The organism is Pseudomonas fluorescens (assembly GCF_902497995.1).
In the GTDB taxonomy this organism is placed as follows: domain Bacteria; phylum Pseudomonadota; class Gammaproteobacteria; order Pseudomonadales; family Pseudomonadaceae; genus Aquipseudomonas; species Aquipseudomonas fluorescens_BK.
In genome coordinates, this window is the sequence record NZ_CABVII010000002.1 from 344356 (window position 1) to 400110 (window position 55755).

Sequence of the window (55755 nt, forward strand, 5' to 3'; positions counted from 1 at the left end):
GTTGTCGAACAGGTCGACGAACAGGAAAGCGAAAATCACGCTGACCAGACCGATGTCCAGTGCGCCTTTGATGTCCAGTTGCAGGAAGGTCGGCGCCAGCGACGGTGGCATCGACATCACGCCGCCGAACGGGGTGAAACCCATTGCGATGGAGGCGATGGTCACCGCCAGAATACCGATCAGCACGGCGCCGCGAACCTTCAGGGCTTCGAGGGCGACGATCAGGGCAAAGCCCAGGGTGGCGAGGATCGGTGCCGGTTGCTTGAGGTCGCCGAGGCCGACCATGGTCGCCGGGTTTTTGACCACGATGCCGGCGTTGTGCAGGGCGATCAGCGCCAGAAACAGGCCGATACCGGCGGCAATGGCCGAACGCAGGGGCAACGGGATACTGTTGATGATCCATTCACGGATACGGAAGATCGACAGCAGGAAGAACATCACCGCCGAGATGAACACCGCTCCCAGCGCCACTTGCCAGGTGTGGCCCATGTTCAGGACGACGGTATAGGTGAAGAAGGCGTTCAAGCCCATGCCCGGGGCGAGGGCGATCGGGTAGTTGGCGATCAGGCCCATCACGGTGGAGCCGATGGCGGCTGCCAGGCAAGTCGCGACAAACACCGCACCCTTGTCCATGCCGGTCTCGCCAAGGATGCTCGGGTTGACGAACAGAATGTAGGCCATGGCCAAAAAGGTCGTGACGCCCGCCAGAATCTCGGTTCGCACGTTGGTGTTGTGTGCCTTGAGTTGAAACAGCCTTTCCAGCATGTCTGCTCCCCGTGGCGCGCCAGGCGCCGTGAATGTATCGACCTCAATAGCAAAGCACAGACCATTGCAGGCGCCCGGTAATTTGCTGTAGGTCGGAAAAAGCCGCGCATCATACCAGCAGTGTGGGGTTATGACTGCTAATGGCTGCGATCGTCGTCGATGTTTTGCGCTAAAGCCAAGTGAGCCATACTGCGCGCCGGTTTTGGGGGACTTATGCATTGCATGAGAAAAGAGTTGGTAATCGGGTTCGGACTATTGATGGCAGTGTTTTCGGGCGCGCAGATCGCTTCGGCTGCCTCGGCGCCGCCGTTGAGTCAGGTAAAGCTGCTCAAGGTCGAGTCGCCGGGCTGTGGTTTTGAAAGCATTGCACCGGGACAGGAGCAGACACGCTGCAATCACAGTGGAGCGAACATCAGGGTCTACGTGCTGGAAGTCGGCTACGGTCGTGGGGCGCAGGTAGGGCTGGACGGGTTTGAAGTGAACGGCACCCGGACCCCGATCTGTGCCTTTGATAATGGCAACCTGACCGAATGCACCGTAGGGAAAAAAACCGTCGGTTATTTGTATGTCTTCGATCTGGCAGGTAAACAGGAGGGAACGTTCACCTTCAGCAATACCTCGATCAATGCCCCGGGCAACACCCTGTCGACGCAGCTTTACATCAAGTAACGGCAGGCTCGAACGAGAGCCAGGAAAGCTGACTACGCTTCAAGGATCACTCAGCGGACTGCGGCCATGACCTTTAGAGCTCTGATTACCCTCGCCGAGGGCATCGATGACCTGCAAGCAGTGACTCTGATCGATGTGCTGCGTCGTGCCAAAGTTGAAGTGGTGGTGGCCAGCATCGAGGGGCGGCGCATGCTCACCTGTGCCCGTGGCACCCGAGTGACGTCCGATGCGATGCTGGTGGACTTGCTGGCCCAGCCGTTCGATCTGATCGTGCTCCCCGGTGGCGCCGTGGGTGCGCAACATCTGGCGGCCCATCAACCCTTGCAACAATTGGTCAAGGATCAGGCGGCGGCCGGGCGTCTGTTCGCCGGCATCGCCGAGGCCCCGGCACTCGCGCTGCAAGCCTTTGGTGTACTGCGCCAACGACGCATGACCTGCCTGCCATCGGCCAGCCATCAACTGGCGGGTTGCAACTTCATCGACCAGCCGGTGGTCGTCGACGGCAACTGCATCACCGCCCAGGGCTCGGGCGCCGCACTGGCGTTTGCCCTGACGCTGGTGGAACAACTCTGCGGCAAAGCCACGCGGACTACGGTGGCGGGGGAGTTGGTGGTCTAGCGGTTGTCAGGCGTGGACGGCAATGGGTTGGATCACTGGTTGCTCACGATGCTCGGCTTGCCAGAGATCGTAGTCGGTTTGAACCCCTAGCCACATGCGTGCCTTGCCAATTCCGGCCCGCTCCAGACGTACTGCCAGATCCGGACTGATCGGTGCGTGGCCATGCAGTACCCGTGATAGATGCGGACGCGCAAACCCCAGGTGCCGGGCCAGCTCTGTGACGCTGATGCCCAGCTCGGGCAATATATCCGTCAATAGTGTTTCGCCAGGGTGTGGCGGGTTGTGCATGGGCATGTCCTGCCTCCTGTCAGTGGTAGTCCAGGTAGTCGACCAGCTCGATATCCGAACCTGAAAAACGAAAAATAACGCGCCAGTTTCCTGAAACGCTCAAAGACCAGTACTCAGCCAGCTCTCCCCGCAGTGGATGTAGCCGCCATCCTGGAAGATCGAGGTCACCGGGTATTTCTGCGCGATCCATAAACTGCAACATGCGAGCCAGACGCTTCGCATGATCTGCTCGAATCCCACGAGTCGAACCGGTTTCAAAGAAGCCGCGAAGGCCTTTGTGCTGAAAGGATTTGATCATGGGTGGAGTGTAAGGCGATACATTACACCTGATGCACTATCCATGTATTGCCAAATTTGTGTTTGGCAACTGCCTCAGGCTTTGGCTTCTTCCACCGGCACATGCATGCGGTCGCGGTGGGCCAGGGTCGGGAACAGTTTGATCCAGACCCCGGTCACCACCAGCGTGCCGATGCCGCCCATGACCACCGCCGGCACAGTGCCGAACCAATGGGCGGTCAGGCCGGATTCAAACTCGCCCAACTGGTTCGAGGCACCGATGAACAGACCGTTCACGGCGCTGACCCGGCCGCGCATCTCGTCCGGGGTTTCCAATTGCACGAACGAGGCGCGAATCACCATGCTGATCATGTCCGCTGCGCCCAACACCACCAGTACCGCGAGGGAAAACCAGAAGGAGGTCGACAGGCCGAACGCAATAGTCGCCACGCCAAAGACGCCCACCGCGGTGAACATCACTCGCCCGACCTTGCGATCCACGGAAAACCGCGCCAACCAAAGCGACATCAGCAGCGCCCCCACCGCCGGGGCCGAACGCAACAGGCCCAGGCCCCACGGGCCCGTCAACAGAATGTCCTTGGCGAACACGGGCAGCAACGCCGTCGCGCCACCGAGCAGGACCGCAAACAGATCCAGGGAAATGGCCCCGAGGATATCCGGACGGCTACGAATGAAGCGAATGCCTGCCAGCAACGAATCCAGGGTGGCCTTGCCCTTGTTCAGCGGTGTTTGCCGGCCGGGCAGGTTGAGCATCAGCGCACAGGCGATGACGTAGATGATCACGGTCGGTCCATACACCCAGACACTGCCGAAGGCGTAGAGCAAACCGCCGAGGGCCGGGGCGACGATGGTCGCCGATTGTTGGGCTGACTGAGCGGCGGCGACGGCGCGGGGGAACAGCGCGCTGGGCACGATGCTCGGCAGCAGGGCCTGGGTGGTCGGCATCTCGAAGGAGCGTGCGGCACCCAGCAGGAACGCGAGGACGAAGATCATTTCCCGGGTGACATGGTCGGTCGCACTGCCGATGGCCAGTGACAGGGCGATCAGGGCTTGCAGGGATTGGCAGATTGCCGCGACCTTGCGCCGGTCATAACGGTCCGCGACATGCCCGGTGTGCAGCATGAACAGCACCCTGGGGGCAAATTCCACCAGACCGACCAGGCCCAGGTCGAGCACGTTGCCGGTCAGCTGATACAGGTTCCAGCCAATGGCCACGGTGAGCATCTGAAAGCCGCTGGCGGTAAATACCCGAGCCAGCCAGAACGCGATGAAAGGGCGGTGATGGCGTAACAGCAAGGGGGCTTGGCTGGGCATCTGAAGGCAAATCTGAGCGGGGGAGGGGCGAGATTATCACCAACCTGTAACCAAAAGTTGCAGAGTTGGAAGTTTTAGTTAGCTAGACACCGATTCCGAATTTATCGCTGGTCCGGAATGTTCAGTGAGGCAACCTGTCACGCGGCAAAAGACCACAGCGTCCATCGTCAAAAAGCGGACTACTCTTTCCACGTTGCTTGATCCAGATCAAGACCCTTGGTGGAAATGATCCGGCGGCCAAATGGCCAGACTCCCTACGTTGTGATGTTTGCAAAAAAAGAACGAATTCAAATTCGCCACACTCCATATCCGTGGGGGCAGTGGGTGCAGGCCGAAGGCCTTCAGCCGGTATCACCTGACAGAGGAAGACTTATGTTCGGTTTGGAGGCACTTGATCTCGCCCGAATTCAATTCGCGTTCACCATCTCGTTCCACATTCTGTTCCCGGCCATCACCATCGGCCTGGCGAGTTACCTGGCGGTGCTCGAAGGGCTGTGGCTGAAAACCAACAACAACACTTATCGCGATCTGTACCACTTCTGGTCGAAGATCTTTGCCGTCAACTTCGGCATGGGCGTGGTCTCCGGGCTGGTCATGGCCTACCAGTTCGGCACCAACTGGAGCCGCTTCTCCGACTTCGCCGGTGCCGTGACCGGGCCGTTGCTGACGTACGAGGTGTTGACGGCGTTCTTCCTCGAAGCCGGTTTCCTGGGGGTCATGCTGTTCGGCTGGAACAAGGTCGGGCGCAACCTGCACTTCTTCTCCACGGTCATGGTCGCCATTGGCACCTTGATCTCGACCTTCTGGATTCTTGCCTCCAATAGCTGGATGCAGACGCCGCAGGGTTACGAAATCGTCAATGGCCAGGTGATTCCGGTGGACTGGCTCGCGGTGATCTTCAACCCGTCGTTCCCCTACCGCCTGATGCACATGGCGACGGCAGCATTCGTTGCGACCGCATTCTTCGTCGGCTCCTCGGCGGCCTGGCACCTGCTGCGCGGCAAGGACAATCCGGCGATCCGCACCATGCTCTCGATGGCCATGTGGATGGCCCTGATCGTGGCACCCATCCAGGCAGTCATCGGTGACTTCCACGGCCTCAACACGCTCAAGCATCAGCCGGCGAAAATTGCCGCGATCGAAGGTCACTGGGAAAACCATGGCGATGAGCCGACCCCGCTGATCCTGTTCGGCTGGCCGGACATGAAGGAAGAGCGGACCAAATTCGCCGTCGAAATTCCGTACCTGGGCAGCCTGATCCTGACTCACTCACTGGATAAGCAAGTGCCGGCGCTCAAGGAATTCCCGCCTGAGGATCGGCCGAATTCGACCATCGTGTTCTGGTCGTTCCGGATCATGGTAGGTCTGGGCATGCTGATGATTTTCACCGGACTGTGGAGCCTGTGGCTGCGCAAAAGCGACAAGCTGTATACCTCGCGGGCGTTCCTGTACCTGGCGTTGTGGATGGGGCCGTCCGGCCTGATCGCGATCCTCGCCGGTTGGTTCACCACTGAAATCGGCCGTCAGCCGTGGGTGGTCTACGGCCTGATGCGCACGGCCGATGCCTCCTCCAACCACAGCTTCATGCAGATGAGCATCACCTTGGTCCTGTTCGTCGTGGTGTATTTCGCGCTGTTCGGTGCCGGTCTGGGCTACATGATGCGCCTGGTGCGCAAAGGGCCGAAGATCGACGAAGGCAAGGAAACCAATGAAGGTGGTCCAGGCCAGAAACGCACGCCGGCTCGTCCGCTTTCCGCTGCCGACGATGACGCCGATAGCAGCTCCAGCCTGACCAAGGAGATTTGAGTCATGGGTATTGATCTTCCGCTGATCTGGGCCGTGATCATCATCTTCGGCATCATGATGTACGTGGTCATGGACGGTTTCGATCTGGGCATCGGGATTCTCTTCCCGTTCATCAAGGGCAAGACCGACCGTGACGTCATGATGAACACCGTCGCGCCGGTCTGGGACGGCAACGAAACCTGGCTGGTACTCGGTGGCGCGGCGTTGTTTGGCGCGTTCCCGCTGGCCTATTCGGTGGTGCTCTCGGCGTTGTACCTGCCGCTGATTTTCATGCTGATCGGGCTGATATTCCGCGGCGTGGCCTTCGAGTTCCGGTTCAAGGCCAAGGACGACAAGCGCCACCTCTGGGACAAGGCGTTCATTGGCGGCTCGATTGCCGCCACGTTCTTCCAGGGGGTGGCCCTGGGTGCGTTCATCGATGGGTTCCCGGTAGTGAACCGCCAGTTCGCCGGCGGCTCGCTGGACTGGCTGACGCCGTTCACCCTGTTCTGTGGCGCGGCGCTGGTGGTGGCTTACGCGCTGCTCGGGTGCACCTGGCTGATCATGAAAACCGAAGGCAAGTTGCAAGAACAGATGCATGACCTGGCGCGGCCATTGGCGTTTGTAGTGCTGGCAGTGATCGGTATCGTCAGCATCTGGACACCTTTGGCTCACGCCGATATCGCCGCTCGGTGGTTTACCCTGCCAAACCTGTTCTGGTTCCTGCCGGTGCCGATCCTGGTGCTGGTGACCATGTACGGGCTGATTCGCGCCGTGGCCCGCAATGCGAACTACACGCCGTTCCTGCTGACACTGGTGCTGATTTTCCTCGGCTACAGCGGTCTGGGTATCAGCTTGTGGCCGAACATCGTGCCGCCGTCCATCTCGATCTGGGATGCCGCCGCGCCGCCGCAGAGCCAGGGTTTCATGCTGGTGGGGACGTTGTTCATCATCCCGTTCATCCTGGGTTACACCTTCTGGAGCTACTACGTATTCCGCGGCAAGGTCACCCACGAAGATGGCTACCACTAGAGAACACGATAATGGCGCAGACCTGATACCTGCGCCGTTTCAGAGGAGATCGCGTTGATGGCTGGCAAACATTCCTTGCAGGAAATCGAAGCAGCAGAGAAAAAGCCACTGTGGCAACGGCTGGGCTGGCTGGCAATGATCTGGACCGGCAGCGTGGTGGCGCTGTTCATCGTCGCAAGCCTGATGCGCCTGTTCATGAACGCCGCGGGCTTGTCGACTCACTGATTTCGCAACATCCCATCCCGTTGCCTTGCGGCACGGATTTACAACCCTCCTCTTAGCGGAGGGTTTTTTTTGAGATTACTTTCGGGCTTTGAGGATCACGAACTTGGGCGTGGCTGCTACTTGTTCGACGCCGCGAAACAGGCGCGCGAGCTTGCTGTGATAACCCAGGTGACGGTTGCCGACGATGTACAACGCACCGCCCACCACCAAGGCTTCACGTGCCTGCTGGAACATCCGCCAGGCCAGGAAGTCGCCGACCACTTGTTGCTGATGAAACGGTGGGTTGCACAGCACCACGTCCAGAGACTGGGGTTCCTGCCCGGCCAAACCATCGCCGGCACGCACAATGACGTGCCGATCACCCAGCGCCTTGTGCCAGTTTTCGGCCGCCGATTGCACCGCCATGAACGACTCGTCCACCAGCGTATAAAGGGCTTCAGGGTTTTGCAGAGCGCTGGCGATGGCCAGAACACCATTACCGCAACCGAGGTCGGCAACACGCGCCGCACCGAGGTTCCCGGGCAAGTGCGGCAGAAATGCCCGGGTGCCGATATCCAACCCTTCGCGGCAGAATACGTTGGCATGGTTGAGCAGTTCGATCGCAGGCTCCTCGAGTCGATAGCGAGTCGGGTAGGGAGAGATAGCGGGAGCTTTGGCTTCAGCGCCAGCGATCAACAGCCGGGCTTTCTTCACCGCCAGCGAGGCGTGCACCGGCCCGATGTAACGCTCCAGCAGATCGCCCGCAGCGCGGGGCAGATGCTTGATCATGGCGCCGGCAATCACTTGGGCGCCCGGTGCCAACTGACCTTGCAGACGAATCAGTTGCTCCTCCAGCAAGGCCAGGGTTTTCGGCACCCGGACCAATACCCGGTCAAACGGACCCGTGAGCGCTTCGCTGGCAGGTACGCTCGGCACCGCATCAAATGCCTGGCCGTTACGGATCAGGTTCTTTTCCAGTCCTTGAAAGGCCAGGAACGAATCGCCGCTGCTGATCACCCGGACCTTGCCCAGCAGGCTGGCGGCCAATGCGCCGAAGCTGTCGTTCAACACCAGCACTCGAGAGTCCGCGCTCGGTTGCTGTTCGGCCAGATAATTGAGCAGGTATTCATCCGCGGCATCAAACGCCTGCAGCGGTTCGTTCTGCTGTTCGGGCTGGCGGATCAGGTCAAGTCGGGCGAAAGATGTTTCGAGCAAGGGCATGGCGCGGGGACTCTGGGAAATCAACAGGGGCAATCTACAGGTCTCCCGCGACCCGGGGGCTTTTGTAGCGCGCGAGACCATCCGAGCGTACTGCGTCGTGGACGCTTCACACGTCATCACTCAGGAAGGACCGCAAATGGTACGTTTTTTTCTTTTGGATTACTCGCAGGTTTTATCGATCAACGTAACGCATTGCTGCTGAGATAGCCTTCCTTGGCTGCGGTGATGACTGCCGCAATCTTGTTGTTGACGCCGAGTTTCACAATCGCGCTCTGCACATGAAAATTGATGGTGCGGGGGCTGAGGTTGAGAATTCTGGCGCTCTCATACGCAGTCTTTCCATCGGCTGCCAGTTTCAATACGTCGATTTCCCTGGCGGATAAATGTGAAGCGGGCGGTGTCTCGGCTTTTTTGGGCAAGGTCTGCACGATCAAGGCATGCAGATGGCGGCCCATGAAGACTGAAAAGCCAAGGTTTTCATACAGCTCGAACGCAGTGATAGGACAGTGGCTTCTAGCCAGACTCAGAATGCTGCAAAACCCGCTGTCTTCGTCATGAATGGCTTGTGACCATCCGTGCTGCAGGCCTTGGGTTTCTAACGCTTCCCACAGGGTTGGAACTTGAGCGAAGAGCTCTTCAGTCCAAAGAATAGGCAACATGGAATGATTGCAATGAGCTACTACTGGATCTTTCACGTTCATTTCTTTTTGTTCATATTCCTTGTTCCAGGCAGCCGGGTAGTTGTTGAGCTTGATCGTGCTACATTCGTCGACTTTCGTCTGATAAGTTGTTGAAAATGCGAAAAATTTGAATCCTATATTTTTCGCGAAGCCAAGTGCGATGCGGTAAGCGGTATCAATTTCCGTTGTGCAAGACAGTTGGTTCAACTGTGACTCCATCCACCGTTCCATCCTGTTTCTCCATTGCTCTTCTTGTTTGGCGCCAAATTGGATCCGAGATCCGACACGACCCGAGTGTAGGACGAATCCTACTTTTGGGTGAGAATTTTTTGCTTGGTCGGCGAATTAAAAACTAAATATTCAGTTCTAATCAAAACGGGAGTTTGAATGTCGGGTTTAATATGAATTGCCTGTTATTGCGTCAATGCAGGTAGTTGAGAAAAAAATGTGAAATTATGTAATCGGTTATCCTTGATAAAGGCACTACAAATCGTCGGTGTTTAATTCCCTTGCTTTGCGGGACACTGGACGCTATCAGTTGTATGGAGCGACCCATGACCGCCAGTGTAGAAAAATTCACGCGCCAGACCTTGCTCGACGTTCAGCCATTGACCCCGAACCTGTTTACCCTGCGCACCACCAGGGACCCGGGGTTTCGCTTTCGAGCAGGGCAATTCGCCCGGTTAGGCGTGACCAAGGCTGACGGCAGCACGGTATGGCGCGCTTACTCCATGGTGTCGTCACCCTATGACGAATTCCTCGAGTTCTTCTCAATCGTGGTACCGGGGGGTGAATTCACCAGTGAGCTGAGCCGGCTGGAAGTCGGCGATACGCTGCTGGTCGACCGTCAGGCCTTTGGCTACCTGACACTGGATCGTTTCATCGACGGGCGAGACCTCTGGTTGTTGTCCACAGGCACCGGCCTGGCCCCCTTCCTGTCCATTCTGCAGGACTTCGAGGTCTGGGAAAAATTCGAGCGGATCATCCTGGTCTACAGCGTGCGCGAAGCCCGGGAACTGGCTTATCAGGCGCTGATTGCGGGTCTGGCGCAGCGTGACTATTTAGCGGAGCACGCACACAAGTTGCAGTTCATCACCACTGTCACTCGTGAACGGCAGCCTGGCGCCTTGAGTGGCCGGATCACCACGCTGATTGAAAAAGGTGAGCTGGAGCAAGCGGCCGGCGTGGCACTGACGGCCGAGCATTCGCGGGTCATGCTCTGCGGCAACCCGCAGATGATCGATGACACGCGAAAATTGCTCAAGCATCGTCACATGCACTTGAGTCTCAGCCGGCGGCCCGGACACGTTGCGGTGGAAAACTACTGGTAAGAAAGCGGCGCCCGAAGGCGCCATTTTTGCACGCACGCATTATGAAGGCCGATTGTTCTGCGCCTTCAGCAGGTCGCGGATCTCGCCCAGCAGCTCTTCTTCCTTGGTGGGAACCGGCGGCAGGGTTGGCGCAACGGCTTCTTCGCGCTTCATGCGGTTGATGGCTTTGACGGCCATGAAGATCGCGAAGGCGACGATGATGAAGTCGATCATGCTCTGGATGAATTTACCATACGCCAGCACCACCGCCGGGATGTCCCCGTTGGCGGCCTTGAGCGTGATGGCCAGGTCACTGAAGTCCACCCCACCGATCAACAGGCCGATGGGCGGCATGATCACATCGCCGACGAACGATGAAACGATCTTGCCGAAGGCGGCACCGATGATGATGCCGACAGCCATGTCGACCACGTTGCCTTTGACCGCGAAGGCCTTGAACTCACTGATCATGCCCATGGGTTATTTCCTTGTTGCAGATGAGGTTGGTGCAAAGCAGTGTAGTCAGCAAAACACCTATTGCTCGAAATACCTGCTTACAGTGCTCGCTTGCCATCGGCCGGAATATCGGTAAATAGTTTACAAAGTGCCATCATCTCAAGCGAGCAGAGTGCGCTGGCGGGTGATTGAGATGGTTTTCGCTCCCCTTCGGTCATTTTCCGTCGCTCAATGGCTTCTACTGATCGTAGTGGAGCGATTGATATAACCCGATAAGCCGGCGGCACCTGATTACGTCAGGGTAAGTGCAATTGATGTTTCACTGAATAGTTTGCAGGGTCTGGATAAGGGCTCTCTCGAAATGTTCAGGGGTCGAGGTCAAGGTTGTTGTCATTTGCAGAGTAACGTTTTTGAATTCGACTTGTAGTGGCGAGGTTGTACGTTCAGAAATCAAGGTGTAAGGGTTTGTATAAGTTTGATTGATGTTTTATGGCCTGTTGTTTGTATAAGCGTAAGCGCACGCTGTATAAGTTTTGCTGAGTAGTATTAAGGTGCCTGTATCCTGGATGCCTGCAACTTGCTGTAGCCGATCCGTTGGGCAACTGCGTCGCGCTGATCCAGTCCAGCTGAGCTATCATCGCGGTTTTTGCCGGGAGTTCAGATGGCCAAGGCCAAGCGCATGTACGGCTGCACCGAGTGTGGCTCAACCTTTCCCAAATGGGCCGGCCAGTGCGGTGAGTGCGGTGCCTGGAACACCCTGACGGAAACCATGGTCGAGAGCGGCGGCGCCGCGGCTCCCAGCGGTCGCACCGGCTGGACGGGACAGCAGGCGCAGATCAGGACCCTGGCCGAAGTCAGCGTCGAAGAAATTCCACGCTTTTCCACCGCGTCCGGCGAACTTGATCGGGTCCTGGGCGGGGGGCTGGTGGACGGTTCGGTGGTGTTGATCGGCGGCGACCCCGGCATCGGCAAATCGACCATTCTGCTGCAGACCTTGTGCAATCTCGCCAAGAGCATGCCCGCCCTGTACGTCACAGGCGAAGAATCCCAGCAACAAGTGGCCATGCGTGCCCGGCGTCTGGGCTTGCCTCAGGATCAATTGCGGGTCATGACCGAAACCTGCATCGAAACCATTATCGCCACGGCCCGGCAGGAAAAACCCAAGGTCATGGTGATCGATTCGATCCAGACGATTTTCACTGAACAACTGCAATCGGCGCCGGGGGGTGTTTCCCAGGTTCGCGAAAGCGCCGCGTTGCTGGTGCGCTATGCCAAGCAGAGCGGCACGGCGATTTTCCTGGTCGGCCACGTGACCAAGGAAGGCGCATTGGCCGGGCCGCGCGTGCTGGAGCATATGGTCGACACTGTGTTGTATTTCGAAGGCGAATCCGACGGGCGCTTGCGTCTGCTGCGGGCGGTGAAAAACCGGTTCGGCGCGGTCAACGAGCTCGGGGTGTTCGGCATGACTGACAAGGGCTTGAAGGAAGTCTCCAACCCGTCGGCGATTTTCCTGACCCGTGCCCAGGAAGAAGTGCCTGGCAGTGTGGTCATGGCGACCTGGGAAGGGACCCGGCCGATGCTGGTGGAAGTCCAGGCCCTGGTGGATGACAGCCACCTGGCTAACCCGCGTCGGGTGACGCTGGGGCTGGATCAGAATCGCCTGGCGATGTTGCTGGCGGTGCTGCACCGTCACGGCGGCATTCCGACCCACGATCAGGACGTGTTCCTCAATGTGGTCGGTGGGGTGAAGGTGCTGGAAACCGCCTCCGACCTGGCGCTGATGGCGGCGGTCATGTCCAGTTTGCGCAATCGGCCACTGCCGCATGATTTGCTGGTGTTCGGCGAGGTGGGTTTATCGGGCGAAGTGCGTCCGGTGCCGAGCGGCCAGGAACGCTTGAAAGAAGCAGCCAAGCACGGCTTCAAGCGTGCCATCGTGCCCAAGGGCAATGCGCCAAAGGAGGCACCGCCAGGGTTGCAGATAATTGCGGTGACCCGTCTGGAACAAGCCCTCGACGCGTTGTTCGAATAGCCGCAAGCAATACACAATCCTGTGGCAGCCGGGCTTGCCCGCGATAGCGGTCTATCAGTCGACATTTGTGCTGGAGCTAAAATCGTCATCGCGGGCAAGCCCGGCTCCCACAGGGTATTGCGTCGTGTCTTCAGATTTCGATCAATGCCCCCAGCCCCTGCGGATCCCCCAGATTGAACTCGATCAACCGCCGCAGACGTTCGATGGATTCCAGGCTGATGTGCTTAGCCCCGCATTGGCAACGCCTGCGAGCAAGGCAAGCGTCCAGACCTCTATCGAGGTATGGCCATTGCGGTCAGGCGAGCTAAACTCGGGATGGCTGTCTTTCTTGTCCACCCTGGCTGGAATCAAAAAATGAAAAATAATAATAGCCTGCTACGCCACATACCCTGGCTGCTGCTGGCAATCGTGGGAGCGTGCGCTCTTGGTGTCGTGGCATTGCGCCGAGGCGAGGCGATCAACGCCTTGTGGATTGTGGTCGCCGCCGTGGCCATCTATCTGGTTGCGTACCGTTACTACAGTCTGTTCATCGCCAACAATGTGATGCAACTCGATCCGCGACGGGCCACCCCCGCCGTGATCAACAATGACGGTCTGGACTACGTGCCGACCAACAAACATATCCTTTTCGGGCATCACTTCGCAGCCATCGCCGGTGCGGGACCACTGGTCGGTCCGGTCCTGGCGGCGCAGATGGGCTATTTGCCCGGCACACTGTGGCTGATTGCCGGTGTGGTGTTGGCTGGCGCGGTTCAGGACTTCATGGTCCTGTTCCTGTCCACCCGCCGCAATGGCCGTTCCCTGGGCGACATGGTCCGCGAAGAAATGGGCCGCATTCCCGGGACCATCGCCTTGTTTGGCTGCTTCCTGATCATGATCATCATCCTCGCGGTGCTGGCGCTGATCGTGGTCAAGGCCCTGGCCGAAAGCCCGTGGGGCATGTTCACGGTGATGGCGACCATCCCGATCGCGATGTTCATGGGCATCTACATGCGCTACATCCGTCCGGGCCGTATTGGTGAAATCTCGGTGGTTGGTGTGGCGTTGCTGCTCGGTTCGATCTGGCTCGGTGGGCAGATTGCCGCTGATCCGGTCTGGGCCAAAGCCTTCAGTTTCACTGGCGTACAGATCACCTGGATGCTGATCGGCTACGGTTTCGTCGCTGCCGTGTTGCCGGTGTGGCTGATCCTGGCACCCCGTGACTACCTGTCGACCTTCCTCAAGATCGGCACCATCCTCGCCCTGGCGATCGGTATCCTGGTCACCATGCCCGAGCTGAAAATGCCGGCACTGACCCAGTTCATCGACGGCACGGGACCTGTGTGGAAGGGCGGGCTGTTCCCGTTCCTGTTCATCACCATCGCCTGTGGCGCGGTCTCCGGTTTCCATGCGCTGATCGCTTCGGGCACCACGCCGAAACTATTGGCCAACGAAAGTCATGCCCGTTACATCGGCTACGGCGGCATGTTGATGGAGTCCTTCGTGGCCATCATGGCGATGGTTGCCGCGTCGGTGATCGAGCCAGGTGTGTACTTCGCCATGAACAGCCCGGCGGCGATCGTGGGCAGTGACGTGGTGTCTGTGGCACAAACGGTCAGCAGCTGGGGCTTCGCCATTACCCCGGAAGCGCTGCAAGCGGTGGCCAAGGACATCGGTGAAACCACCGTCCTGGCCCGTGCCGGCGGTGCGCCGACCCTGGCGGTCGGTATCGCGCAGATCCTGCACAGTGTCCTGCCGGGTGAAAACACCATGGCGTTCTGGTACCACTTCGCGATCCTGTTCGAAGCGCTGTTCATCCTCACCGCGGTGGACGCCGGTACCCGTGCCGGACGCTTCATGCTGCAGGACTTGCTCGGCTCCTTCGTACCGGCGCTGAAACGCACCGAGTCCTGGACCGCCAACCTGATCGCCACCGCCGGTTGCGTGACCATGTGGGGTTGGTTGCTGTATCAGGGCGTGATCGATCCGCTGGGTGGCATCAACACCTTGTGGCCGCTGTTCGGCATCTCCAACCAGATGCTGGCCGGGATCGCGCTGATGCTGGCGACTGTGGTCCTGATCAAGATGAAGCGCCAGCGTTACGTCTGGGTCACCCTGCTGCCAGCGGTCTGGCTGCTGATCTGCACCACCACAGCCGGCTTCATCAAGCTGTTCGACGCCAACCCGGCGATCGGTTTCCTGTCGCTGGCGAAGAAATACAGCGATGCCCTGGCCAACGGCCAGATACTCGCCCCGGCCAAGGACATCACCCAAATGCAGCACGTGATCTTCAATGCCTACACCAACGCAACGCTGACGGCGCTGTTCCTGTTCGTGGTCTTCAGCATCCTGTTCTTTGCACTCAAGGTCGGCATTGCCGCCTGGGGCGCCAAGGAGCGTACGGATAAAGAAGCACCGTTCCAGGCCCTGCCGGATGCTTGATCGAGGATTGCAAACATGTTCAATGACCTGAGTCGCCTCGGTAAATACCTCGGTCAGGCCGCGCGCCTGATGGTCGGCATGCCCGACTACGACAACTACGTCGAGCATATGCAAAACAAACACCCGGACAAACCGGTGATGAGCTACGAGATGTTCTTCCGCGAACGTCAGGAAGCGCGTTACGGTGGCAAGGGTGGGCCCAAGTGCTGTTGATCTGACGTCAGGTTGACGCTATCCCCCTGTGGGAGCGGGCTTGCTCGCGAAAGCGGTGTGTCATTCAACATCAATGTCGACTGACACGACCTCTTCGCGAGCAAGCCCGCTCCCACATTTTTGTTTTTGTGTTGTTTTTTAACTTTGTGAAACAGGAGACTCCAGTTGCCCTCTCCCATCCCGGTAACGATCCTCAGCGGCTTTCTCGGCGCCGGCAAGACCACCTTGCTGCGCCACCTGCTCAAAGCCGAACACGGCCTGAAAATCGCCGTGATCGAAAACGAATTCAGCGACGCCGGTATCGACACCCAGCTGTTGGGCGACGAGCCGGTGCAAGTGATGACGCTGTCCAACGGCTGCGTCTGCTGCACCATCCACACCGACCTGACCAAAGCGCTGTACCTGCTGCTGGAACGCCTCGACAGCGGCGAAATCGCCTTCGATCGCCTGGTGATCGAATGCACCGGTCTGGCCGATCCGGCACCGGTGGCGCAAACCTTCTTCATCGACGAAGAGCTGCGCGAGCGTTACATCCTCGACGGCATCATCACCCTGGTGGACGCGGCGCACGCCGACCTGCACCTGACCCAGACCATCGCCCAGGCCCAGATCGGTTTCGCCGACCGCCTGCTGGTGAGCAAGCGGGACCTGGTGGACGAGGCGACCTTCACCGCATTGAGCGAACGCCTCACCCGCATCAACCGCCGCGCGCCGATCCGCGTGGTCGACCACGGCAAGATCGACCTGGCGCAATTGCTCGATGTACGCGGTTTCAATCTCAACGCCGACCTCGGAGGCAGCGTGAGTTTGAGGCCCGTCAGCAAGGCGCCTTCCGTCGACCGCATTTCCAGCCTGGTGCTGCGTACTGACAGGCCGCTGGATATCGACAAACTCAGTGAGTTCATGAACGAACTGCTGGAAGAGCATGGCAAGCAGTTGTTGCGTTACAAAGGGGTGCTGAACATCCTCGATGAGCCACGGCGCATGGTGTTCCAGGGTGTGCTGAAGTTGTACGGATTCGATTGGGACACGGAGTGGGCTGACAATGAATCACGGGAAAGTGTGATCGTGTTTATTGCCGATGATTTGCCGGAAGAGAAGATTCGTGAGGGGTTTGCGCGGGTGGCGGCGGGGTAAGGCCCGACATTTTCATAGGGCTGATACCGCTTTCGCCGGCAAGCCGGTCTCCCACAGTTGGAATGAGTTCTCCTGTGGGAGCGAGACCGGCTTGCCGGCGAAGGCAACCTAACCGGCGACACGATTCCGGCCGGGTATCGGTTGTGAGTTGAGCAATACAGCCTCCAGATGATCCAGATACCGGCTCAGCAATGCCTTGCCCTTCAAAGCATCCCCACACGCAACCGCATCCACAATCCCTTCGTGCACCTGCAATCCGCAATAAATTTCCATCGGCGCATTAAACTGCGCAATCGCCAACGAAGTCAGGGGTACCAGACTGGCAAGAAAATGCGCCAACGGTGCATTCCCCGCCATATCGGCCAACGCCAGATGAAATTCCCCCGTCAACCGAAGCGCCGGGCCACGCTGGTCGCGCTCCAGGCACTGGCGTTGGCGCTTGACCAGTTCCCGCAGGCGTTGCACATCCGTCGCTTGCGGCTGCCGGCAGGCAAGCTGTACCAAGGTGATCTCGGTCAGCCGGCGGGCATGCAGCGTCTGCCGGGTTTGTTCGGCGTCGGGTGCGGCCACTCGTGGCCGATGATGGGTGCGCAGGATGATGACCTGCTGATGGGACAGCTTCTCCAGCACGCCACGCATGATGCTGCGGCTGACACCGAACATCTGCCCCAGGCTTTCTTCGGTGAACCGGCTGGCGGGGCCGATGCGCTGCTCGAGAATGGTATCAAAGACTCGCGGGTAAACATCATCCACCGAGGGTTTCTCGCACTGAACGCGGGAGAAGGGCACGGCCGTGACTGTGTCCCGGTTGTACCGCGGTGTGGCGAAGCTGTTCATGGCCTGTCTCCAGTTCGAAGAGTGGGTCAACTGACGAGATTATCGTCCGGGATGTTCAATTCGATGCCCATCCGCTGGCCTTCGCGAAGGATGTGGCGGCGCATCTCGGCGCTGGCCTGGGCGCTGTTCTTGCTGCGAATGGCGCGCACCACGGCTTCGTTTTCTTCGAGGCGTTCCGCCAGATGCTCCGGAGAATTGCGCAGCACGTCGGCGCTTTGCTTGAGGGCATTGCTGGTCTGCTGCACCACGCTCTGGAAGATCGGGTTCGAGGTCAGGGTGAACAGCTCTTCGTGGAACGCGATGTAGGCGTTCACCCCGGCTTCGCTGTCGTTGGCCTCCAGGGCTTCGCGCATGTCCATGAGGGTCAGGCGCAGTTGCCCGACTTCCTTGCTGCTGATCGATTGCGCCACCAGGCCGACAATGAACGGCTCGAGGGTGTAACGCAGTTGCAGCACATCCTCCAGGCTCGCGCCGGCCACCGCACTGTCGTGGGTTTGGCTGTCACTGAGATTGGCTTCCAGCACAACCACGCCTTTACCCGGCATGGAACGCACCAACCCGAGGGTCTCCAACACGATGACCGCTTCACGCAGGCTCGGGCGGCTGATGCCCAGTTGTTCGGCCAGTTCCCGTTGCCCCGGCAGCATTTCACCGGAGCGCCACTGACCACGGGCCAGAGCGGCCCGAAGTTTTTCTACAACTGAATTCACAACGGTCGACGAGGTGATCACTGTTCGCTCCATGAGCATCCATAACGATTGATGACCGTGCCTGCCCGTGGGCAGGCACGGCGATTACTCAGAACTCCTGCTGATGCGCCGGGCCCGCTGGTTTGCGGGGCTGGAAGGTATACCCCACCTGGCCGGAAAGCACTTTGTTCGCCCGTTCGACATCGATGTCTTTTTCCCAGCGCGCGATAGCCACCGTGGCGACGCAGTTGCCGATCAGGTTGGTCAGCGCCCGGCCGATGCCCATGAACCAGTCCACCGCCAGCACCAGCACCAGGCCCACCACCGGGATCGCCGGTATCGCCGTCAGGGTAGCCGCGAGAATCACCAGCGCCGAGCCGGGAATGCCATGGGCGCCTTTGGAGGTGATCAGCGATACCAGCAGAATCGTCAGCAAGTCAGTCATGGCCAGCGGCGTGCCGGTGGCATTGGCGATGAACACGATAGCCAGGGTGAGGTAGATCGAGAAGCCGTCGAGATTGAACGAGTAACCGGTAGGAATGACCAGTCCGACCGTCGAACTGCCAATGCCGAGGTGCTCAAGCTTGCGCATGATTTGTGGCAGCACGGCGTCGGAAGAAGCGGTACCCATGACGATCAGCAATTCTTCGCGCAGGTACTTGAGCAATGGCCACATCCGCAGGCCGGACAGGCGCATCACCAGGCCGAGAATCAACGCCACGAACGCTACGCAAGTCAGGTAAAACAGGCCGACCAGGCTGCCCAGATGCTGCAGCGAATCCAGGCCATATTTGCTGGTAGTAAAGGCAATCGCACCGAACACGCCGATCGGCGCCAGGCGCACGATCATGCCCATGATGCGGAAGATTACGTGGCTCAACTCATTGATCAGCCGTGAAATACCGGAAGCCGCTTCACCCACCAGGTTCAGCGCGCTGCCGAACAACACGGAAAACAGCAGGACCTGCAAAATGTTGTTGTCGGCAAAGGCGCCAATCACCGACGTCGGGATCAGGTCCATCAGGAACTGCGTGGTGGTGTGCATGTGCTGACTGCGCTGGGCGATATCGCCCATATCGGCGGCGGAGAGCTGATCCAGATGAATGTTCGCGCCGCTGCCAATGCCGGTGCTGAAGGCGAAGACCAGGCCGATCACCAGGGCGATGGTGGTCAGGATTTCGAAGTAGATCACCGATTTCAGGCCGATGCGTCCGACCTTCTTCAGGTCGCCGGCACCGCTGATGCCGCTGACCACCACGCAAAACACGATCAGACCGATGAGCATCTTGATCAGTTTGATGAAGCCATCGCCGAGGGGTTTGAGCTGGGCGGAGTATTCAGGAAGGGTCAGTCCGCAGACGATGCCGAGCACCAGTCCGAGAACCACTTGGAGGAAGATTGAACGCGAGCACCATCTGAGCATGGGAGGAATCCTGGTCGGTGTCCTGGCTGCCGACGCTGAAGCGCATCAGATTCAGGACTTAATTATTGTGGTCTTACCGGTATGTCCAGTGCAGGCGCAGTTTATGCTGGTTTTTTTCGGTATTACAAGCGGAAAAAGAAAAATTGGCATGACCGGTCTGACCGGTGCTGCCGACCCCCCGTAGGAGCCAGGCTTGCCGGCGAAGGCGTCGTCATGGGCGGTGCAGGACTCAAGGCCGCCTTCGCTGCGGTGCGGCGATCCGACAAGCCGGCTCCTACAGGGGAAATCGATAAATCGCGGACGAAAAAAAACCGGCCATTCACTGGCCGGTTTTTCATTGCTGCGGTTAAGCGGGCTGATTAAGCGCCGTACACCGGCAGCTTCTTGCAGATGGCCTTGACCTTCTCGCGAACGGCGTCGATCACCGCTTCGTTGTTCAGGTCCGCCAGGATGTCGCAGATCCAGCCAGCCAATTCCTTGCACTCTGCTTCCTTGAAGCCACGAGTGGTCACAGCCGGAGTGCCGAAGCGCAGGCCGGAGGTGACGAACGGCGAGCGTGGATCATTTGGCACGGAGTTTTTGTTCACGGTGATGAACGCCTTGCCCAGCGCGGCGTCGGCGTCCTTACCGGAGATTTCCTGCTTGATCAGCGACAGCAGGAACAGGTGGTTTTCAGTACCGCCGGAGACCACGTCGAAACCGCGTTCGATGAATACGCTGGCCATGGTCTGGGCGTTTTTCACCACTTGTTGCTGGTAGGTCTTGAACTCAGGCTGCAGTGCTTCCTTGAAGCAGATCGCTTTAGCGGCGATCACGTGCTCCAGCGGGCCGCCCTGGGCGCCCGGGAATACCGCGGAATTGAGCTTTTTCTCGATGTCGGCGTTGGCGCGAGCCAGGATCAGGCCGCCACGTGGACCGCGCAGGGTCTTGTGCGTGGTGGTGGTCACGACGTCAGCGAAAGGCACCGGGTTCGGGTAGACGCCAGCGGCGACCAGCCCCGCAACGTGAGCCATATCAACAAAGAGATAGGCGCCGACTTTGTCGGCGATAGCGCGAAAGCGCGGGAAGTCCAGAATCTGCGAGTAGGCAGAGAAACCGGCCACGATCATTTTCGGCTTGTGCTCAACCGCCAGACGCTCGACTTCGTCGTAGTCGATCAGGCCGTTGCCGTCGATACCGTACTGCACGGCGTTGTACAGTTTGCCGGAGGACGAAACGCTGGCACCGTGGGTCAGGTGACCACCGTGGGCCAGGCTCATGCCCAGGATGGTGTCACCCGCTTGCAGCAGGGCCAGGTAAACGGCGCTGTTGGCTTGGGAACCGGCGTGCGGCTGAACGTTGGCGTAATCGGCGCCGAACAGTTCCTTGGCGCGGTCGATCGCAAGCTGCTCGACCACGTCGACGAACTCGCAACCACCGTAGTAGCGCTTGCCCGGATAGCCTTCGGCGTACTTGTTGGTCAGTACCGAGCCTTGAGCTTCCATCACCGCTGGGCTGGTGTAGTTTTCCGAAGCGATCAGCTCGATGTGTTCTTCCTGGCGCTGAGCTTCTTGCTCCATGGCGGCAAAAAGGTCGGCGTCGTACTTGGCAATGGTCAAATCACGGCTGAACATGGCGGTCCTCAAGGATCGGGGGCAGAAAAGGGGGGCATTCTAACCCAATGGGTTTTAGATGGCATATGAAAGGACATCATGTCGCAGACAAGTGGGCTTCATGACGGGATCAGCGGTGAATGTGCCGCCCCCTTCGCGGGCAAGTCGAATCGTCGCACCGCCGCTCCCACAATGATCGCAGTCGATCACAAATATGGGGTACTCCGCACAAACCTGTGGGAGCGGCGGTGCGACGATTCGACTTGCCCGCGAAGAGGCCATCAGCCTCACCACAGAATTTCAATCGAACAGCGCATCACTGCTGCACTGCGCCTCAAACCGCCCCGCCGGCATCGGACGCCCGAACAGAGACTCCTGAACCTCATCGCAACCATGTTCAGTAAGTATGGCAAAGTGCTACTTAGACCCGGCTGGACTGCCCTTCGTCATTCAGGTAGCTTTGCCGGTTACGCGGGAGCGTTCCAGCTCCTAAACTCAGACTTTTTCAGCGCGCACGCACTGGTCCACATCATGCGGCGACGCGCACGGTCTGGCCGGGCATCGCCTGCTCCAATCATTCATCAGTCACTGACCCAAGGTTCTCCATGGCTCAATACGTATTCACCATGCATCGGCTGGGTAAAGTTGTTCCGCCGAAGCGGGAAATCCTGAAAAACATTTCGCTGTCGTTCTTCCCGGGCGCCAAGATTGGCGTACTCGGCCTTAACGGTTCGGGTAAATCCACGCTGTTGAAAATCATGGCGGGCGTCGACACCGAGTTCGACGGCGAAGCCCGTCCGATGCCGGACCTGAACATCGGCTACCTGCCGCAGGAACCGATCCTGGACCCGACCAAGACCGTGCGTGAAGTGGTCGAGGAAGCGGTCAGCGTGATCAAGAACGCCCAGGCGCGCCTGGACGAGGTCTACGCGGCTTACGCTGAAGAAGATGCCGACTTCGACAAGCTTGCGGCAGAACAGGCCAAGCTCGAAGCCATCCTGCAAGCCAGCGACGGTCACAACCTGGATCGCCAACTGGAAGTCGCCGCCGATGCGCTGCGCCTGCCGGCCTGGGATGCCAAGGTCGAATTCCTGTCCGGTGGCGAGAAGCGTCGTGTGGCCCTGTGCCGCCTGTTGCTGTCCGCCCCCGACATGCTGCTGCTTGACGAGCCGACCAACCACCTGGACGCCGATTCCGTCGCCTGGCTGGAGCACTTCCTGCACGACTTCCCGGGCACCGTGGTTGCGATCACGCACGACCGTTACTTCCTGGACAACGTTGCAGGCTGGATCCTCGAGCTCGACCGCGGCGCCGGTATCCCGTACGAGGGCAACTATTCGGGTTGGCTCGAAGCCAAGTCCAATCGTCTGGCGGCCGAATCCAAGCAGCAGTCGGCCCACGAAAAAGCCATGAAGGAAGAACTGGAGTGGGTGCGCCAAGGCGCCAAGGCCCGCCAGTCCAAATCCAAGGCTCGTCTGCAACGCTTCGAAGAAATGCAATCGCAGGAATTCCAGAAGCGCAGCGAAACCAACGAGATCTACATCCCGGCCGGTCCACGCCTGGGCGACAAGGTCATCGAATTCAAGAACGTTTCCAAGGGTTATGGCGATCGCGTGCTGATCGACAACCTGTCGTTCTCCATGCCTAAAGGTGCCATCGTTGGCGTGATCGGCGGTAACGGCGCCGGTAAATCGACCCTGTTCCGCATGCTGATGGGCAAGGAAACGCCGGATTCGGGCTCCATCGAAGTCGGCGAAACCGTGCAGCTTGCTTGTGTGGATCAGAGCCGCGAAGACCTGGATGGCAGCAAGACCGTATTCCAGCAGATCTCCGAAGGTTCGGATCAGATCCGCATCGGCAACTACGAGATCCCGTCGCGCACCTACGTCGGTCGCTTCAACTTCAAGGGCGGCGACCAGCAGAAGTTCGTCAAGGACCTGTCCGGTGGTGAGCGCGGTCGCTTGCACCTGGCCCTGACCCTGAAAGAGGGCGGCAACGTCCTGCTGCTCGACGAACCGTCCAACGACCTCGACGTCGAAACCCTGCGTTCCCTGGAAGAAGCCCTGCTGGACTTCCCTGGCGCCGCCATTGTGATCTCTCACGATCGGTGGTTCCTTGACCGCGTCGCGACTCACATCCTGGCGTACGAAGACGACTCGCAAGCGGTGTTCTTCGAAGGCAACTACACCGAGTACGAAGCCGATCGCCGCAAACGCCTGGGCGAAGCGGCTACCCAGCCGCATCGTGTACGGCACAAGAAACTGGCCTGATTCGGGGTTGGTTGCGTGAAAAAAGCGGAGCCTTCGGGGTTCCGTTTTTTTTCGCGTTTTTTCCGTCACTTTGCGGTGCTGCCTTCGCGGGCAAGCCTCGCTCCTACGTTTGGCGGCATGTTTCCTGTAGGAGCGAGGCTTGCCCGCGAAGGTGATCCATCTAATGGTGCATAACCACCATTGTGAATCCCGTTTCAGGTGCAAAAAACGCTGAATTCGTTACTAATTTATATCCAATGCACCATTTAATTTCACATTCGCGACATTCGGCGCTGTCATGGTGCGCATTCAGTTTGTTAAAGTCCGGCCCAATCTCTTCCAACGACAACAAATTTGCCGAGACTTTTCCATGATCGAATCCGTCGAATCCTTCCTTGCCCGCCTGAAAAAGCGCGACCCTGACCAACCCGAATTCCATCAGGCCGTGGAAGAAGTCTTGCGCAGCCTCTGGCCATTTCTTGAGGCCCATCCACATTATCTGACCTCCGGCATCCTGGAACGCATGTGCGAGCCAGAGCGGGCGATTGTTTTCCGGGTGTCCTGGGTCGATGATCAGGGCAAAGTCCAGGTCAATCGCGGTTTCCGTATCCAGATGAACAGCGCCATTGGCCCCTACAAGGGCGGATTGCGCTTCCATCCTTCGGTGAACCTCGGCGTATTGAAGTTCCTCGCATTCGAACAGACCTTCAAAAACTCGCTGACCTCGTTGCCCATGGGTGGCGGCAAGGGCGGTTCGGACTTCGACCCGAAAGGCAAAAGCGACGCTGAAGTCATGCGTTTCTGCCAGGCCTTCATGGGCGAGTTGTATCGTCACATTGGGGCGGACGTTGACGTTCCCGCGGGTGATATTGGCGTCGGCGCCCGGGAGATCGGTTTCCTGTTCGGCCAGTACAAGCGCCTGAGCAACCAGTTCACCAGCGTGCTGACCGGCAAGGGGCCGAGCTATGGTGGCAGCCTGGTTCGCCCGGAAGCCACCGGTTTTGGCTGTGTGTACTTCGCTGAAGAAATGCTCAAGCGCAGCGGCGAAACTGTGGAAGGCAAGCGCGTCGCCATCTCGGGTTCCGGCAACGTTGCCCAATACGCAGCACGCAAGGTCATGGACCTGGGCGGCAAAGTGATCTCCCTTTCGGACTCCGAAGGCACCTTGTACTGCGAGGGGGGGTTGACCGAAGAGCAATGGCTGGCGTTGCTGGAGTTGAAGAACGTCAAGCGTGGACGGATCAGCGAGTTGGCCAGCGGTTTTGGCCTGGAGTTCCGTGCCGGCCAGTGCCCGTGGGAGTTGCCCTGCGATATCGCGCTGCCGTGCGCCACCCAGAACGAACTCGACCTGGAGGCCGCCCGCGCGCTGTTGCGCAACGGTTGTGTCTGTGTGGCGGAAGGCGCGAACATGCCGACCACCCTGGAAGCGGTGGATCTGTTCATCGAGGCGGGTATTTTGTTCGCGCCGGGCAAGGCCTCCAATGCCGGTGGTGTCGCGGTGAGCGGACTGGAGATGTCACAAAACGCCATGCGCCTGCTGTGGACCGGTGGTGAAGTGGACAGCAAGCTCCACGCCATCATGCAATCGATCCACCACGCTTGCGTGCATTACGGCGAAGAAAACGGCCGGATCAACTACGTCAAAGGCGCGAATATCGCCGGCTTCGTCAAAGTCGCCGACGCCATGCTCGCCCAAGGCGTGGTTTAAGCCGGCTCGATGCGGATGATCTCGATCAGCTGATTGCCGGCCGGGCGTTGCCACAGCACCTCGTCGCCGAGTTGCGCCCCAAGCAACGCCCGGCCGAGCGGCGAACCCCAGTTGATCAGGCCTGCCGCGGCGTCGGCCTGATCCTCACCGACCAGCTGCACCGTTTGCTCGCTAGCGCTTTCATCGGCGAACGTCACTCGGCTGCCGATCTGCACTTTTTGTGTCGAGTTGGCTGCGGTCACCACCTGGGCGCTTTGCAGCCGCTGGTTGAAATACCTCAAATCCCGCTCAAGATCGGCCAGGCGCTGCTTGTCTGCCTGTTCACCTTTGGCCGATTGCTCACTGTGCAGGTGTTGCAACTCAGCGACTTTCGCCTGCAACTGGGCCAGGCCCGTGGGTGTGACGTAATTGGGCTGATCACTGACCTGCCGTTCGACCGGCTGATCAGCTTGCGCGGCGGCATTATCTTCATTGACGAAGGCACGACTCATGGTTTTCTCCCGTTATAGGGTTTGGGCCATGGTCACAGGCATTAAGTTTCGACGGATGCCTGTCAGCGACTTATTGCTGCCACCAGGCCTGTTCGACGTCTTGCAACGAATCCATCAAGCTCCACAAAACCACTGTGGGAGCGGGCTTGCTCGCGAAGGCGGAGTGTCAGTCAGTGATGATGTCGACTGACACACCGCCTTCGCGAGCAAGCCCGCTCCCACAAGGGAATAGCGGTGCTTTTGAGTCAGTAGTGATACCACTTCAGCTCAAGCATCACTTCGTTCTCGGGGGAGGCCAGGTGGCTGAATTCGCGCTGTGCGCTCAGACGAAGCCCGAGGTTGCGCGACAACTCCCACTGTTGATTCAGACTTACGCTGCGGCGCACTTCACCGTTGGTGAAGAAGTCACCCTTGGCCTCCAGGCTGAAGTTGCCCAGCGGGTTTTTCCACAGCAGGCCGCTGTTGAAGCCCGCTGCCGGAGCGATGAAACCGGCGAAGTCACTGTTGTGCTCCACGCGCACGGTGCCCAAGGCGAAACCGAGCATGTCGTCGTCCAGTTGCCAGGTACCGCCGCCACCGCCGTTGACGTGGCTGACCAGGGTTTCGTCGTCGTGTTTGCCCGGCACGCGCTCCAGGCCGCCGGTGACCTGCCACGAGAGCGGTTGCAACAGCTCATTGCGCGGGGTCAGGGAACGGATGGTCGCCAGGTCAAGTTGCTGCAACTGCCACTGATTGCCTTCGTATTGGCGCAGTTTCATTTGCAGGATTTCAATCTGCGCACCCAGCGGGAAACTCTCAGCGTTGTCGTTGAGGTCGTGATAGGCCATGCGCAGGCCGTATTCGCCGAATGCCTGGTCGCCCCGGGTGCCGATACCCGCCTGCCAGGTGCGGGATTCATGGCCGTCCTCGGGCAGGCCGGGTTGCGGGATGTCCAGCTCCGGTGCCGGGTTCTGGTTGATCGCCCGCAGCAGTTCGAAACTGCGCTGTGCCCGTTGCGGATCGCGTTCCTGGCCGTTGGCGCGGTAGCGCTCCAACCGGTACGCCGCGTCGATGATCAGCGCCTGACGGTCGCGGGCTTGAGCCTTGAACGCCGGGGTTTGCAATTGCTTCTGGTCGGCGCTGACCTTCAACACCCATTGCTGTTCTTCATCGGTCAAGGGTTCGGCGCGGCTGAGCAATTCACGCTCCCGCGACGGACGATATTCAATGGATTGCACCAGCCCGGCTTCTTTCACGGCTTTGACGGTGTCGGTGGGAATCGCGGTCAGTGGGAATTGCTCGGTCAGTCGCAGGCTCGGACGGGCCACCTGCAGCAGTTCGAGCAGGCGATAAGAACAGTTTTCGTCGAAGAAGAAATAGTCGAACTGGATCTGTTTCAGTTCCCAGACATGCTCGACCATACGCTCGGTTTCTTGTTGAGTCAGGTTCAGCCGGTATTCCCACAGGTCGCGATTTTCGAGACTGCGGTACTCCGAGAGTTTTTCCTGATAAGGCACCAGCGCAAACAGGCCCGGATAGCCGCCCATCAAGCCCTTCCAGGCGTACAGGATGCTGTTGTCCGAGCCTTCGATGTAGGCACCGAAGTTGATCGCGTAACTGAGCAGGGCGGTTTGATCGCGCTGCACGTCAGCCTGGTCGATGCGCAGCAGGGTGTGGCCGAACATCGATGATGGACTGTTCAGATAGGCCGCGGGGAAGATCATCACCGCACTGTGGGGCGCGACATCCTTGAACCATTGCTTGAATTCGCTGCAGTCCAGCGTCGGCAGATCGTTCAGGTCGAGCTGCGCCTTCAGCCAGCGGGTGCGGGCGGGATAGACGCATTGGGCGTGCTGTTCGCCGGCACTCGCGGGGGCGTACAGCGCATGGACCGTCGCTGTCAGCTCACGATCGGGATGCTCGTTGCCGTCGGCAGCGAGGAAGAATTTCCTGTCACTGACATAGCTGCGCCAGCCGCCGAGCTTGGCCGTTTCGTAATGACCCAGAGATATCCAGAAAGGGTCGTTGGCCAGTTGCTGCAAACGTTGATTGTCGATGTGTGGCGCGGCGGACAGGGGGGCACAGACACAGAGCGCCAGCCAGGCAAGGCGTTTGAACATAAATGGCAACTTAAGTCGAAAAAAACAAAGACCAAAGAGGGGCAGGTCCAAAAAATAAAACCCGCTCCACAAGGGTGCGGGCGCGGGCCGAGCTTAAGCTTGAGTGGCGTACTTGACCAGACGAGGATCGTTTTTCAGGACGGCCAGGGTGTTGGTATGCACGTCCTCAGCGGTCACGTCAGCCTTGCTGAAGATCTGCTGGAAGTGCTCGTGAGTCACGGCGGCGAAGTGCGCACGGTCTTCCGGCGCCACGCCCAGTACCACGGCGTAGGTGGTCAGCGCTTCGCCCTGACCTTTAGCCATGTCTTCGGACAGCTCGTTCATCATGCCATTCATGGCCAACCAGGATTTGCCGCCATAGGTCAGCGACGCATTAGTCGAGCAACCGTTGGTGCCGGAGGTCATACCGAAAGTCGCGTTGCCGGAAGTGCCGTTGGTGGTGGATGCCAGGAAGTGAGCCGGGGTGCCACGCTGACCTTCAAACAGCATGTTGCCCCAGCCGCAATCCGGGCCGCCTGGCGCCTGAGCCATGGCGTTGATGGATACAACGGTGAAGAGAGTACCGAGAAGAATCCGTTTCATAGCTATGTTCTCTTTATGTGCATACCAATGGACAGGGTCTGGCCCGATCTGGCGCCAGTGGGCCGGTTATTGTTCCAGCCGCGCAGTTTGGAGTTTAGGCACGTTCCAGGGGTTCCGTGATTTTTTGCAATACATTCATTGGAAACATTGATTTAGACCCGGCCCGCCTGGAGATGTCACTTTGACTATGCTTTGGCTTGCGGCGCGCCTTGCAAGTGAACCATGGGCAGCGCCAGAATGCCGCTATCTGCCCCGCCTGATGTAAGGAAGCCCGATGCCTGATCCTGTTGCTGCCAGCTTGCGTCTAGCGCCCGAAGCGCTGACCCGTCCGTTTTCCGCTGAACAGTTCAGCTTCTCTACCACCAATGATCTGGAGCCCTTTCGCGGTGTGCTTGGCCAGGAACGTGCGGTCGAAGCCTTGCAGTTCGGTGTGGCCATGCCACGCCCCGGTTACAACGTATTCGTCATGGGCGAGCCCGGCACTGGCCGGTTCTCGTTCGTCAAACGCTATCTGAAGGCCGAAGGCAAACGCCTGCAGACCCCGGCGGACTGGGTCTACGTCAACAATTTCGACGATCCTCGCGAGCCTCGCGCCCTGGAATTGCCCTCAGGCACCGCCGGTGCCTTCATCGATGACATCAACGGTCTGATCGATAACCTGCTGGCGACTTTCCCGGCCGTGTTCGAACACCCGTCGTACCAGCAGAAGAAAAGCGCCATCGATCGCGCCTTCAATCAGCGCTACGACAAGGCATTGGACGTGATCGAGCGCCTGGCACTCGAGAAAGACGTCGCGTTGTATCGTGACAGCAGCAACATCGCGTTCACCCCGATGTTTGAAGGCAAGGCGGTGGACGAGGCGGAATTCGCCCAGTTGCCGGAAGCCGATCGCGAGCGTTTCCACGACGACATTTCGTGGCTGGAAGAGCGGCTGAACGAAGAACTCGCCAGCCTGCCGCAGTGGAAACGCGAGTCGAGCAATCAAATGCGTCAGCTCAACGAAGAAACCATCACCCTGGCCTTGCAGCCACTGCTCGCGCCGCTGTCGGAAAAGTACGCGGAAAACGCCGGCGTTTGCGGCTACCTGCAAGCAATGCAGGTGTACCTGCTCAAGACCGTTGTCGAGCAACTGGTGGATGACAGCAAGCCCGACGCCGTCGCGCGCAAGTTGCTGGAAGAGCAATACGCCCCGAGCCTGGTGGTCGGTCATCCGTTCAGCGGCGGTGCGCCAGTGGTCTTCGAGCCGCACCCGACTTACGAAAACCTGTTCGGCCGCATTGAATACACCACCGATCAGGGCGCGCTCTACACCACGTATCGCCAGTTGCGTCCGGGTGCGCTGCACCGCGCCAACGGCGGCTTCCTGATTCTTGAAGCGGACAAAATGCTCAGCGAGCCGTTCGTGTGGGATGCGCTTAAACGCGCCCTGCAATCGCGCAAATTGAAAATGGAATCGCCGCTGGGCGAGATGGGCCGTTTCGCCACCGTTACCCTGACACCGCAACACATTCCGTTGCAGGTCAAAGTTGTCATCATCGGTGCTCGCCAGCTGTATTACACGCTACAAGACCTCGATCCGGACTTCCAGGAGATGTTCCGCGTCCTGGTGGATTTCGACGAAGACATCCCGATGGTCGACGAAAGCCTGGAGCAGTTCGCCCAATTGCTGAAAACCCGCACCTCCGAAGAAGGCATGGCGCCGCTGACCGCCGATGCGGTGGCGCGTCTGGCGACCTACAGCGCGCGCCTGGCCGAACACCAGGGGCGTTTGTCGGCACGGATCGGTGATTTGTTCCAACTGGTCAGCGAGGCGGATTTCATTCGCCACCTGGCGGCTGACGAGATGACCGACGCCGGGCACATCGAGCGTGCACTCAAAGCCAAGGCCACCCGCACCGGGCGCGTTTCGGCGCGGATTCTCGATGACATGCTGGCCGGAATCATCCTCATCGACACGGACGGTGCAGCCGTCGGCAAGTGCAACGGGCTGACAGTACTGGAAGTGGGTGACTCGGCCTTCGGTGTGCCGGCGCGGATTTCCGCCACGGTATATCCCGGTGGCAGCGGCATCGTCGACATCGAGCGCGAGGTCAACCTCGGCCAGCCGATTCACTCCAAAGGCGTGATGATCCTCACCGGGTATCTGGGCAGCCGTTACGCCCAGGAATTCCCCCTGGCGATTTCCGCGAGTATCGCCCTGGAGCAATCCTACGGTTACGTCGATGGCGACAGTGCATCGCTGGGCGAGGCCTGCACCCTGATCTCGGCCTTGTCGAAAACCCCGCTCAAGCAGTGCTTTGCGATTACCGGCTCGATCAACCAGTTCGGTGAAGTGCAGGCGGTGGGCGGGGTCAACGAAAAAATCGAAGGCTTCTTCCGACTTTGCGAAGCCCGTGGATTGACCGGTGAGCAGGGCGCGATCATTCCGCAGGCGAACGTTGCCACGCTGATGCTCGACGAGAAGGTGCTGGCCGCGGTGCGCGCGGGGCAGTTTCATGTCTACGCGGTACGCCAGGCCGACGAGGCGCTGAGCCTGTTGGTCGGTGAACCGGCGGGTGCGCCGGACGAGAATGGCGAATTCCCTGAAGGCAGCGTTAACGCGCGGGTGGTGGAACGCTTGCGGGTGATCGCGGAAATGATCAGCGAGGAAGACCTCAAGGAGGCCGAGAAGGAGGCTGCACAGGAAGCACTGGTCGAAGCCAAACCGGCCTGAGACAGTTCTGAGGGGCGCATCGATCCACTAATGTGGGAGCGGGCTTGCTCGCGAAGACGGTCTGACATTCAACATTTATGTTGTCTGACACGCCGCCTTCGCGAGCAAGTCGAATCGTCGCACCGCCGCTCCCACATTTGTATTGGGTGAATCCTGAACAGGTGCCATCACTCTGACGTCAATATTCACACAATGACCATTCGGCGCCTTCTGGTCTTACTTGACGTGCCAGTCAGACTTTTCTTCTATTATCAGCTCAAGGATATCGACAGTAATCACAGGATCGAGACAGCCTTCCCGTGGGGGCTGAATACCGGATCTACCGAGGGTCGCCGCCATGTCGCGCAACCTCTGCCTTACACGTCAATGCCTGGGTCTCGTGACCCGTATCGAGTGTTCGATCCGCCCATTGGCGGGGGATACGGGCATGTGGACCTTGCTTTTCGCCGCCGGAATGGCCGGCGAACAACCTTCAGCCATCAAAGCCCAGGGCCCGTTCCATGGCCCTTTCGTGGCTGAGTCGATCCTCGACACCATTGTTGAAAGCCTGACCCTGCATGGCTACCAGCTGGCTGATGACCCACAGATCTGGTGCCTGCACCTGCAAGCCCAGCTGCGGGAAATCAATGGTGGCCGTTCGCGCAATCTCGGCTTCGAGTTCCGGCCCGATCACTGAGATAATCATGGGGCAAGGTCAGCCCTGTCGAGTTTGACCTCGAAACCATATTGCACGGTGACGAGGTCAGTTCGCTGGTAGGTTTCCAGTTGGGTGGGCTGGCCGTAGAAGTAATGCACAGCGAATATTGCCGGGCCTTCTGCGCTCGCCTCGTGACTGACCGACAGGATCTCCTTCAGGTAATGGCCGCTGCCATCCCTGGCGAAAAAACGCCAGTCCTGGGCGGGGAACGATTTCGAGTCAACCACCAGTGCGTTGCCTTTGATCTTCAGTCCTTTGGGTAATTGGTGGGCATCAATGGTTTTCTTGTCGACGGTGGCCATGAACAGGGGAAAGGAGCCGACCGCGTAGGCCGGTGTTTCCGGAAACAGGTTCAGGTCATAGGTGATAGTGCCGCGCGGGGGGTCGACCTGGAACGCCTGTGGCGGCAATTCGATCGGCCCATCGCGTTTACCACTGGCGTCTTCGGTAAAGAAAGTGACCGGGCTTTTGCCGGCGTTCAAAGCGGTGCCGAGCAGCTCGTCATTGAAGCTTCTGGGATGATCGAACTCAATGCGTGCGGCACTCGGATCATCGACTGACTGACGGATGCTGACACTTTTTTTCAGTTGTTCCTCGCCCAGCGTCGCCCCCTGGAGCCAGGTCGGGGCCTGGTCGTCGTACACCACCACCGGCAACGTCAACGGCTGGATGGATTTTGCCGTGGTGTGCTGGTCGAAGCGGCGTACCGGCAAGTTCAGGTCCCTGCGGGTCACCGTGGCAGCGGAAAAATCCAGCACGCTGACTTCGAGCGTCTCGATCGGACCGTTGAAGTACACCTTGGAGTAACGCTGTTTCTGTTGCTGCTCAAAGGTGCGTTGCGCTTCATCGAGCTGTTTTTCGAAAGTCTCGCTCCAGGCTTTCTGCTGTTGCATATTTGCCAGTTGCTTTTGATAGAAGGCTATTTGCGCAGCGGTTTCATTGATCGACCCTGAACGCGAGAGGAATTGCCCGGTGCGGTCTTTGGCCTGGACGATCAACGGGTTCAACGCGGTATCGCTGAGCTCGGCGGCCAGGGGCGCGCTGTTGCTGAATTCGACTTCGGCGTAGTTGTTTTCCATCTTCAGCAGGGTGACGCTGAGGTTGTCGTTGGTACGGGTCTGACCCACGTCCTTGTTCGTCAGGTCGAAGCTGTAGAGCCGCCGCGGCGCGATGACTTCCACTTTGCCCTGCAGACTCACCGGTTGTGGCTGGTTCTTGTTTTCGACGTCCAGGCCATCAATGAAAGGGTAGGTTACCGTCAGGTCATCGGGGTTGGTCAGGTTGGCGCTCGACGGACTCAGCTGAATGCCGGGATCGGTTTCCGACCATTCCGGCTGGAACGGGATGACGCGCTTGTTGCTCAGGGTCACCGACTGCCATTCCAGGCCATGGGGAAAGAGAAACGCGGCCGGAATGTTGAAGTTGAAGGGGAACACCGGCTGCAGATCGGTCAGGTAGTCGGAGCTGGAGTCTTTGTGCAGCACGAACAGGCCGTTGATGTAGGTATCGACCAGATCCTGTGGCGTAGGGTAGTGCTTGAGCACGGCGAGGACGTCTTCGTCGTATTCGGTTTCCACAGGTTTGCTCTCAAGCTTGAGCTGAGCACGCTCGAGCAACAACAGTGAACCGCCGAGTTCGGCCACGGCATCCTTGAGTTTCGGGTCCTGAATCGCATCCAGAGACTTCTCGAACTGCGCCGTCTTTTCCTCGAGGCTGACCGGGTTCTTGGCATCGCTGGGTGAGCAGCCACTCATCAGCAGGGCCAGGCAAATTCCGGCGCTCGTTAAAGGCAATCGCACATCCATTTTCCCGTCTTCCTGTCCGATGTCACTAAGCTGTCAATGGTTGGGACACTAGCAGAAAAACCTTGTCACACACGCGCAGGTTACGGATTTTTCGGTTGTTTCTGGGTGTAACGGGTGGCTGGTATACTCGCGGCCATTTCCAGCCTACCTGTGAGATTCAATGGAACGCTTTATCGAAAATGCAATGTATGCCTCTCGCTGGCTGCTGGCGCCGATCTACTTCGGCCTGTCTCTTGGGCTGTTGGCTCTGGCGCTGAAATTCTTCCAGGAAGTGTTTCACGTCATCCCCAACGTATTCTCGATGGTCGAATCGGAACTGATTCTGGTGCTGCTGTCGCTGATCGATATGGCGCTGGTGGGCGGATTGCTGGTGATGGTGATGATTTCCGGGTACGAGAACTTCGTTTCCCAACTCGACATCGATGACAACAAGGAGAAACTCAACTGGCTGGGCACCATGGATTCGTCTTCGTTGAAGATGAAAGTGGCGGCCTCCATCGTGGCGATTTCCTCCATTCACCTGCTGCGGATCTTCATGGATGCACAGAACATCGATCCCGAGCATTTGATGTGGTATGTGATCATTCACATGACCTTCGTGATCTCGGCGTTTGCCATGGGTTACCTGGACAAGCTGACCAAGCACTGATCGGTTTTTTTGCATTCCATACCGCCCGTCCGTTGCGAAACAGACGGGCGGTATCGTTTGTGGCTTGTGCTTTGAAGCGTCGAAGCCTATGCATGTAAGAAACCTGGGTCGCCACAGTGTGAGGTGTGTTCATGAACCTGCAAGAATTGAATGCCTATGCCATCGCCGGTAAAGTCGATGAACTCAACCTGATCTCGATGGAAGGGGGGATCTATCTGCTGGAAGCGCGCATGCACGGCGCGGCCTATCCCCTGAGCGATGCCCACGGCAAGGCACTTCATCTGCGCTCGGTCGAGCATGCCCGTGAAGTGCTACACGCCTTTCCCCGCTTGCCATTCAACCTTGTGCACACCTCGGTGCATGACGAAATGTGCGGACTCGGTGCCAGTTCGGAAGAAAGCCTGAAGCTCCCCATGGCCTCCCGAACTGCGTAGCAGCACTGACCCCCCTGATCAACACGATGGCATCTGTGCTAGTCTGCTGGCCCTTTTGGTTCCGGGCGCTCCGGGACGCGCTGTGCAAGCACGGCAAGTTCCCGGGCCGTCCGCACAGCGGAGCAGTGTCATGTCCGAAGTAAATCTGTCCACCGACGAAACCCGCGTCAGCTACGGTATTGGCCGTCAGCTGGGCGACCAGCTGCGCGACAACCCACCACCGGGCGTCAGCCTGGACGCGATCCTGGCGGGTCTGACCGACGCTTTCGCCGACAAGCCAAGCCGTGTGGGTCAGGAAGAAATGTCCGCCAGCTTTAAAGTCATCCGCGAAATCATGCAAGCCGAAGCGGCAGCCAAGGCTGAAGCAGCGGCAGGCGAAGGCCTGGCCTTCCTGGCTGAAAACGCCAAGCGTGATGGCATCACTACCCTGGCTTCCGGCCTGCAATTTGAAGTGTTGACCGCAGGCGAAGGCGCCAAGCCATCCCGTGAAGACACCGTACGCACCCACTACCACGGCACGCTGATCGACGGCACTGTGTTCGACAGCTCCTACGATCGTGGCGAGCCTGCTGAATTCCCGGTTGGCGGCGTGATCGCAGGCTGGACCGAAGCCCTGCAACTGATGAACGCCGGCAGCAAATGGCGTCTGTACGTGCCGAGCGAGTTGGCTTACGGCGCTCAAGGCGTTGGCAGCATTGCGCCGCACAGCGTACTGGTATTCGACGTCGAACTGCTCGACGTTCTGTGATCCTGTGATCCTGTGATTTTGCGATCGGCGTGATCCTGTAGGAGCGAGGCTTGCCCGCGAAGGCATCAACTCGGTTTCAAGCGCAAACCGAGTCGTCTGCATCGCGAGCAAGCTTCGCTCCTACAGGGTTTTTTCACATTACTCATACTTCGATCTTGTGCTGCAGATCGCTCGTCGGGCGCAACGCCCGGGCATAGCAGAACAGAAACAGATTGCGCACCAGTTCCTTGAGCACCACCGGCTCGCTGGAACTCAAGCCATTGACGTCCAGGTCACCCTGATCCTGCAGCTCGTTCAGGGCTTCTTCTTCAAGCACTGCACACACGTCCCCGGTTTCCCGATGCAGGATCCTGAGATAAGGGTGTGGGCGGTCCAGCCAGGCGTCGATCAAATAAGTCATGGTTCTCATCTCCATTGAAAGGCTTCAATGAGAATAATTCTTATTCATTAAATAGCAAGGGCCTATTGGCGGTTTGTGCTTTTTCCCGGGTGAAGAGTACGTAACCTGTAGGAGCTGGCTTGCTGGCGACAGGGTTCAGACTTGAAACCGGGTGGATGCCATTCGCCAGCAAGCCGGCTCCTACGATCTTGAAGCGAGGAGGGCGAAGCGCCATCCCACGCAGGGCGCGGGATGGTAATACAGCAGGATCAGACTTTTCTGACGAACTCGGATTTGAGTTTCATCGGGCCGATGCCGTCGATCTTGCAGTCGATGTCGTGATCGCCATCGCACAGGCGGATGTTCTTGACCTTGGTGCCGACCTTGACCACCAGCGACGTGCCCTTGACCTTGAGGTCCTTGATCACGGTGATGGTGTCGCCATCCTGGAGGACGTTGCCGACCGAATCCTTTTTCACGGTGTCATCGGACGCTGCTTCAGCTTCGCCGCCAGCGGACCACTCGTGGGCGCACTCGGGGCAGATCAGCTGCGCGCCGTCTTCGTAGGTGTATTCGGAATTGCATTTCGGGCAGGGTGGCAACGTGCTCACTAAAGCTCCTTGGATTCAGGATCGCTAAAAAGCGCACATTGTATAGGGTTTATACGGGGGAGGGGCGACACATGATTTGTAGGAGCGAGGCTTGCCCGCGAATGCGGTGTATCAGTCACATTGGTGTCGACTGGTAGTTCGCATTCGCGGGCAAGCCTCGCTCCTACAGGGCGCGCGTTAGTCAGTGAGTGCGGGCTACTGCAAATTCACTTAGCTCGACCAATGCATCGCGGTATTCGCTGGCCGGCAGCGCATCGAGGCACTTGATCGCACGGGCCACGTAGTCGCGGGCCAGCTGCGCGGTGTAATCCAGCGAGCCGGAAGCTTCCACCGCTTCGCGAATGCTCTCCAGGTCTTCAATGCCGCCTTTCTGGATCGCCTTGCGCACCAGTGCTGCCTGCTCCGGCGTACCTTCACGCATGGTGTAGATCAGCGGCAGGGTCGGCTTGCCTTCGGCCAGATCGTCACCGACGTTCTTGCCGAGGGTCTGCGCGTCCCCTTTATAGTCCAGCAGGTCATCGACCAATTGGAAGGCGACACCCAGGTGATCGCCGAAGGTACGCAGCGCTTCACTCTGTTCCGGTGTGGCACCGGCCAGGGCCGCGGCACTGTGGGTCGAGGCTTCGAAGAGCATCGCCGTCTTGCCGCGGATGACTTCCATGTAGGTTTCTTCGGTGGTGCTGGCGTCACGGACCTTCGACAGCTGCAACACTTCGCCTTCTGCGATGATCCGCGTGGCTTGCGAAAGGATTTTCATCACCGGCATGGAGCCCAGTTCGACCATCATTTCGAAGGAGCGCGAATACAGGAAGTCGCCGACCAACACGCTCGGAGCGTTGCCCCACATGGCGTTGGCGGTCGAGCGGCCTCGACGCATGCCGGACATGTCGACCACGTCGTCATGCAGCAGGGTAGCGGTGTGCAGGAACTCGATGGTCGCGGCCAGCAGGCGCATGTCATCGCCTTCGCGACCCAGGGCCTTGCCACACAGCAACACCAATAACGGGCGCAGGCGTTTACCGCCGGCCGAGGTAATGTAGTCGCCGATCTTCGACACCAGCGGCACTCGGGAAGTCAGCTGCTTCTTGATGATGCCGTCGACGGCTTTGAAATCGTCCGCCACCGCGCGGTAGAAAGCTTGGGGTTGCATCAGAGACAGTTGCTCCAGAAGGGTTGCGCGGCATGCTAGGACCCACGTCGGCGGGTGTCAAGGCACGATGGACGGCCTCTTGCATCGCCCCGGCAGCTTGCGTACAATCGCGCACCCTGAACTTCCTGGGCAGCACCTGCCTTACGCAATTGCAAACAGGCCTTCCAGCCTTATGCAGCCATGCCAGCCAATACCTCTTCTTATAAAGAGCTGGGTGAGCAGGATTATCGGAGAAATACCATGTCGTACGCAGTAATTGTTACTGGTGGCAAGCAATACAAGGTCGCCCCAGGTGAATACCTGAAGATCGAAAAACTGGAAATCGCTACCGGCGAATCCGTTACTTTTGATCGCGTTCTGTTGGTCGCCAATGGCGATGACGTGAACATCGGCGCTCCAGTTGTTGCTGGCGCTACCGTTGTGGCTGAAGTGATCTCCCAAGGTCGTCACGATAAAGTCCGCATCATCAAGTTCCGTCGTCGTAAGCACCACATGAAGCGTATGGGCCACCGCCAGTGGTACACCGAGATCAAAATCACCGGTATTCAGGCTTAATTTCAGCCTAATTCCTCACTAGGAGAATTGACTCATGGCACACAAAAAAGCTGGTGGTAGTACCCGTAACGGTCGCGACTCAGAAGCCAAACGCCTTGGCGTGAAGATGTATGGCGGCCAGGTTATCATTCCGGGCAACATCATCGTGCGTCAGCGCGGCACCCAATTCCACGCCGGTTACGGTGTTGGCATGGGTAAAGATCACACTCTGTTCGCTAAAATCGACGGCGTGATCAAGTTCGAAGTAAAAGGCGCTTTCAATCGCCGTTACGTAAGCATTGTCCCGAAGACTGACGTCGTCGCGGCATAATTACGTGGTTGCTGGAAAAGCCCTGTCTCGCGACGGGGCTTTTTCGTTTGTGGGGTGAGTCTCTTGCAAAGCTGTTTGTAATGGGCTCCAGCGCTGGATTTGCGGTCGCTGATTGAGGTCGCTGCGCTCATTTTTGCAAGAGTCTTATGTCTAGGTTTTTTCGGCTCGTCCGTATGACGAGAGGCGTTTTGTTATGAAGTTTGTTGATGAAGTATCGATTCGAGTAAAGGCCGGTGACGGCGGCAACGGTTGCATGAGCTTCCGTCGCGAAAAATTCATTGAAAACGGTGGCCCGAACGGCGGTGATGGCGGTGATGGCGGCTCGGTCTACATGATCGCCGACGAAAACCTCAACACCCTGGTGGACTACCGTTACACCCGGCACTTCGATGCCGAGCGCGGTTCCAACGGCGGCAGCACCGACTGCACCGGCAAGAAAGGTGAAGAGCTGGTACTGCGTGTTCCGGTCGGCACCACCGTCATCGACTCCGCTACTCAGGAAGTGATTGGTGACCTGACCAAAGCCGGCCAGCGTTTGTTGGTTGCTCACGGCGGCTGGCATGGTCTGGGTAACACCCGATTCAAGTCCAGTACCAACCGTGCTCCGCGTCAGACCACTCCGGGCAAGCCGGGTGAGGCGCGTGATCTGAAGCTGGAAATGAAGGTGTTGGCTGACGTCGGCCTGCTGGGCTTGCCGAATGCGGGCAAAAGTACCTTCATTCGTTCGGTGTCGGCCGCCAAGCCGAAAGTCGCCGACTACCCGTTCACCACGTTGGTGCCGAACCTGGGCGTGGTCAGCGTCGACCGCTGGAAGAGCTTCGTGGTCGCCGACATTCCGGGTCTGATCGAAGGCGCTTCCGATGGCGCGGGCCTGGGGATTCGCTTCCTCAAGCACTTGTCGCGTACCCGTTTGCTGCTGCACCTCGTGGACATGGCGCCACTCGATGACGCCAGCGCCCCGGATGCGGCTGAAGTGATCGTCAGCGAACTGACCAAGTTCAGCCCGTCCCTGGCGGAGCGTGATCGCTGGTTGGTGCTGAACAAGTGCGACCAGATTCTTGAAGAAGAGCACGATGAGCGCGTCAAGGAGATCGTCGATCGCCTGGAATGGACCGGTCCGGTCTACGTGATCTCGGCCATCTCCAAGCTCGGTACCGAGCGTCTGTGCCACGACATCATGCGCTACATGGAAGATCGTGCCGATCGCCTGGCCAACGACCCCGCCTACAAGGAAGAGCTGGCGGATCTCGATCAGCGCATCGAAGACGAGGCTCGTGCCCAGTTGCAGGCCCTGGATGACCAGCGTGCCCTGCGCCGCAGTGGCGTGAAGTCGGTCCATGACATCGGCGACGATGATTGGGACGAAGAAGATGTGGATGACGAAGACGGTCCGGAAATCATTTACGTGCGTGACTGATTCGTTGCGATAAACTAAAACGCCGCTCACTGGAGCGGCGTTTTAGTATCTGGAAATCGGAAGTCACGAATAACGTTATGGGCAGCGCTGGGTCGCGCTGTCCTCAAGCTAAGGTTGAAGATGATGCGGAGCAAGGTGACAGGTGCGCAGCGTTGGGTCGTGAAGATCGGCAGTGCGTTGCTGACGGCGGACGGCAAGGGCCTGGATCGCGCGGCAATGGGTGTTTGGGTCGAGCAGATGGTAGCTTTGCATGAGGCTGGCGTCGAGCTGGTGCTGGTGTCCTCCGGGGCGGTGGCGGCCGGGATGAGTCGCCTGGGCTGGACTGTGCGACCCAGTGCGATGCACGAGCTTCAGGCGGCTGCTGCCATCGGCCAGATGGGCCTGGTGCAGGCCTGGGAGTCGAGCTTTGCCGAGCATGGCCGGCATACCGCACAGATTCTCCTGACACACGATGACTTGTCTGACCGCAAGCGTTACCTGAACGCCCGCAGCACCTTGCGTGCGCTGGTTGAGCTGAAGGTTATCCCGGTGATCAATGAGAACGACACCGTGGTTACCGATGAAATACGTTTCGGCGACAACGACACGCTCGCGGCGCTGGTGGCCAACCTGGTCGAGGCCGATTTGTTGGTGATTCTCACGGATCGCGATGGCATGTTCGACGCCGATCCGCGTAATAACCCTGACGCCAACCTGATTTACGAGGCGCGCGCGGATGATCCGGCGCTGGATGCAGTGGCTGGCGGTACGGGTGGAGCGCTGGGGCGTGGCGGCATGCAGACCAAGTTGCGTGCTGCGCGGCTGGCGGCTCGTTCCGGCGCGCATACCATCATCGTTGGCGGGCGTATTGAGCGCGTGCTTGATCGCCTCAAGGCGGGGGAGCGCATCGGCACCTTGCTGTCGCCTGAGCGCGGCTTGTTGGCAGCGCGCAAGCAATGGCTGGCCGGGCACCTGCAAACCCGCGGCACGCTGGTGCTGGATGCTGGTGCGGTGACGGCCTTGTCCCAGGGCAACAAAAGTTTGCTGCCGGTGGGCGTCAAGTTGGTCCAGGGCAGCTTCCGTCGTGGCGAAATGGTGGTCTGCGTCGCGCCGGACGGTCGTGAAATCGCCCGTGGCCTGGCCAACTACAGCGCGCTGGAGGCACAAAAAATCATCGGTCAGTCGTCTGAGGCGATTGTCGGTCTGTTGGGGTACATGGCGGAGCCGGAACTGGTTCACCGCGATAACCTGATCCTGGTCTGAAGGAATACTGAATGCGCGTGGCAAAAGGATGGTTGGGTCTGCTGTTGGCGATGCCGCTGCTGGCCTCGGCCGAGGAGATCGGTCAGGTGTCGACGGTGTTCAAGTTCGTCGGCCCGAATGATCGTATCGTCGTCGAGGCATTTGACGATCCGAAAGTGGAGGGCGTGACCTGCTACCTGTCCCGGGCCAAGACGGGCGGGGTGAAGGGTGGTCTAGGCTTGGCTGAAGATCGCGCCGAGGCGTCTATCGCTTGTCGTCAGGTCGGGCCGATCAGCTTCAAGGGTGAGCTGAAGGATGGCGACGAGGTGTTCAAGGAGCGCACGTCGCTGGTGTTCAAGACCATGCAGGTGGTGCGCTTCCTCGACAAGAAGCGCAATACATTGGTTTATCTGGTCTACAGCGATCGTTTGATCGAAGGCAGTCCGCAGAATGCGGTGACGGCGATACCGATCCTGCCGTGGGCACACGTTCAATAAGCTGACGAAGATCCAAAATGTGGGAGCGGGCTTGCTCGCGAATGCGGTGTGTCAGGCGATATTTTTGCCGGCTGACACACCGCATTCGCGAGCAAGCCCGCTCCCACATTTTTTTTTGCGGTGCGATCATTAAATCGCAGGCAATAAAAAACCGACCCGGAGGTCGGTTTTTTAACAAGCTTATCGCTTATGCGGCAACAGCAAGGTTCAGAGCCTTGACGTGACCGTTCAGACGGCTCTTATGACGAGCGGCCTTGTTCTTGTGGATGATGCCTTTATCGGCCATACGGTCGATAACTGGCACGGCCAGAACGTAAGCAGCTTGAGCTTTTTCAGCGTCTTTTGCGTCAATGGCCTTAACTACATTCTTGATGTAGGTACGAACCATGGAACGCAGGCTGGCGTTGTGGCTGCGACGCTTCTCAGCCTGTTTTGCACGTTTTTTGGCGGAAGGTGTGTTGGCCACCGTCGAGCTCCTCGAAAGACTTTTTAGGAAATAGCAAACAAAATAGGCCGCGAATCATGCCGATGAGTTGATGTCTTGTCAAGGGCGGTTGAGACGTTCCGCTAAGTGGTAGGTATAAAGAGGCGGGATATTTATTTCCGGCGCTTGACCTGTAAACTCGCGAGCTTTGGCTCTGTGCTGCTGCGGCGCGGAGTATCGCATAAGTGGGCGCTTTGTTCGCCTGCTGTTTATCGACAGGCACAAACTCTTTCAATGAATCTGCTCAAATCGTTGGCCGCCGTCAGCTCTATCACGATGATTTCCCGGGTTCTGGGGTTCGTCAGGGACACTCTAATCGCGCGGGCATTTGGTGCGGGGATGGCGACCGACGCCTTCTTTATTGCCTTCAAATTGCCCAATCTGCTGCGCAGGATCTTCGCCGAGGGGGCGTTTTCCCAGGCTTTCGTGCCGATTCTGGCGGAATACAAAAGCCAGAAGGGCGAGGAGGCGACGCGAACCTTTATCGCCTATGTCTGCGGCCTGCTGACGCTGGTGCTGGCGCTGGTCACCGCGCTGGGCATGATTGCTGCGCCGTGGGTCATCTGGGCGACTGCGCCGGGTTTCACCGATACCCCGGAAAAATTCGAGCTGACCGTGAGCCTGCTGCGGGTGACGTTCCCTTACATATTGCTGATCTCCCTGTCTTCATTGGCCGGTGCGATCCTCAATACGTATAACCGCTTCTCGGTGCCGGCCTTTGTGCCAACACTGCTCAACGTCAGCATGATTATCTTTGCGGTGTTCCTGACGCCGTACTTCGATCCGCCGGTCATGGCCCTGGGTTGGGCGGTACTGGTCGGTGGTCTGGCGCAATTGCTCTACCAGCTGCCGCACCTGAAAAAGATCGGCATGCTGGTACTCCCGCGCCTGAACCTGCGCGACAGCGGGGTCTGGCGGGTTTTGAAGCAGATGGCGCCGGCGATTCTCGGCGTTTCGGTGAGCCAGATTTCGCTGATCATCAACACCATCTTTGCCTCCTTTCTGGTCGCCGGCTCCGTGTCCTGGATGTATTACGCCGACCGCTTGATGGAATTGCCGTCCGGTGTGCTGGGCGTGGCATTGGGCACGATCTTGCTGCCGACCCTGGCCAAGTCCTACGCCAGCAAGGATCGCCACGAATATTCACGAATCCTCGATTGGGGTCTGCGCCTGTGCTTCATGCTGGTGTTACCGTGCTCGCTGGCGCTGGGGATTCTGGCTGAGCCGCTGACGGTTTCACTGTTCCAGTACGGACAGTTCAGTGCATTTGATGCTGCCATGACTCAGCGTGCACTGGTCGCCTATTCGGTCGGTCTGCTGGGGATTATCGTGATCAAAGTGTTGGCGCCGGGCTTTTATGCGCAACAAAACATCCGCACCCCGGTAAAAATCGCGATTTTTACTCTGGTATGCACCCAATTGTTCAACCTGGTGCTGATCGGTCCGCTGGCCCACGCCGGCCTGGCCCTGGCCATCAGTGCCGGCGCCTGCCTCAACGCCGGCCTGTTGTTCTATCAACTTCGCAAGCAGCAGATGTACCAGCCGCAGCCTGGCTGGGCGAAATTCGGGGTTAAACTGGTGGTCGCGGTGCTGGTGATGTCCGCGGTCTTGCTGGGCGCGATGCATTTCATGCCGGCCTGGGACCAGGGGCACATGCTCGAACGATTCCTGCGTCTGGGCGCGCTGGTGGCGGCTGGCGTGGTAGCGTATTTCGGTATGTTGCTGTTGATGGGCTTCCGTTTGCGCGACTTCAATCGCAAGGCGCTGAGCTGAGGTTTCGACCTCGATAAACACGGGCGAGCCGGCGGTTTTGTCGGTTCGATCACTTTGGGTTACGGTGTTGCCTGTCGTCGGCCGCCGTGTGTGGTTATAATCGACCACTTTATGAGCAAGAAGCGCGTTATGCAGCTGGTTCGAGGCCTCCACAACCTGCGCCCCCAGCATCGGGGCTGTGTCGCCACTATTGGCAACTTTGACGGTGTTCACCGTGGTCACCAGGCAATCCTGGCGAGGCTGCGTGAGCGTGCGCTCGAGTTGGGCGTGCCCAGCTGCGTGGTGATTTTCGAGCCGCAGCCGCGAGAATTCTTCGCCCCGGACACGGCACCCGCCCGCCTGGCCCGCCTGCGAGACAAATTGCAGCTGCTGGCCCTGGAAGGTGTCGACCGGGTTTTATGCCTGGCGTTCAACCAGCGCCTGAGCAAGCTCAGCGCCAGCGAATTCGTCGATACCATCCTGGTGGACGGCCTTGGCGTCCAGCATCTGGAGGTCGGTGATGACTTCCGGTTCGGCTGTGACCGGGTAGGGGATTTCGTTTTCCTGCAGCAGGCCGGCGTCCTGCAAGGCTTTACCGTCGAAGCCGCGCAAACGGTCGAACTGGACGGCATTCGGGTCAGCAGCACCCAGGTCCGCAATGCCTTGGCCGCTGCCGATTTTGCCTTGGCCGAGCAACTGCTCGGTCGCCCGTTCCGGATTGCCGGACGGGTCTTGCACGGCCAGAAGCTGGCCCGCCAGTTGGGTACGCCCACGGCCAACATACAACTCAAGCGTCGTCGCGTGCCGTTGACCGGGGTTTACCTGGTCAACGTCGACATCGACGGCAAGACCTGGCCAGGCGTCGCCAATATCGGCGTGCGGCCCACGGTCCAGGGTGATGGCAAAGCCCACCTTGAAGTGCATCTTTTAGATTTTGCCGGCGATCTGTATGACCGGCGTTTGACGGTGGTTTTCCACCACAAGCTGCGTGAAGAGCAGCGTTTCGCCTCTCTGGAGGCGCTTAAGACGGCGATCAATGCGGATGTTGCCGCCGCCCGTGCCCTGTCGCACCTAGCGCCAATCGCTAATGAAGAGCCTTAAATGACCGACTATAAAGCCACGCTAAACCTTCCGGACACCGCCTTCCCGATGAAGGCCGGCCTGCCTCAGCGCGAACCGCAGATTCTGCAGCGCTGGGACAGCATTGGCCTGTACGGTAAGTTGCGCGAGATTGGCAAGGATCGTCCGAAGTTCGTCCTGCACGACGGTCCTCCGTACGCCAACGGCACGATCCACATCGGTCATGCACTGAACAAGATTCTCAAGGACATGATCATCCGCTCGAAAACCCTGTCGGGTTTCGACGCGCCGTATGTTCCGGGCTGGGACTGCCACGGTCTGCCGATCGAGCACAAAGTCGAAGTGACCCACGGCAAGAACCTGGGCGCGGACAAGACCCGCGAGCTATGCCGTGCCTATGCCACCGAGCAGATCGAAGGCCAGAAGTCCGAATTCATCCGTCTGGGCGTGTTGGGCGACTTTGCCAACCCGTACAAGACCATGGACTTCAAGAACGAGGCCGGTGAAATCCGTGCCCTGGCGGAAATTGTCAAGGGTGGCTTCGTGTTCAAGGGCCTCAAGCCTGTGAACTGGTGCTTTGACTGCGGTTCGGCCCTGGCTGAAGCGGAAGTCGAGTACGAGAACAAAAAATCCGCGACCATCGACGTGGCCTTCCCGATCGCTGACGAAGCCAAACTGGCTGCCGCGTTCGGTCTGCCATCGCTGGGCAAACCGGCCTCGATCGTGATCTGGACCACCACCCCGTGGACCATCCCGGCCAACCAGGCGTTGAACGTTCACCCGGAATTCAACTACGCACTGGTCGACGTCGGCGACAAACTGCTGGTGCTGGCTGAAGAGCTGGTCGAGTCGTGCCTTGCCCGCTACAGCCTGGAAGGCTCGGTCATTGCGACCACCACCGGTAAAGAACTGGAACTGATCGATTTCCGTCACCCGTTCTACGATCGACTGTCGCCGGTTTACCTGGCTGAATACGTCGAACTGGGCGCGGGCACCGGCGTGGTTCACTCCTCGCCAGCCTACGGCGTAGACGACTTCGTGACCTGCAAAGCCTATGGCATGGTCAACGACGACATCCTCAATCCGGTGCAAAGCAATGGCGTGTACGCGACATCGCTGGAGTTCTTCGGTGGCCAGTTCATCTGGAAGGCCAACCCGGCTATCGTCGACAAGCTGACCGAAGTCGGTGCGCTGCTGCACACCACCACCATCGAACACAGCTACATGCACTGCTGGCGTCACAAGACTCCGCTGATCTACCGCGCCACCGCGCAGTGGTTCATCGGCATGGACAAAGAGCCTGCGACCGGCGAAACCCTGCGCAAGCGGGCGATCAAAGCCATCGAAGAGACCAAGTTCGTTCCGGCCTGGGGCCAGGCGCGTCTGCACTCGATGATCGCCAACCGTCCTGATTGGTGCATCTCCCGTCAGCGCAACTGGGGCGTGCCGATCCCGTTTTTCCTGAACAAGGAAAGTGGCGAACTGCACCCACGCACCGTCGAACTGATGGAAATCGTCGCCCAGCGCGTCGAAGTCGAAGGCATCGAAGCCTGGTTCAAGATGGACGCCGCCGAGTTGCTCGGTGACGAAGCACCGCAATACGACAAGATCAGCGACACCCTCGACGTCTGGTTCGACTCGGGCACCACGCACTGGCACGTCCTGCGCGGTTCGCACTCGATGGGCCACGAGACCGGTCCACGCGCCGACCTGTACCTGGAAGGTTCGGACCAGCACCGTGGCTGGTTCCACTCGTCGTTGCTGACCGGTTGCGCCATCGACAACCACGCGCCATATCGCGAACTGCTGACTCACGGCTTCACCGTCGATGAGTCCGGCCGCAAGATGTCCAAATCCCTGGGCAACGTGATCGCGCCGCAAAAGGTCAATGACACCCTGGGCGCCGACATCATGCGTCTGTGGGTGGCTTCTACCGATTACTCGGGCGAAATTGCGGTTTCCGAGCAGATTCTGCAACGCAGTGCGGACGCCTACCGGCGTATCCGTAACACCGCGCGCTTCCTGCTTTCGAACCTGACCGGTTTCAACCCGGCCACCGACATCCTGCCGGCCGAAGAAATGCTGGCGCTGGACCGTTGGGCCGTGGACCGCACCCTGCTGCTGCAACGCGAGTTGCAAGAGCACTACGGTGAATACCGCTTCTGGAACGTCTACTCCAAGATCCACAATTTCTGCGTGCAGGAGCTGGGCGGTTTCTACCTCGACATCATCAAGGACCGCCAGTACACCACTGGCGCCAACAGCAAAGCCCGCCGTTCGGCGCAAACCGCGCTGTATCACATCTCCGAGGCGCTGGTGCGCTGGATCGCGCCGATCCTCGCGTTCACCGCCGACGAGCTGTGGCAGTACCTGCCGGGCGAGCGCAACGAGTCTGTGATGCTCAACACCTGGTACGAAGGCCTGAGCGAGCTGCCGGAAGGCGTCGAGCTGGACCGTGCCTACTGGGAGCGGATCATGGCGGTGAAGGTCGCGGTCAACAAGGAAATGGAAATCCAGCGCGCGGCCAAGGCCGTCGGTGGCAACCTGCAAGCCGAAGTGACGCTATTCGCTGAAGACGCGCTGAGCGCCGACCTGGCCAAGCTGAGCAACGAATTGCGCTTCGTGCTGATCACCTCGACTGCGACAGTTGCACCGTTCGTGCAGGCGCCAGCCGATGCCGTGGTCACCGAAGTCAGCGGTTTGAAGCTGCAGGTGGTCAAGTCGAGCCACGCCAAGTGCGCCCGTTGCTGGCACTGCCGTGAAGACGTCGGCGTGAACCCGGAGCATCCGCAAATCTGCGGTCGTTGCGTCGACAACATCAGCGGCGCTGGCGAGGTTCGTCACTATGCCTAATGCGGCTGGCCGTTTCGGACGGCTGAGCTGGCTCTGGTTGAGTTTGCTGGTCCTGGTCATCGACCAGGCCAGCAAGTTCTACTTCGAAGGCAAGCTCGAAATGTTCCAGCAGATCGTGGTGATCCCCGATCTGTTCAGTTGGACCCTGGCCTACAACACGGGCGCGGCGTTCAGTTTCCTGGCCGACAGTTCCGGCTGGCAGCGCTGGCTGTTCGCATTGATCGCGATTGTGGTCAGTGCGGTGCTGGTGGTCTGGCTCAAACGCCTTGGCCGCAACGAAACCTGGCTGGCCATTGCGTTGGCGCTGGTGCTGGGTGGCGCGTTGGGCAACCTGTATGACCGTATTGCTTATGGCCATGTGATCGATTTCATCCTGGTCCATTGGCAGAACCAGTGGCACTTCCCGGCGTTCAACTTCGCCGACAGTGCGATTACTGTAGGTGCTGTCATGCTGGCCCTGGATATGTTCAAAACCAAGAAAACCGGAGAAACCGTTCATGACTGAACAGGTATTGGCTGAGCAACGCATCCGCCAGAACACGGAAGTCACCTTGCACTTTGCACTGCGCCTGGAGAACGGCGACACCGTCGACAGCACCTTCGACAAAGCCCCGGCGACCTTCAAGGTCGGCGACGGTAATCTGTTGCCAGGTTTCGAAGCGGCGCTGTTCGGCTTCAAGGCCGGCGACAAGCGTACGCTGACGATTGCGCCGGAAAACGCTTTTGGCCAGCCCAACCCGCAAAACGTACAGATCATCCCGCGCTCGCAGTTCAAGGACATGGAACTGTCACCGGGTTTGCTGGTGATCTTCAACGATGCGGCCAATACTGAGCTGCCGGGTGTGGTAAAGGAATTCGATGACGAGCAAGTGACCATCGACTTCAACCATCCGCTGGCTGGCAAGGCATTGACCTTTGACGTCGAGATCATCAGCGTCACATCGCTGTAAGCAACTACGCAGATCCAATGTGGGAGCGGGCTTGCTCGCGAATGCTGACTGACATTCACTATTGATGTCATCTGATACACCGCTTTCGCGAGCAAGCCCGCTCCCACATTAAATCCTCGCTGTTTTTGAGCCTTGTGTATGGCCGACAGCAGGGCATTTCTATTTCTTGCGCGCAAGACACGAGGCACAGCATGCAAATCAAACTCGCCAACCCCCGTGGCTTCTGCGCCGGCGTGGACCGGGCGATCGAAATCGTCAACCGCGCCCTGGAAGTCTTCGGGCCGCCGATCTATGTGCGTCACGAAGTGGTCCACAACAAATTCGTCGTCGAAGACCTGCGTGCTCGCGGCGCGATCTTCGTTGAAGAACTGGATCAGGTGCCGGACGACGTCATCGTGATCTTCAGTGCCCACGGTGTTTCCCAGGCTGTGCGTACCGAAGCTGCCGGCCGTGGCCTGAAGGTATTCGACGCCACTTGCCCGCTGGTGACCAAGGTGCACATCGAGGTCGCGCGCTACAGCCGCGACGGCCGTGAATGCATCCTCATCGGCCACGCCGGTCACCCGGAAGTCGAAGGCACCATGGGCCAGTACGATGGTAGCAATGGTGGCGCGATCTACCTGGTCGAAGACGAAAAAGACGTCGCTGCGTTGCAAGTGAACAATCCCGAAAAACTGGCGTTCGTGACCCAGACCACACTGTCCATGGATGACACCAGTCGCGTCATCGACGCCCTGCGCGCGCGCTTCCCGGCGATCGGCGGTCCGCGCAAGGACGACATCTGCTACGCCACGCAAAACCGTCAGGACGCGGTCAAGCAACTGGCCGACGAGTGCGATGTGGTATTGGTGGTCGGCAGCCCGAACAGCTCCAACTCCAATCGCCTGCGTGAGCTTGCCGAACGCATGGCGACTCCGGCTTACCTGATCGACGGCGCCGAAGACTTGCAAAAGAGCTGGTTCGACGGAGTCGAGCGCATCGGCATCACCGCTGGCGCCTCCGCACCGGAAGTCCTGGTGCGTGGCGTGATCCAGCAGTTGCAGGCCTGGGGCGCTACCGGGGCCGATGAACTGGCGGGTCGCGAGGAGAACATCACGTTCTCCATGCCCAAGGAATTACGCGTCCGCTCCTTGCTCTGAGTCTTCTTCTCCCGCGCACAATGCCTGTTCAGTTTTTGTACTGCGCAGGCTGACGCGACCGTTCGAGGCCAGCACCACCTGGTGGTGGCTTACCGGTTCGCGGGCCGCGCAAACATGCAATGTTCCCGCTTGAAAGCCACCGTGCAGCGGTTCGCCCAGATTGCTGAAACGTATGGAAGTCCTGACATATCGATTGCCGATAATCGGCACTCGAGTGCCACTATGGCGCTCGACCAGCAATGGATTGCTGCTGTCCTCGTACCCTTTGCCGTTCACATCCACGATAATCCGCCAGCCTTGGCTCCAGTCGCCGTTGATGGCGTGGATCATGACGGTCTGGCTACGCGTGATCGCTTCGCTTCTGGCGCTGCGCAGGCCGGCGACCAGCGAATTCGCCGCCTCTTCGCGATGGTTCGCCTCGGTGAGTGCCGCTAACGCCGGACTGACCAATGACAGAACAATCCCCGTAATCGTCAGTCCCATAAGCAGTTCGATCAGGCTGAAACCGAGCTGACGCATGACAACTCCCTCCCTGGAGTGGAACTTCGCGCGATCCTTGCGCGAGTAATGGCAAATCAACCGGTACATCTGCCGGTCGAATGTTCTGGCGTGTAGAAGCAGGTATAGCCGACGGCTATGGAGAGCAACGATGGATCATCGTACAAAAGGTTTCACGCTGATCGAGTTGCTGGTCGCGCTCGCGGTTTTTCTGATCCTGATCACGTTGGCTGTCCCGGCATTTACCCGTTCGGTGCAAAGTACCAAGGCCGACACCGAAATGGGTGATCTGCGGCGCGCTCTGAATTTCGCCAGACTGGAAGCCATGGACCGGGGCATTACCACCCGGCTTCGTCCGACCGCAAGCGGCAGCGTCTGGACCGGGGATTTGGCTGTTTACGACGCTACTGTCAATCCGCCCATTGTATTGCGGGTTGTTCCGGCAATGAGCAGCGGCGCGACTCTGACGCTAACCTCAGGCGTGACAGCCATCGATTTCAACAACCTTGGGGGGTTGTCGGGATCCTCCACGGCGGTAGTGATCGGTTACGTGCTGGGGGCGCAAAGCAGGACGCTGAATGTGTGTTTGAATGGACGAATTCTATTGGGTGGAAGTTGCGGATGAGGGGATGGAGCAGGCGTGCACAGGAGGGCATGACGCTGATCGAGGTCTTGGTGGCGTTGCTGGTTTTGAGCGTCGGTCTGTTGGGGGCGGCGGCGATTCAGCTCAATGCGCTGAAATACACGGACAGCTCGCGGATGACCAGCCAGGCCAGTTTTATCGCCTATGACCTGATGGACCGCATCCGCGCCAACTCCGCTGCCGATTACACCGTCACGCCACCGACCTCGGGCAACCTGAGCGTCGCCCGGGATCAGGATCTCTACGACTTCACCTCCAACATTGTCAGCGCCCTTGGCGCCACCGCGACAGGCAGCGTCACGCTCAATCAGCGGGTGTACACCCTCACCATCACTTGGGACGACTCACGTGCGGCCAATACCGCCAATTCGCGGCGCAGCTATGTGCTGACCAGTCGCGCCACCGTCGACCCGGTGTCGACGCCATGAATAAAGCCAGCAGAGGTTTCGGCCTGATCGAATTGCTGATCGCCCTGGTGTTGAGTCTGGTGGTGGTGCTGGGCGTGGCGCAGGTTTTTATCGCCGCCAAGAACACCTACGTCAGCCAGAACGCCTCGGCCAATATGCAGGAAGACGCACGATTCGTGCTGAGCAAGATGATTCAGGAAATTCGCATGGTGGGGATGTTCGGTTGCCTGGGGACGATCACCGACGCCAGTTCGGCCGGCGACTTCAATGCCAGCCAGGCAACACCGATCAGTTGGGACAATGCCAACCTCAAACTGACCCTGGTGACTGCCGATGTGGGCGGCAGTGGCGGGACGCCCGTGTGGACGGTGGTTTCGGACTGTAGAAACACGGCGACGGCTTATGCCGGCGCACGATCGCCGGCATCGGGACAGCTGGCGTTTCCGATCCGGCGGCTGATCTACAGCCTTAAAAACAACCAATTGACGTTGGGTGTCGGCCCCGGTACGCCAACTCAGGCGGTGCTGGTCGACAACGTCAGTGCCTTCAATGTGAGCTTCGGCCTCGCCAGTTCGGCCACTGACGTGGCCGCTTCCAGCTACAGCAGCAACCCGTCGGACCCCGCGCGAATCCGCAGCGTCCGCTTGACGTTGACCCTTAGAGACCCGGACGCTCGGGTGCGCGATCAAACCTTCAACGTAGTTGCCGCTTTGCGCAACCGATTGCAATGAGAGGAGGACCGATGAGTTTTTATCCCGATACCTCTCACTCTCAGCGCGGTATGGCACTGTTGGTCAGTTTGGTGTTTCTCCTGTTGCTGACGCTGATTGGCATTTCATCGATGCAGAACGCCACCCTGCAGGAAAAAATGGCCGGCAGCGTAACCTTGCGCAATCAATCGTTCCAGACCGCCGAAGCCGCACTGCGTATCGGCGAAAGTGCCGTGCAGTTGGACACCTATTCGTTGCCGGTCTGCAGCGGAACCAGCCAATGCGCACCACCGGGCGAATCGTCGACAATCACCGGCGCCGGATTCAATTCCACCTCGGGGGTGACCTGGATCGCCGCTGGCGGTGGTTTCTACGGGGTGCAAAACATCGGCACCACGTTGAACGCCGTGAATATACCCAGCAACACCTCGACAACGCTGTACCGGGTGACCGCCGTGGCCATCGCAGGCAACAACGTTCGTACCGTGGTGGAGAGTATTTATGCGAAGTACTGAACGGTGTGCCGGACTGTGGAGGCTGTTTTGCGGCGCCGTGCTGGGTTTGTATCTGTCAGCCCCGGTTTACGCGTTCACCCCCTCGGACTCACCGCTGTTGAGCGCAGCCGCCGTCGCGCCAAACGTGATGCTGCTGATCGATGACTCGGGGAGCATGAACAACATCATCTGGGCGCCAGGGTTCGATCCAACGGTCAACCGTGCGCAGATCGCCATTTGCAGTTCCAACACCTCATGCTCCAGCGGTCAGAATCTGGACATGAGCAACACCAACATCCTCTTGTCCAGCCTCAACCGGGGAGGGTGCTCGACCAGCGGCAATTGGTACGGTTTTTATCGCGGCTTCTCGGGGCAGTCATCCATATGCCTGAAGCTGCCCGACCCGGTGGGCAATGAAAATACTCGCTACACCGCCGACTACTTGTCTTATCTGGTGGGCCTGGCCAATGGTTCGAACAGGGATTTCACCAGTGGCACCGGCGCGATCCCCAACGATTACCGCATCAGCGTGGCACAGGATGTGTCGACAAACCTGGTCAGCAGCAATCGCGCGCTGCGTATCGGCCTGGCGACGTTCAACCCGCCCACCAGCAGCAACTCCGGCCCCGGCGGTTTTATTGCCCGCCCGGTCAGTGACCTGTCTGCGGTCAGCGGCAGCGTCACCCAGGCCCAGGCCAACACCAACTACAACGCCCTGATCGCCTCGATCAGTGGCTTGAGTGCCATTGCCAACACTCCCTTGGCGGAATCCTATTACGAGATCACCCGGTACATGCGCGGCATGGCGCCGTACTACAACTCCACACCGACTACCTACACCAGCCCGATCCAGTATCGCTGCCAGAAAAACTACGGTGTGGTGATCACCGATGGCCTGCCCACTTTTGATCGGACCTTTCCCACCAATGATCCGCTCGGCGGCAGCCGTTTGCCGAACTGGGACGGCATCAGCACCAACGATGGCGACAACCTTTTCGGTGACGCAGAGGGCGATACCCTGTACCTGGACGACATTGCCAAATTCGCCTTTGACATCGACATGCGCACCACCGGTACCGACGCCGCGGGCAAAAGCTGGAGCGCGGTGGACTTCCCCAGGCAGAACATGAACACCTACACCGTAGGTTTCACCGCAGCAAACCAGATGTTGTCGGACGCCGCCAGCTACGGGCAGGGCAAGTACTACCAGGCGACCGATAGCGCCGGCCTCAACTCTGCATTGTCATCGGCCTTGAGCGACATCACGTCCAAGGCCGGTTCTGGAGGCAGCGGCATCACCAGCAGTTCGATCGTCGGGGTCGGCTCCTCCTATTACCAGACCAGCTATGACCCCAAGGACTGGCGCGGCACCATCAAGTCCTATGGCTTCACCTCCAGCGGCGCAGTGAATACCAACTCGGTGCTCTGGACGACCGACACGGCCATAGTGCCCGGGGCCACGGCGCCGACCTATCAGTCCTGGAACACCCTGACCAATGCTCCCATGACCCTGGCTTACGCCAACTTCTCCCCGGCGCAGCAGGCGATCCTCAATCAGGGCTTGCCCACCGGCATCACCGCAAGCGATCTGGTGGAGTGGAGCAAGGGCATCAACAAAACCGGGTTGAAAGTGCGCAGCGTATTACTCGGCGACGTCATCAATTCACCCCTGGTACTGGCGTCGCCTTCGGACAAGACCGCCGCCGACCTGGTGGGCGATACCAGCTACAGCACCTACCTGGCTACCAAGGCGGCCAACATGACCGCCAGTCTGGTGGTAAACGCCAATGACGGCTTTGTAAACGTCATCAATCCGGCCAACGGCACCCGGCGTTATGCCTACATGCCGTCGAGTGTGCTGCCATCGCTGCGCAATATCGCCGACACCGCCTACATGAACGGTGTCGGTCACGAGTTTCTGGTCGATGGTCAGCTCGGGGTGTTCGATGCCCAGCTCAACAGTGCCTGGAAAACCCTCGCACTGGGCGGTACCGGCGCAGGCGGCAAGACGTTTTACGCGGTGCAGCTGTACGACGCTGCGGTCGGTAACGCGACCAAGGCACTATGGGAGATCAGTGCGCCGACCACGGCCAATACCGCGAACGTGTTCAATGACCTGGGTTATGCCTATGCCCGTCCGGAAGTGGCACGCTTGGCCGATGGGCGTTGGGCAGCGTTCATCGCCAATGGCTATGGCAGCAGTTCAGGGGTGGCGGCGTTGTATGTGGTGGACATTCGCGATGGGTCGCTGATCAAAAAAATCGTCATCGACAGCACCGAAACCACCAACGGCCTGTCCTCGGTGAAGCTCAAGGTCAACTCGCAGAATGTGGTGCAGGCCGCCTATGGCGGTGACCTGAAAGGGCGGTTGTGGAAGTTTGATCTGAGCGGCGTTACCACAGACGCCTGGGGCGTGGCGTTTTCCGGCAAGCCGTTGTTTACCACCGCGGGGGGCGCCGCTCAGCCGATCACTGCGCAACCGCTGCTGGCGGACAATTCCCTGGGCGGCAAGGTGGTCTTTTTCGGCACCGGAAAATTCAACGAGACTGCCGACAAGACCAACAAGGACCTGCAGGCGTTCTATGCGGTGTGGGATGCGAACGGAGGCACCGGGCAGATCACCACCTCCAGTTTGCAGGCCCAGGCGGTGACGGGCGTGTTCTCCGCAAGCTTGGGGCAGTTCATTACCACCAGCCAGAACGAAGTGACCTATCCGGCCGAAAAGGGCTGGTACCTGCCACTGGTCTACAACAGTGTGTTGAACGGTGAGCGGGTGATCAACCAGGCGGCCTTGATTCTGGGACGAATCGTCTTTACCACCGCCAGCGTCGACACCACGGACCCTTGTGCCAGTTTCGGCACCGGCAAACTGATCGAACTGGATGCATTCAGCGGTAAAATGTTCAACTACGCGGTACTCGATACCAATGGCGATGACCTGGTCGACAGCAGCGACACGATTTCCAGCGGGGTGATTTTCACGGGCGGGATGCCGGTGCTGAACGCCATCGTCAACGGCGGCACCGCCAAGATCGTGGGCGACTCCAGTGCGGCGGTGACCAGGCTGACTGAAAAGGGCGGCGGCGGTGACGGTCGTCGCATCATGTGGCGACAAATACAGTAAGTGAGAGTTGAGGCATGCGCAGATCCAACCGAGGTTTTACCCTGATCGAAATCATGATCGTGATTGCGATCATCGGGATCGTCATCACCATTGGCTACCCGAGCCTCACCGAGTACGTGAAGAAAGGCCGCCGGACTGAAGTGGCGGGTTTGCTCTCCGAGCAGGCGCAAATTCTTGAACGGTTTTATTCGAACTCGAAGACGAGCGTCTACACCGGTGCCTCTGGCCTGAGCGCCGGCAATGATTTCTACACGATCACGCCGGCCTTGACCGATCAGGCCTTCAAGCTGACGGCTGTGCGCAAGGCCGGCAGCGCCATGGCGACG

At 59.1% G+C, this 55755-nt stretch carries 55 protein-coding genes and 2 pseudogenes (2 of these 57 cut by a window edge); 35 read left to right on the forward strand and 22 right to left on the reverse strand.

What is annotated here, in order from left to right:
• Positions 1-765: the 5' portion of an NCS2 family permease gene (locus F8N80_RS03535; RefSeq protein ID WP_150783223.1), read on the reverse strand. Its footprint begins 531 nt before the window's first position; the window shows 765 of its 1296 coding nt (coding positions 1-765); it begins with the start codon at positions 763-765; its stop codon lies off the left edge, out of view.
• Positions 766-987: 222 nt separating this feature from the next.
• On the opposite strand from F8N80_RS03535, the gene F8N80_RS03540 reads away from it, so the two are divergent.
• Both F8N80_RS03540 and F8N80_RS03545 read left to right on the forward strand, forming a co-directional pair.
• Entirely contained in the window at positions 988-1434 is a 447-nt protein-coding gene (locus F8N80_RS03540; RefSeq protein WP_150744332.1) for a DUF4879 domain-containing protein, read from the forward strand.
• A gap of 66 nt (positions 1435-1500) precedes the next feature.
• The gene (locus tag F8N80_RS03545; protein WP_150744331.1) at positions 1501-2052 is read left to right on the forward strand and encodes a DJ-1 family glyoxalase III; all 552 of its coding nucleotides are present in this window, start codon (positions 1501-1503) and stop codon (positions 2050-2052) included.
• Between the two features lie 6 nt (positions 2053-2058).
• On the opposite strand, the gene F8N80_RS03550 is transcribed toward F8N80_RS03545, so the two are convergent.
• The 3 genes from F8N80_RS03550 to F8N80_RS03560 form a co-directional block, all read right to left on the reverse strand.
• The gene (locus tag F8N80_RS03550) at positions 2059-2346 is read right to left on the reverse strand and encodes a HigA family addiction module antitoxin (protein ID WP_150744330.1); all 288 of its coding nucleotides are present in this window, start codon (positions 2344-2346) and stop codon (positions 2059-2061) included.
• A 13-nt stretch (positions 2347-2359) separates the two neighbouring features.
• Positions 2360-2638 (reverse strand): type II toxin-antitoxin system RelE/ParE family toxin, encoded by a 279-nt coding sequence (locus tag F8N80_RS03555; protein ID WP_150783224.1) that lies wholly within the window; start codon positions 2636-2638, stop codon positions 2360-2362.
• A 74-nt stretch (positions 2639-2712) separates the two neighbouring features.
• Positions 2713-3951, reverse strand: a complete 1239-nt coding sequence (locus F8N80_RS03560; RefSeq protein ID WP_150783225.1) for an MFS transporter — start codon at positions 3949-3951, stop codon at positions 2713-2715.
• A 372-nt stretch (positions 3952-4323) separates the two neighbouring features.
• Between F8N80_RS03560 and F8N80_RS03565 the strand changes: the two genes are divergently transcribed.
• From F8N80_RS03565 to F8N80_RS03575, 3 genes are read left to right on the forward strand one after another with little or no spacing between them, the layout of a single operon-like run.
• Positions 4324-5757 (forward strand): cytochrome ubiquinol oxidase subunit I, encoded by a 1434-nt coding sequence (locus F8N80_RS03565; protein WP_150783226.1) that lies wholly within the window; start codon positions 4324-4326, stop codon positions 5755-5757.
• A 3-nt stretch (positions 5758-5760) separates the two neighbouring features.
• Positions 5761-6768, forward strand: coding sequence for a cytochrome d ubiquinol oxidase subunit II (gene cydB / locus F8N80_RS03570; RefSeq protein WP_150783227.1), 1008 nt, complete (start codon positions 5761-5763; stop codon positions 6766-6768).
• A 57-nt stretch (positions 6769-6825) separates the two neighbouring features.
• Positions 6826-6993 (forward strand): DUF2474 domain-containing protein, encoded by a 168-nt coding sequence (locus tag F8N80_RS03575; RefSeq protein ID WP_150744325.1) that lies wholly within the window; start codon positions 6826-6828, stop codon positions 6991-6993.
• A 75-nt stretch (positions 6994-7068) separates the two neighbouring features.
• Here the strand turns inward: F8N80_RS03575 and F8N80_RS03580 are convergent, their stop codons facing one another.
• Together F8N80_RS03580 and F8N80_RS03585 are read right to left on the reverse strand one after the other, a co-directional pair.
• A complete protein-coding gene (locus F8N80_RS03580; RefSeq protein WP_150783243.1) occupies positions 7069-8193 on the reverse strand; it encodes a methyltransferase in 1125 nt (374 codons plus the stop codon).
• 179 nt (positions 8194-8372) lie between these two features.
• A complete protein-coding gene (locus tag F8N80_RS03585; RefSeq protein WP_150744324.1) occupies positions 8373-9104 on the reverse strand; it encodes an autoinducer binding domain-containing protein in 732 nt (243 codons plus the stop codon).
• Between the two features lie 323 nt (positions 9105-9427).
• Between F8N80_RS03585 and F8N80_RS03590 the strand changes: the two genes are divergently transcribed.
• The gene (locus F8N80_RS03590; protein ID WP_150744323.1) at positions 9428-10204 is read left to right on the forward strand and encodes a ferredoxin--NADP reductase; all 777 of its coding nucleotides are present in this window, start codon (positions 9428-9430) and stop codon (positions 10202-10204) included.
• Between the two features lie 39 nt (positions 10205-10243).
• Here F8N80_RS03590 and mscL read toward each other — a convergent pair whose 3' ends face one another.
• On the reverse strand, positions 10244-10660 hold the full coding sequence (gene mscL, locus F8N80_RS03595) for a large-conductance mechanosensitive channel protein MscL (RefSeq protein ID WP_150744322.1): 417 nt from the start codon (positions 10658-10660) through the stop codon (positions 10244-10246).
• A 640-nt stretch (positions 10661-11300) separates the two neighbouring features.
• Between mscL and radA the strand changes: the two genes are divergently transcribed.
• Positions 11301-12668: a DNA repair protein RadA gene (gene radA, locus F8N80_RS03600; protein ID WP_064675792.1), complete on the forward strand. Its 1368-nt coding sequence runs from the start codon at positions 11301-11303 to the stop codon at positions 12666-12668.
• Between the two features lie 130 nt (positions 12669-12798).
• On the opposite strand, the pseudogene F8N80_RS31390 reads toward radA, so the two are convergent.
• Positions 12799-12894, reverse strand: a pseudogene (locus tag F8N80_RS31390) (PilZ domain-containing protein); the annotation flags it as partial.
• A gap of 128 nt (positions 12895-13022) precedes the next feature.
• Between F8N80_RS31390 and F8N80_RS03610 the strand changes: the two are divergent.
• The 3 genes from F8N80_RS03610 to yjiA all read left to right on the forward strand — a co-directional run bounded on the left by F8N80_RS03610 (position 13023) and on the right by yjiA (position 16439).
• The gene (locus tag F8N80_RS03610; RefSeq protein ID WP_150783228.1) at positions 13023-15089 is read left to right on the forward strand and encodes a carbon starvation CstA family protein; all 2067 of its coding nucleotides are present in this window, start codon (positions 13023-13025) and stop codon (positions 15087-15089) included.
• A 15-nt stretch (positions 15090-15104) separates the two neighbouring features.
• Positions 15105-15302 carry a YbdD/YjiX family protein gene (locus F8N80_RS03615; RefSeq protein ID WP_054616680.1) on the forward strand — a complete coding sequence of 66 codons (198 nt, stop codon included), beginning with the start codon at positions 15105-15107 and terminating at the stop codon, positions 15300-15302.
• 165 nt (positions 15303-15467) lie between these two features.
• Positions 15468-16439: a GTPase gene (gene yjiA / locus F8N80_RS03620; RefSeq protein WP_150744313.1), complete on the forward strand. Its 972-nt coding sequence runs from the start codon at positions 15468-15470 to the stop codon at positions 16437-16439.
• Between the two features lie 108 nt (positions 16440-16547).
• Here the strand turns inward: yjiA and F8N80_RS03625 are convergent, their stop codons facing one another.
• The 3 genes from F8N80_RS03625 to F8N80_RS03635 form a co-directional block, all read right to left on the reverse strand.
• Complete coding sequence (locus F8N80_RS03625; protein ID WP_150783229.1) at positions 16548-17276, reverse strand: GntR family transcriptional regulator; 729 nt, start codon at positions 17274-17276, stop codon at positions 16548-16550.
• 26 nt (positions 17277-17302) lie between these two features.
• Entirely contained in the window at positions 17303-18007 is a 705-nt protein-coding gene (locus F8N80_RS03630; protein ID WP_150744311.1) for a FadR/GntR family transcriptional regulator, read from the reverse strand.
• 67 nt (positions 18008-18074) lie between these two features.
• Positions 18075-19388: a C4-dicarboxylate transporter DctA gene (locus tag F8N80_RS03635; protein ID WP_150744310.1), complete on the reverse strand. Its 1314-nt coding sequence runs from the start codon at positions 19386-19388 to the stop codon at positions 18075-18077.
• Here F8N80_RS03635 and F8N80_RS03640 point away from each other — a divergent pair.
• Entirely contained in the window at positions 19387-19572 is a 186-nt protein-coding gene (locus tag F8N80_RS03640) for a hypothetical protein (RefSeq protein WP_150744309.1), read from the forward strand. The genes F8N80_RS03635 and F8N80_RS03640 overlap by 2 nt on opposite strands.
• Before the next feature lie 175 nt (positions 19573-19747).
• On the opposite strand, the gene glyA is transcribed toward F8N80_RS03640, so the two are convergent.
• Together glyA and F8N80_RS32090 are read right to left on the reverse strand one after the other, a co-directional pair.
• On the reverse strand, positions 19748-21001 hold the full coding sequence (gene glyA, locus F8N80_RS03645; RefSeq protein ID WP_150744308.1) for a serine hydroxymethyltransferase: 1254 nt from the start codon (positions 20999-21001) through the stop codon (positions 19748-19750).
• Positions 21002-21280: 279 nt separating this feature from the next.
• Positions 21281-21385, reverse strand: a pseudogene (locus F8N80_RS32090) (hypothetical protein); the annotation flags it as partial.
• Positions 21386-21585: 200 nt separating this feature from the next.
• Between F8N80_RS32090 and ettA the strand changes: the two are divergent.
• Together ettA and gdhA are read left to right on the forward strand one after the other, a co-directional pair.
• A complete protein-coding gene (gene ettA, locus F8N80_RS03650; protein WP_150744307.1) occupies positions 21586-23250 on the forward strand; it encodes an energy-dependent translational throttle protein EttA in 1665 nt (554 codons plus the stop codon).
• A 349-nt stretch (positions 23251-23599) separates the two neighbouring features.
• Positions 23600-24937: an NADP-specific glutamate dehydrogenase gene (gdhA, locus tag F8N80_RS03655; protein ID WP_150744306.1), complete on the forward strand. Its 1338-nt coding sequence runs from the start codon at positions 23600-23602 to the stop codon at positions 24935-24937.
• Here gdhA and F8N80_RS03660 read toward each other — a convergent pair.
• The 3 genes from F8N80_RS03660 to F8N80_RS03670 form a co-directional block, all read right to left on the reverse strand.
• Positions 24934-25428, reverse strand: a complete 495-nt coding sequence (locus F8N80_RS03660) for a GreA/GreB family elongation factor (RefSeq protein ID WP_150783230.1) — start codon at positions 25426-25428, stop codon at positions 24934-24936. The genes gdhA and F8N80_RS03660 overlap by 4 nt on opposite strands.
• A gap of 245 nt (positions 25429-25673) precedes the next feature.
• Positions 25674-27527 carry an Lnb N-terminal periplasmic domain-containing protein gene (locus tag F8N80_RS03665; protein ID WP_150783231.1) on the reverse strand — a complete coding sequence of 618 codons (1854 nt, stop codon included), beginning with the start codon at positions 27525-27527 and terminating at the stop codon, positions 25674-25676.
• A 93-nt stretch (positions 27528-27620) separates the two neighbouring features.
• Positions 27621-28109 carry a DUF3015 domain-containing protein gene (locus F8N80_RS03670; RefSeq protein ID WP_138964178.1) on the reverse strand — a complete coding sequence of 163 codons (489 nt, stop codon included), beginning with the start codon at positions 28107-28109 and terminating at the stop codon, positions 27621-27623.
• Between the two features lie 274 nt (positions 28110-28383).
• Here F8N80_RS03670 and F8N80_RS03675 point away from each other — a divergent pair, with 274 nt between their 5' ends.
• Positions 28384-30822: a Lon protease family protein gene (locus F8N80_RS03675; protein ID WP_150783232.1), complete on the forward strand. Its 2439-nt coding sequence runs from the start codon at positions 28384-28386 to the stop codon at positions 30820-30822.
• Between the two features lie 337 nt (positions 30823-31159).
• Positions 31160-31498, forward strand: a complete 339-nt coding sequence (locus F8N80_RS03680) for a PA4575 family protein (RefSeq protein ID WP_150744302.1) — start codon at positions 31160-31162, stop codon at positions 31496-31498.
• Positions 31499-31503: 5 nt separating this feature from the next.
• Here F8N80_RS03680 and F8N80_RS03685 read toward each other — a convergent pair whose 3' ends face one another.
• The gene (locus F8N80_RS03685; protein ID WP_150744301.1) at positions 31504-33324 is read right to left on the reverse strand and encodes a hypothetical protein; all 1821 of its coding nucleotides are present in this window, start codon (positions 33322-33324) and stop codon (positions 31504-31506) included.
• 160 nt (positions 33325-33484) lie between these two features.
• Between F8N80_RS03685 and F8N80_RS03690 the strand changes: the two genes are divergently transcribed.
• The 3 genes from F8N80_RS03690 (at position 33485) to F8N80_RS03700 (ending at position 35155) form a co-directional block, all read left to right on the forward strand.
• Entirely contained in the window at positions 33485-33973 is a 489-nt protein-coding gene (locus tag F8N80_RS03690; RefSeq protein WP_150744300.1) for a TIGR00645 family protein, read from the forward strand.
• Positions 33974-34104: 131 nt separating this feature from the next.
• Complete coding sequence (locus F8N80_RS03695) at positions 34105-34407, forward strand: DUF6482 family protein (protein ID WP_150744299.1); 303 nt, start codon at positions 34105-34107, stop codon at positions 34405-34407.
• Positions 34408-34537: 130 nt separating this feature from the next.
• The gene (locus F8N80_RS03700) at positions 34538-35155 is read left to right on the forward strand and encodes an FKBP-type peptidyl-prolyl cis-trans isomerase (RefSeq protein WP_150744298.1); all 618 of its coding nucleotides are present in this window, start codon (positions 34538-34540) and stop codon (positions 35153-35155) included.
• A gap of 142 nt (positions 35156-35297) precedes the next feature.
• On the opposite strand, the gene F8N80_RS03705 is transcribed toward F8N80_RS03700, so the two are convergent.
• The 3 genes from F8N80_RS03705 to F8N80_RS03715 all read right to left on the reverse strand — a co-directional run bounded on the left by F8N80_RS03705 (position 35298) and on the right by F8N80_RS03715 (position 37295).
• A complete protein-coding gene (locus tag F8N80_RS03705) occupies positions 35298-35555 on the reverse strand; it encodes a PA4570 family protein (RefSeq protein WP_150744297.1) in 258 nt (85 codons plus the stop codon).
• 248 nt (positions 35556-35803) lie between these two features.
• On the reverse strand, positions 35804-36145 hold the full coding sequence (locus tag F8N80_RS03710; RefSeq protein ID WP_064675813.1) for a zinc ribbon domain-containing protein YjdM: 342 nt from the start codon (positions 36143-36145) through the stop codon (positions 35804-35806).
• Between the two features lie 181 nt (positions 36146-36326).
• Positions 36327-37295 carry a polyprenyl synthetase family protein gene (locus F8N80_RS03715; RefSeq protein ID WP_150744296.1) on the reverse strand — a complete coding sequence of 323 codons (969 nt, stop codon included), beginning with the start codon at positions 37293-37295 and terminating at the stop codon, positions 36327-36329.
• A gap of 240 nt (positions 37296-37535) precedes the next feature.
• On the opposite strand from F8N80_RS03715, the gene rplU reads away from it, so the two are divergent.
• The 5 genes from rplU to F8N80_RS03740 all read left to right on the forward strand — a co-directional run bounded on the left by rplU (position 37536) and on the right by F8N80_RS03740 (position 41295).
• Positions 37536-37850 (forward strand): 50S ribosomal protein L21, encoded by a 315-nt coding sequence (gene rplU, locus F8N80_RS03720; protein WP_003176051.1) that lies wholly within the window; start codon positions 37536-37538, stop codon positions 37848-37850.
• A gap of 34 nt (positions 37851-37884) precedes the next feature.
• Positions 37885-38160 carry a 50S ribosomal protein L27 gene (gene rpmA / locus F8N80_RS03725; RefSeq protein WP_007943982.1) on the forward strand — a complete coding sequence of 92 codons (276 nt, stop codon included), beginning with the start codon at positions 37885-37887 and terminating at the stop codon, positions 38158-38160.
• Between the two features lie 193 nt (positions 38161-38353).
• A complete protein-coding gene (cgtA, locus tag F8N80_RS03730; protein ID WP_150744295.1) occupies positions 38354-39577 on the forward strand; it encodes an Obg family GTPase CgtA in 1224 nt (407 codons plus the stop codon).
• A gap of 123 nt (positions 39578-39700) precedes the next feature.
• The gene (proB, locus tag F8N80_RS03735) at positions 39701-40819 is read left to right on the forward strand and encodes a glutamate 5-kinase (protein ID WP_150744399.1); all 1119 of its coding nucleotides are present in this window, start codon (positions 39701-39703) and stop codon (positions 40817-40819) included.
• Between the two features lie 11 nt (positions 40820-40830).
• Positions 40831-41295 carry a CreA family protein gene (locus tag F8N80_RS03740; protein ID WP_138964186.1) on the forward strand — a complete coding sequence of 155 codons (465 nt, stop codon included), beginning with the start codon at positions 40831-40833 and terminating at the stop codon, positions 41293-41295.
• Positions 41296-41482: 187 nt separating this feature from the next.
• Here the strand turns inward: F8N80_RS03740 and rpsT are convergent, their stop codons facing one another.
• Entirely contained in the window at positions 41483-41761 is a 279-nt protein-coding gene (rpsT, locus tag F8N80_RS03745; RefSeq protein ID WP_008154937.1) for a 30S ribosomal protein S20, read from the reverse strand.
• A 252-nt stretch (positions 41762-42013) separates the two neighbouring features.
• Here rpsT and murJ point away from each other — a divergent pair, with 252 nt between their 5' ends.
• The 6 genes from murJ to ispH all read left to right on the forward strand — a co-directional run bounded on the left by murJ (position 42014) and on the right by ispH (position 49553).
• A complete protein-coding gene (murJ, locus tag F8N80_RS03755; protein ID WP_150783233.1) occupies positions 42014-43552 on the forward strand; it encodes a murein biosynthesis integral membrane protein MurJ in 1539 nt (512 codons plus the stop codon).
• 129 nt (positions 43553-43681) lie between these two features.
• Positions 43682-44632 (forward strand): bifunctional riboflavin kinase/FAD synthetase, encoded by a 951-nt coding sequence (gene ribF, locus F8N80_RS03760; RefSeq protein WP_064675819.1) that lies wholly within the window; start codon positions 43682-43684, stop codon positions 44630-44632.
• Positions 44633-47464, forward strand: a complete 2832-nt coding sequence (gene ileS, locus F8N80_RS03765) for an isoleucine--tRNA ligase (RefSeq protein ID WP_150747775.1) — start codon at positions 44633-44635, stop codon at positions 47462-47464.
• Positions 47457-47969, forward strand: a complete 513-nt coding sequence (lspA, locus tag F8N80_RS03770; RefSeq protein ID WP_150747774.1) for a signal peptidase II — start codon at positions 47457-47459, stop codon at positions 47967-47969. The genes ileS and lspA overlap by 8 nt, the downstream gene beginning before the upstream one ends.
• Complete coding sequence (gene fkpB, locus F8N80_RS03775; RefSeq protein ID WP_150747773.1) at positions 47962-48414, forward strand: FKBP-type peptidyl-prolyl cis-trans isomerase; 453 nt, start codon at positions 47962-47964, stop codon at positions 48412-48414. The genes lspA and fkpB overlap by 8 nt, the downstream gene beginning before the upstream one ends.
• Before the next feature lie 191 nt (positions 48415-48605).
• Positions 48606-49553 carry a 4-hydroxy-3-methylbut-2-enyl diphosphate reductase gene (gene ispH / locus F8N80_RS03780; RefSeq protein ID WP_150747772.1) on the forward strand — a complete coding sequence of 316 codons (948 nt, stop codon included), beginning with the start codon at positions 48606-48608 and terminating at the stop codon, positions 49551-49553.
• Here ispH and F8N80_RS03785 read toward each other — a convergent pair.
• Entirely contained in the window at positions 49530-50072 is a 543-nt protein-coding gene (locus tag F8N80_RS03785) for a GspH/FimT family pseudopilin (protein WP_150783234.1), read from the reverse strand. The two genes, ispH and F8N80_RS03785, sit on opposite strands and share 24 nt — an antisense overlap.
• Before the next feature lie 130 nt (positions 50073-50202).
• On the opposite strand from F8N80_RS03785, the gene F8N80_RS03790 reads away from it, so the two are divergent.
• The 6 genes in view from F8N80_RS03790 to F8N80_RS03815 are tightly spaced (at most 14 nt apart) and all read left to right on the forward strand, a layout consistent with a single transcriptional unit that may run on beyond the window.
• Positions 50203-50676, forward strand: a complete 474-nt coding sequence (locus tag F8N80_RS03790) for a GspH/FimT family pseudopilin (protein WP_150747770.1) — start codon at positions 50203-50205, stop codon at positions 50674-50676.
• Positions 50673-51122 (forward strand): type IV pilus modification protein PilV, encoded by a 450-nt coding sequence (pilV, locus tag F8N80_RS03795; protein ID WP_150783235.1) that lies wholly within the window; start codon positions 50673-50675, stop codon positions 51120-51122. The genes F8N80_RS03790 and pilV overlap by 4 nt, the downstream gene beginning before the upstream one ends.
• A complete protein-coding gene (locus F8N80_RS03800; RefSeq protein ID WP_150747768.1) occupies positions 51119-51832 on the forward strand; it encodes a PilW family protein in 714 nt (237 codons plus the stop codon). The genes pilV and F8N80_RS03800 overlap by 4 nt, the downstream gene beginning before the upstream one ends.
• Before the next feature lie 11 nt (positions 51833-51843).
• Complete coding sequence (locus tag F8N80_RS03805) at positions 51844-52326, forward strand: pilus assembly PilX family protein (RefSeq protein WP_150747767.1); 483 nt, start codon at positions 51844-51846, stop codon at positions 52324-52326.
• Positions 52313-55429 carry a pilus assembly protein gene (locus F8N80_RS03810; RefSeq protein ID WP_150747766.1) on the forward strand — a complete coding sequence of 1039 codons (3117 nt, stop codon included), beginning with the start codon at positions 52313-52315 and terminating at the stop codon, positions 55427-55429. Before F8N80_RS03805 ends, F8N80_RS03810 begins: the two co-directional genes overlap by 14 nt.
• Positions 55430-55443: 14 nt before the next feature.
• Positions 55444-55755: the 5' portion of a type IV pilin protein gene (locus F8N80_RS03815; protein ID WP_150747765.1), read on the forward strand. The gene runs 96 nt beyond the window's last position; the window shows 312 of its 408 coding nt (coding positions 1-312); it begins with the start codon at positions 55444-55446; its stop codon lies beyond the right edge, outside the window.

Coding starts and splice junctions, on each gene's coding strand:
- rplU (WP_003176051.1), top strand. CDS start 37,536: ATGTCGTACGCAGTAATTGTTACTGGTGGCAAGCAATACAAGGTCGCC.
- F8N80_RS03675 (WP_150783232.1), top strand. CDS start 28,384: ATGCCTGATCCTGTTGCTGCCAGCTTGCGTCTAGCGCCCGAAGCGCTG.
- glyA (WP_150744308.1), bottom strand. CDS start 21,001: ATGTTCAGCCGTGATTTGACCATTGCCAAGTACGACGCCGACCTTTTT.
- F8N80_RS03555 (WP_150783224.1), bottom strand. CDS start 2,638: ATGATCAAATCCTTTCAGCACAAAGGCCTTCGCGGCTTCTTTGAAACC.
- F8N80_RS03685 (WP_150744301.1), bottom strand. CDS start 33,324: ATGGATGTGCGATTGCCTTTAACGAGCGCCGGAATTTGCCTGGCCCTG.
- F8N80_RS03580 (WP_150783243.1), bottom strand. CDS start 8,193: ATGCCCTTGCTCGAAACATCTTTCGCCCGACTTGACCTGATCCGCCAG.
- F8N80_RS03610 (WP_150783228.1), top strand. CDS start 13,023: ATGAAAAATAATAATAGCCTGCTACGCCACATACCCTGGCTGCTGCTG.
- F8N80_RS03660 (WP_150783230.1), bottom strand. CDS start 25,428: ATGAGTCGTGCCTTCGTCAATGAAGATAATGCCGCCGCGCAAGCTGAT.
- gdhA (WP_150744306.1), top strand. CDS start 23,600: ATGATCGAATCCGTCGAATCCTTCCTTGCCCGCCTGAAAAAGCGCGAC.
- F8N80_RS03705 (WP_150744297.1), bottom strand. CDS start 35,555: ATGACTTATTTGATCGACGCCTGGCTGGACCGCCCACACCCTTATCTC.
- F8N80_RS03585 (WP_150744324.1), bottom strand. CDS start 9,104: ATGGAACGGTGGATGGAGTCACAGTTGAACCAACTGTCTTGCACAACG.
- F8N80_RS03665 (WP_150783231.1), bottom strand. CDS start 27,527: ATGTTCAAACGCCTTGCCTGGCTGGCGCTCTGTGTCTGTGCCCCCCTG.
- F8N80_RS03805 (WP_150747767.1), top strand. CDS start 51,844: ATGAGTTTTTATCCCGATACCTCTCACTCTCAGCGCGGTATGGCACTG.
- ettA (WP_150744307.1), top strand. CDS start 21,586: ATGGCTCAATACGTATTCACCATGCATCGGCTGGGTAAAGTTGTTCCG.
- F8N80_RS03575 (WP_150744325.1), top strand. CDS start 6,826: ATGGCTGGCAAACATTCCTTGCAGGAAATCGAAGCAGCAGAGAAAAAG.
- proB (WP_150744399.1), top strand. CDS start 39,701: ATGCGGAGCAAGGTGACAGGTGCGCAGCGTTGGGTCGTGAAGATCGGC.
- F8N80_RS03560 (WP_150783225.1), bottom strand. CDS start 3,951: ATGCCCAGCCAAGCCCCCTTGCTGTTACGCCATCACCGCCCTTTCATC.
- F8N80_RS03810 (WP_150747766.1), top strand. CDS start 52,313: ATGCGAAGTACTGAACGGTGTGCCGGACTGTGGAGGCTGTTTTGCGGC.
- F8N80_RS03740 (WP_138964186.1), top strand. CDS start 40,831: ATGCGCGTGGCAAAAGGATGGTTGGGTCTGCTGTTGGCGATGCCGCTG.
- cydB (WP_150783227.1), top strand. CDS start 5,761: ATGGGTATTGATCTTCCGCTGATCTGGGCCGTGATCATCATCTTCGGC.
- F8N80_RS03800 (WP_150747768.1), top strand. CDS start 51,119: ATGAATAAAGCCAGCAGAGGTTTCGGCCTGATCGAATTGCTGATCGCC.
- F8N80_RS03615 (WP_054616680.1), top strand. CDS start 15,105: ATGTTCAATGACCTGAGTCGCCTCGGTAAATACCTCGGTCAGGCCGCG.
- F8N80_RS03545 (WP_150744331.1), top strand. CDS start 1,501: ATGACCTTTAGAGCTCTGATTACCCTCGCCGAGGGCATCGATGACCTG.
- F8N80_RS03550 (WP_150744330.1), bottom strand. CDS start 2,346: ATGCCCATGCACAACCCGCCACACCCTGGCGAAACACTATTGACGGAT.
- fkpB (WP_150747773.1), top strand. CDS start 47,962: ATGACTGAACAGGTATTGGCTGAGCAACGCATCCGCCAGAACACGGAA.
- ileS (WP_150747775.1), top strand. CDS start 44,633: ATGACCGACTATAAAGCCACGCTAAACCTTCCGGACACCGCCTTCCCG.
- F8N80_RS03680 (WP_150744302.1), top strand. CDS start 31,160: ATGTCGCGCAACCTCTGCCTTACACGTCAATGCCTGGGTCTCGTGACC.
- pilV (WP_150783235.1), top strand. CDS start 50,673: ATGAGGGGATGGAGCAGGCGTGCACAGGAGGGCATGACGCTGATCGAG.
- F8N80_RS03565 (WP_150783226.1), top strand. CDS start 4,324: ATGTTCGGTTTGGAGGCACTTGATCTCGCCCGAATTCAATTCGCGTTC.
- F8N80_RS03715 (WP_150744296.1), bottom strand. CDS start 37,295: ATGCAACCCCAAGCTTTCTACCGCGCGGTGGCGGACGATTTCAAAGCC.
- F8N80_RS03625 (WP_150783229.1), bottom strand. CDS start 17,276: ATGAACAGCTTCGCCACACCGCGGTACAACCGGGACACAGTCACGGCC.
- rpmA (WP_007943982.1), top strand. CDS start 37,885: ATGGCACACAAAAAAGCTGGTGGTAGTACCCGTAACGGTCGCGACTCA.
- F8N80_RS03590 (WP_150744323.1), top strand. CDS start 9,428: ATGACCGCCAGTGTAGAAAAATTCACGCGCCAGACCTTGCTCGACGTT.
- F8N80_RS03690 (WP_150744300.1), top strand. CDS start 33,485: ATGGAACGCTTTATCGAAAATGCAATGTATGCCTCTCGCTGGCTGCTG.
- F8N80_RS03540 (WP_150744332.1), top strand. CDS start 988: ATGAGAAAAGAGTTGGTAATCGGGTTCGGACTATTGATGGCAGTGTTT.
- lspA (WP_150747774.1), top strand. CDS start 47,457: ATGCCTAATGCGGCTGGCCGTTTCGGACGGCTGAGCTGGCTCTGGTTG.
- ribF (WP_064675819.1), top strand. CDS start 43,682: ATGCAGCTGGTTCGAGGCCTCCACAACCTGCGCCCCCAGCATCGGGGC.
- F8N80_RS03790 (WP_150747770.1), top strand. CDS start 50,203: ATGGATCATCGTACAAAAGGTTTCACGCTGATCGAGTTGCTGGTCGCG.
- F8N80_RS03695 (WP_150744299.1), top strand. CDS start 34,105: ATGAACCTGCAAGAATTGAATGCCTATGCCATCGCCGGTAAAGTCGAT.
- F8N80_RS03640 (WP_150744309.1), top strand. CDS start 19,387: ATGGGAGGAATCCTGGTCGGTGTCCTGGCTGCCGACGCTGAAGCGCAT.
- mscL (WP_150744322.1), bottom strand. CDS start 10,660: ATGGGCATGATCAGTGAGTTCAAGGCCTTCGCGGTCAAAGGCAACGTG.
- F8N80_RS03670 (WP_138964178.1), bottom strand. CDS start 28,109: ATGAAACGGATTCTTCTCGGTACTCTCTTCACCGTTGTATCCATCAAC.
- F8N80_RS03785 (WP_150783234.1), bottom strand. CDS start 50,072: ATGCGTCAGCTCGGTTTCAGCCTGATCGAACTGCTTATGGGACTGACG.
- ispH (WP_150747772.1), top strand. CDS start 48,606: ATGCAAATCAAACTCGCCAACCCCCGTGGCTTCTGCGCCGGCGTGGAC.
- cgtA (WP_150744295.1), top strand. CDS start 38,354: ATGAAGTTTGTTGATGAAGTATCGATTCGAGTAAAGGCCGGTGACGGC.
- murJ (WP_150783233.1), top strand. CDS start 42,014: ATGAATCTGCTCAAATCGTTGGCCGCCGTCAGCTCTATCACGATGATT.
- F8N80_RS03635 (WP_150744310.1), bottom strand. CDS start 19,388: ATGCTCAGATGGTGCTCGCGTTCAATCTTCCTCCAAGTGGTTCTCGGA.
- radA (WP_064675792.1), top strand. CDS start 11,301: ATGGCCAAGGCCAAGCGCATGTACGGCTGCACCGAGTGTGGCTCAACC.
- F8N80_RS03700 (WP_150744298.1), top strand. CDS start 34,538: ATGTCCGAAGTAAATCTGTCCACCGACGAAACCCGCGTCAGCTACGGT.